General features: G+C 50.9%; 54 protein-coding genes (1 of these 54 running past the window's edge). 28 read left to right on the top strand and 26 right to left on the bottom strand.

Annotated features, from left to right (window positions below; genetic code table 11):
* Positions 1-735: the start of a glucose-6-phosphate isomerase gene (gene pgi, locus OSH01_RS13415; protein WP_266124628.1), read on the bottom strand. Its footprint begins 834 nt before the window's first position; only the first 735 of its 1,569 coding nucleotides appear in the window; its start codon is at positions 733-735; its stop codon lies beyond the left edge, outside the window.
* Positions 736-865: 130 nt separating this feature from the next.
* On the opposite strand from pgi, the gene OSH01_RS13410 reads away from it, so the two are divergent.
* Positions 866-1,705, top strand: coding sequence for a putative RNA methyltransferase (locus tag OSH01_RS13410; protein WP_266124627.1), 840 nt, complete (start codon positions 866-868; stop codon positions 1,703-1,705).
* A 29-nt stretch (positions 1,706-1,734) separates the two neighbouring features.
* On the opposite strand, the gene OSH01_RS13405 is transcribed toward OSH01_RS13410, so the two are convergent.
* The 3 genes from OSH01_RS13405 to OSH01_RS13395 form a co-directional block, all read right to left on the bottom strand.
* On the bottom strand, positions 1,735-2,904 hold the full coding sequence (locus tag OSH01_RS13405; protein WP_266124626.1) for a CMD domain-containing protein: 1,170 nt from the start codon (positions 2,902-2,904) through the stop codon (positions 1,735-1,737).
* Between the two features lie 17 nt (positions 2,905-2,921).
* Positions 2,922-4,403 carry a flavin-containing monooxygenase gene (locus OSH01_RS13400; protein WP_266124625.1) on the bottom strand — a complete coding sequence of 494 codons (1,482 nt, stop codon included), beginning with the start codon at positions 4,401-4,403 and terminating at the stop codon, positions 2,922-2,924.
* A 70-nt stretch (positions 4,404-4,473) separates the two neighbouring features.
* A complete protein-coding gene (locus OSH01_RS13395) occupies positions 4,474-5,469 on the bottom strand; it encodes a Bug family tripartite tricarboxylate transporter substrate binding protein (RefSeq protein WP_266124727.1) in 996 nt (331 codons plus the stop codon).
* Between the two features lie 127 nt (positions 5,470-5,596).
* Between OSH01_RS13395 and rmuC the strand changes: the two genes are divergently transcribed.
* Entirely contained in the window at positions 5,597-7,189 is a 1,593-nt protein-coding gene (gene rmuC / locus OSH01_RS13390) for a DNA recombination protein RmuC (protein ID WP_266124624.1), read from the top strand.
* Between the two features lie 65 nt (positions 7,190-7,254).
* On the opposite strand, the gene OSH01_RS13385 is transcribed toward rmuC, so the two are convergent.
* Positions 7,255-8,814: a sensor domain-containing diguanylate cyclase gene (locus tag OSH01_RS13385; RefSeq protein ID WP_266124623.1), complete on the bottom strand. Its 1,560-nt coding sequence runs from the start codon at positions 8,812-8,814 to the stop codon at positions 7,255-7,257.
* 238 nt (positions 8,815-9,052) lie between these two features.
* Between OSH01_RS13385 and acnA the strand changes: the two genes are divergently transcribed.
* From acnA to OSH01_RS13365, 4 genes are all read left to right on the top strand, one after another.
* The gene (gene acnA / locus OSH01_RS13380) at positions 9,053-11,812 is read left to right on the top strand and encodes an aconitate hydratase AcnA (RefSeq protein WP_266124622.1); all 2,760 of its coding nucleotides are present in this window, start codon (positions 9,053-9,055) and stop codon (positions 11,810-11,812) included.
* A 124-nt stretch (positions 11,813-11,936) separates the two neighbouring features.
* The gene (locus OSH01_RS13375) at positions 11,937-13,349 is read left to right on the top strand and encodes an MFS transporter (RefSeq protein WP_266124726.1); all 1,413 of its coding nucleotides are present in this window, start codon (positions 11,937-11,939) and stop codon (positions 13,347-13,349) included.
* Positions 13,350-13,576: 227 nt separating this feature from the next.
* Positions 13,577-14,398 (top strand): 3-methyl-2-oxobutanoate hydroxymethyltransferase, encoded by an 822-nt coding sequence (gene panB, locus OSH01_RS13370; protein ID WP_266124621.1) that lies wholly within the window; start codon positions 13,577-13,579, stop codon positions 14,396-14,398.
* A 61-nt stretch (positions 14,399-14,459) separates the two neighbouring features.
* The gene (locus OSH01_RS13365; protein WP_266124620.1) at positions 14,460-15,425 is read left to right on the top strand and encodes a LysR family transcriptional regulator; all 966 of its coding nucleotides are present in this window, start codon (positions 14,460-14,462) and stop codon (positions 15,423-15,425) included.
* Positions 15,426-15,475: 50 nt separating this feature from the next.
* Here the strand turns inward: OSH01_RS13365 and OSH01_RS13360 are convergent, their stop codons facing one another.
* Positions 15,476-17,413 (bottom strand): putative bifunctional diguanylate cyclase/phosphodiesterase, encoded by a 1,938-nt coding sequence (locus tag OSH01_RS13360; RefSeq protein WP_266124619.1) that lies wholly within the window; start codon positions 17,411-17,413, stop codon positions 15,476-15,478.
* A gap of 167 nt (positions 17,414-17,580) precedes the next feature.
* Between OSH01_RS13360 and OSH01_RS13355 the strand changes: the two genes are divergently transcribed.
* From OSH01_RS13355 to OSH01_RS13345, 3 genes are all read left to right on the top strand, one after another.
* Positions 17,581-17,862 (top strand): acylphosphatase, encoded by a 282-nt coding sequence (locus OSH01_RS13355; protein ID WP_266124618.1) that lies wholly within the window; start codon positions 17,581-17,583, stop codon positions 17,860-17,862.
* Positions 17,863-17,967: 105 nt separating this feature from the next.
* Positions 17,968-18,966 (top strand): TAXI family TRAP transporter solute-binding subunit, encoded by a 999-nt coding sequence (locus OSH01_RS13350; RefSeq protein WP_266124617.1) that lies wholly within the window; start codon positions 17,968-17,970, stop codon positions 18,964-18,966.
* 43 nt (positions 18,967-19,009) lie between these two features.
* Positions 19,010-19,945 (top strand): pseudouridine synthase, encoded by a 936-nt coding sequence (locus tag OSH01_RS13345; protein ID WP_266124616.1) that lies wholly within the window; start codon positions 19,010-19,012, stop codon positions 19,943-19,945.
* Here OSH01_RS13345 and OSH01_RS13340 read toward each other — a convergent pair.
* The 6 genes from OSH01_RS13340 to OSH01_RS13315 form a co-directional block, all read right to left on the bottom strand.
* Complete coding sequence (locus OSH01_RS13340) at positions 19,942-20,940, bottom strand: asparaginase (RefSeq protein ID WP_266124615.1); 999 nt, start codon at positions 20,938-20,940, stop codon at positions 19,942-19,944. The genes OSH01_RS13345 and OSH01_RS13340 overlap by 4 nt on opposite strands.
* An 18-nt stretch (positions 20,941-20,958) precedes the next feature.
* The gene (locus tag OSH01_RS13335) at positions 20,959-21,645 is read right to left on the bottom strand and encodes an ABC transporter permease (protein WP_266124614.1); all 687 of its coding nucleotides are present in this window, start codon (positions 21,643-21,645) and stop codon (positions 20,959-20,961) included.
* On the bottom strand, positions 21,642-22,355 hold the full coding sequence (locus tag OSH01_RS13330; RefSeq protein WP_266124613.1) for an ABC transporter permease: 714 nt from the start codon (positions 22,353-22,355) through the stop codon (positions 21,642-21,644). Before OSH01_RS13330 ends, OSH01_RS13335 begins: the two co-directional genes overlap by 4 nt.
* Before the next feature lie 21 nt (positions 22,356-22,376).
* Positions 22,377-23,183, bottom strand: a complete 807-nt coding sequence (locus OSH01_RS13325) for a transporter substrate-binding domain-containing protein (protein ID WP_266124612.1) — start codon at positions 23,181-23,183, stop codon at positions 22,377-22,379.
* Between the two features lie 91 nt (positions 23,184-23,274).
* Positions 23,275-24,054 (bottom strand): ABC transporter ATP-binding protein, encoded by a 780-nt coding sequence (locus OSH01_RS13320; RefSeq protein WP_290459053.1) that lies wholly within the window; start codon positions 24,052-24,054, stop codon positions 23,275-23,277.
* A gap of 132 nt (positions 24,055-24,186) precedes the next feature.
* The gene (locus tag OSH01_RS13315; protein WP_266124611.1) at positions 24,187-25,476 is read right to left on the bottom strand and encodes a Glu/Leu/Phe/Val family dehydrogenase; all 1,290 of its coding nucleotides are present in this window, start codon (positions 25,474-25,476) and stop codon (positions 24,187-24,189) included.
* Between the two features lie 234 nt (positions 25,477-25,710).
* Between OSH01_RS13315 and OSH01_RS13310 the strand changes: the two genes are divergently transcribed.
* Positions 25,711-26,406, top strand: coding sequence for a YggS family pyridoxal phosphate-dependent enzyme (locus tag OSH01_RS13310; RefSeq protein ID WP_266124610.1), 696 nt, complete (start codon positions 25,711-25,713; stop codon positions 26,404-26,406).
* Between the two features lie 2 nt (positions 26,407-26,408).
* Here the strand turns inward: OSH01_RS13310 and OSH01_RS13305 are convergent, their stop codons facing one another.
* Positions 26,409-27,095 carry a Crp/Fnr family transcriptional regulator gene (locus OSH01_RS13305; RefSeq protein WP_266124609.1) on the bottom strand — a complete coding sequence of 229 codons (687 nt, stop codon included), beginning with the start codon at positions 27,093-27,095 and terminating at the stop codon, positions 26,409-26,411.
* Between the two features lie 174 nt (positions 27,096-27,269).
* Between OSH01_RS13305 and OSH01_RS13300 the strand changes: the two genes are divergently transcribed.
* The 8 genes from OSH01_RS13300 (at position 27,270) to OSH01_RS13265 (ending at position 36,779) form a co-directional block, all read left to right on the top strand.
* On the top strand, positions 27,270-29,222 hold the full coding sequence (locus OSH01_RS13300; protein ID WP_266124608.1) for an AMP-dependent synthetase/ligase: 1,953 nt from the start codon (positions 27,270-27,272) through the stop codon (positions 29,220-29,222).
* Positions 29,219-30,025: an ABC transporter ATP-binding protein gene (locus OSH01_RS13295; protein WP_266124607.1), complete on the top strand. Its 807-nt coding sequence runs from the start codon at positions 29,219-29,221 to the stop codon at positions 30,023-30,025. The genes OSH01_RS13300 and OSH01_RS13295 overlap by 4 nt, the downstream gene beginning before the upstream one ends.
* Before the next feature lie 12 nt (positions 30,026-30,037).
* Complete coding sequence (locus OSH01_RS13290; protein WP_266124606.1) at positions 30,038-30,967, top strand: branched-chain amino acid ABC transporter permease; 930 nt, start codon at positions 30,038-30,040, stop codon at positions 30,965-30,967.
* Between the two features lie 50 nt (positions 30,968-31,017).
* Positions 31,018-32,082: a branched-chain amino acid ABC transporter permease gene (locus tag OSH01_RS13285; protein ID WP_266124605.1), complete on the top strand. Its 1,065-nt coding sequence runs from the start codon at positions 31,018-31,020 to the stop codon at positions 32,080-32,082.
* Between the two features lie 74 nt (positions 32,083-32,156).
* Positions 32,157-33,485 (top strand): ABC transporter substrate-binding protein, encoded by a 1,329-nt coding sequence (locus OSH01_RS13280; RefSeq protein ID WP_266124724.1) that lies wholly within the window; start codon positions 32,157-32,159, stop codon positions 33,483-33,485.
* Between the two features lie 47 nt (positions 33,486-33,532).
* Entirely contained in the window at positions 33,533-34,381 is an 849-nt protein-coding gene (locus OSH01_RS13275) for an ABC transporter ATP-binding protein (protein WP_266124604.1), read from the top strand.
* Positions 34,382-34,396: 15 nt separating this feature from the next.
* Positions 34,397-35,671, top strand: a complete 1,275-nt coding sequence (locus OSH01_RS13270; protein ID WP_266124603.1) for a phenylacetate--CoA ligase family protein — start codon at positions 34,397-34,399, stop codon at positions 35,669-35,671.
* Positions 35,672-35,762: 91 nt separating this feature from the next.
* A complete protein-coding gene (locus OSH01_RS13265) occupies positions 35,763-36,779 on the top strand; it encodes an amino acid ABC transporter substrate-binding protein (RefSeq protein ID WP_266124602.1) in 1,017 nt (338 codons plus the stop codon).
* A gap of 85 nt (positions 36,780-36,864) precedes the next feature.
* On the opposite strand, the gene OSH01_RS13260 is transcribed toward OSH01_RS13265, so the two are convergent.
* The 3 genes from OSH01_RS13260 to dprA all read right to left on the bottom strand — a co-directional run bounded on the left by OSH01_RS13260 (position 36,865) and on the right by dprA (position 39,445).
* On the bottom strand, positions 36,865-37,323 hold the full coding sequence (locus OSH01_RS13260; RefSeq protein ID WP_266124601.1) for a hypothetical protein: 459 nt from the start codon (positions 37,321-37,323) through the stop codon (positions 36,865-36,867).
* The gene (locus OSH01_RS13255; protein ID WP_266124600.1) at positions 37,323-38,231 is read right to left on the bottom strand and encodes a hydroxymethylglutaryl-CoA lyase; all 909 of its coding nucleotides are present in this window, start codon (positions 38,229-38,231) and stop codon (positions 37,323-37,325) included. Before OSH01_RS13255 ends, OSH01_RS13260 begins: the two co-directional genes overlap by 1 nt.
* A 92-nt stretch (positions 38,232-38,323) precedes the next feature.
* Complete coding sequence (dprA, locus tag OSH01_RS13250) at positions 38,324-39,445, bottom strand: DNA-processing protein DprA (RefSeq protein ID WP_266124599.1); 1,122 nt, start codon at positions 39,443-39,445, stop codon at positions 38,324-38,326.
* A gap of 158 nt (positions 39,446-39,603) precedes the next feature.
* Here dprA and def point away from each other — a divergent pair, with 158 nt between their 5' ends.
* Both def and fmt read left to right on the top strand, forming a co-directional pair.
* On the top strand, positions 39,604-40,122 hold the full coding sequence (gene def / locus OSH01_RS13245; protein WP_266124598.1) for a peptide deformylase: 519 nt from the start codon (positions 39,604-39,606) through the stop codon (positions 40,120-40,122).
* 5 nt (positions 40,123-40,127) lie between these two features.
* Complete coding sequence (gene fmt, locus OSH01_RS13240) at positions 40,128-41,078, top strand: methionyl-tRNA formyltransferase (protein WP_266124597.1); 951 nt, start codon at positions 40,128-40,130, stop codon at positions 41,076-41,078.
* Here the strand turns inward: fmt and OSH01_RS13235 are convergent.
* Together OSH01_RS13235 and OSH01_RS13230 are read right to left on the bottom strand one after the other, a co-directional pair.
* Positions 41,075-42,004: a DMT family transporter gene (locus OSH01_RS13235; protein ID WP_266124596.1), complete on the bottom strand. Its 930-nt coding sequence runs from the start codon at positions 42,002-42,004 to the stop codon at positions 41,075-41,077. The genes fmt and OSH01_RS13235 overlap by 4 nt on opposite strands.
* A gap of 71 nt (positions 42,005-42,075) precedes the next feature.
* A complete protein-coding gene (locus OSH01_RS13230; protein WP_266124595.1) occupies positions 42,076-43,422 on the bottom strand; it encodes an amidase in 1,347 nt (448 codons plus the stop codon).
* Positions 43,423-43,597: 175 nt separating this feature from the next.
* Between OSH01_RS13230 and waaC the strand changes: the two genes are divergently transcribed.
* Positions 43,598-44,599, top strand: coding sequence for a lipopolysaccharide heptosyltransferase I (gene waaC, locus OSH01_RS13225; RefSeq protein ID WP_266124594.1), 1,002 nt, complete (start codon positions 43,598-43,600; stop codon positions 44,597-44,599).
* A gap of 54 nt (positions 44,600-44,653) precedes the next feature.
* Entirely contained in the window at positions 44,654-45,982 is a 1,329-nt protein-coding gene (locus OSH01_RS13220; protein ID WP_266124593.1) for a 3-deoxy-D-manno-octulosonic acid transferase, read from the top strand.
* Positions 45,983-46,124: 142 nt separating this feature from the next.
* On the opposite strand, the gene OSH01_RS13215 is transcribed toward OSH01_RS13220, so the two are convergent.
* The 5 genes from OSH01_RS13215 to OSH01_RS13195 form a co-directional block, all read right to left on the bottom strand.
* On the bottom strand, positions 46,125-46,334 hold the full coding sequence (locus OSH01_RS13215) for a cold-shock protein (RefSeq protein WP_266124592.1): 210 nt from the start codon (positions 46,332-46,334) through the stop codon (positions 46,125-46,127).
* A 235-nt stretch (positions 46,335-46,569) separates the two neighbouring features.
* Complete coding sequence (galU, locus tag OSH01_RS13210; protein WP_266124591.1) at positions 46,570-47,400, bottom strand: UTP--glucose-1-phosphate uridylyltransferase GalU; 831 nt, start codon at positions 47,398-47,400, stop codon at positions 46,570-46,572.
* Positions 47,401-47,426: 26 nt separating this feature from the next.
* Positions 47,427-47,594: a hypothetical protein gene (locus OSH01_RS13205; RefSeq protein WP_266124590.1), complete on the bottom strand. Its 168-nt coding sequence runs from the start codon at positions 47,592-47,594 to the stop codon at positions 47,427-47,429.
* A 37-nt stretch (positions 47,595-47,631) separates the two neighbouring features.
* Positions 47,632-48,501 (bottom strand): type III pantothenate kinase, encoded by an 870-nt coding sequence (locus tag OSH01_RS13200; protein WP_266124589.1) that lies wholly within the window; start codon positions 48,499-48,501, stop codon positions 47,632-47,634.
* 35 nt (positions 48,502-48,536) lie between these two features.
* On the bottom strand, positions 48,537-49,406 hold the full coding sequence (locus OSH01_RS13195) for a biotin--[acetyl-CoA-carboxylase] ligase (protein ID WP_266124588.1): 870 nt from the start codon (positions 49,404-49,406) through the stop codon (positions 48,537-48,539).
* 90 nt (positions 49,407-49,496) lie between these two features.
* Here OSH01_RS13195 and OSH01_RS13190 point away from each other — a divergent pair, with 90 nt between their 5' ends.
* The 5 genes from OSH01_RS13190 (at position 49,497) to lipB (ending at position 53,339) form a co-directional block, all read left to right on the top strand.
* A complete protein-coding gene (locus tag OSH01_RS13190; protein WP_266124587.1) occupies positions 49,497-50,159 on the top strand; it encodes an alpha/beta hydrolase in 663 nt (220 codons plus the stop codon).
* Between the two features lie 112 nt (positions 50,160-50,271).
* The gene (locus OSH01_RS13185; protein ID WP_266124586.1) at positions 50,272-51,492 is read left to right on the top strand and encodes a D-alanyl-D-alanine carboxypeptidase family protein; all 1,221 of its coding nucleotides are present in this window, start codon (positions 50,272-50,274) and stop codon (positions 51,490-51,492) included.
* Between the two features lie 31 nt (positions 51,493-51,523).
* Entirely contained in the window at positions 51,524-52,396 is an 873-nt protein-coding gene (locus tag OSH01_RS13180; RefSeq protein ID WP_376918115.1) for a D-amino acid aminotransferase, read from the top strand.
* Entirely contained in the window at positions 52,393-52,665 is a 273-nt protein-coding gene (locus OSH01_RS13175) for a DUF493 family protein (RefSeq protein ID WP_266124584.1), read from the top strand. The genes OSH01_RS13180 and OSH01_RS13175 overlap by 4 nt, the downstream gene beginning before the upstream one ends.
* A gap of 2 nt (positions 52,666-52,667) precedes the next feature.
* Positions 52,668-53,339 (top strand): lipoyl(octanoyl) transferase LipB, encoded by a 672-nt coding sequence (gene lipB / locus OSH01_RS13170; protein WP_266124583.1) that lies wholly within the window; start codon positions 52,668-52,670, stop codon positions 53,337-53,339.
* Positions 53,340-53,353: 14 nt separating this feature from the next.
* Here the strand turns inward: lipB and OSH01_RS13165 are convergent, their stop codons facing one another.
* Positions 53,354-54,154: an enoyl-CoA hydratase gene (locus tag OSH01_RS13165; RefSeq protein ID WP_266124582.1), complete on the bottom strand. Its 801-nt coding sequence runs from the start codon at positions 54,152-54,154 to the stop codon at positions 53,354-53,356.
* A 200-nt stretch (positions 54,155-54,354) separates the two neighbouring features.
* Here OSH01_RS13165 and lipA point away from each other — a divergent pair, with 200 nt between their 5' ends.
* Complete coding sequence (gene lipA, locus OSH01_RS13160; protein ID WP_266124581.1) at positions 54,355-55,353, top strand: lipoyl synthase; 999 nt, start codon at positions 54,355-54,357, stop codon at positions 55,351-55,353.
* A 56-nt stretch (positions 55,354-55,409) separates the two neighbouring features.
* Here the strand turns inward: lipA and OSH01_RS13155 are convergent, their stop codons facing one another.
* Both OSH01_RS13155 and OSH01_RS13150 read right to left on the bottom strand, forming a co-directional pair.
* Complete coding sequence (locus OSH01_RS13155) at positions 55,410-55,736, bottom strand: hypothetical protein (protein ID WP_266124580.1); 327 nt, start codon at positions 55,734-55,736, stop codon at positions 55,410-55,412.
* Positions 55,737-55,738: 2 nt separating this feature from the next.
* Positions 55,739-56,533, bottom strand: coding sequence for a uracil-DNA glycosylase (locus OSH01_RS13150; RefSeq protein WP_266124579.1), 795 nt, complete (start codon positions 56,531-56,533; stop codon positions 55,739-55,741).
* Positions 56,534-57,131: the final 598 nt, after the last annotated feature.

Below are 57,131 nucleotides of genomic sequence, written 5' to 3'. Positions count from 1 at the left end.
AGACCAAATGGAAAAACGCCCGCCTACCCAGTCCCAAAATGGGAAGATATGGTGTCTGGGGACGCCCCAACGCTCGGCCACATCGGGTTTTGCCGTAATAGCCACGACATTATTTTTCGGGTGTGGCACGCCAGCACTACCCAACCACTCGCACGCGCGCGCTGCATTTTGCAAGGTTTCTGAGGTGGTGAATGACTTTGACGCAACGACGATTAGGGTGTCGTGAGGGTCTAGGCCAGAGAGCGCACTTTCCAGTGCGTGACCATCAATATTGGCTAGAAAGCGTACGGTTCGCCAACATTGTCTGTAGCCAAAAGCACTTAACGACAATCGTATGCCCCAGTCGCTACCGCCTATGCCGATATGCACAATATTGCGCCAACGGCGTTCTAGGTCCGCCTTGCGAATAAACTCGTTCATACGAGAACGTTCCGTAGCCACCTCTGTTATAGGAGCGGGGGCACGTAAGGCGGAATGCCAAGCGGCTCGTTCTTCAGTGTTGTTGACAGCTTCACCCGCAAACAGGCGTGCGCGTTGTGTTGGAAAGTCACGCGTGTGAAGCAGAGCAGTAGCTGTGTCGCGCAGCGTGAGGGAGTCTCGCTGACCGCTCAAGTCAATGGTGAGCCCTGCTGCTTGTATGCAGCGTAGCCCTTCATTATTCACAGCCTGTCGAGCGGCATCGGAAAACTCGTGCCATTCTAGGCAACGGTTAAGCGTGGGCGGTAAGGTAGGCATAGTTGTGCGATATGAAGGTGTCTGACAGAGAATTCGCTATTGTAGTGAAACTTATCGATATCGGGTGCTTGTCGTCAACTCCTTTCCAGCGTTTAATGACTTTCTTTCAATCACAAAATAGCACGACGATATGAATACTCCATTGCTGTATGCAAGTTTATGTTGTCCCCTAGATGGGCAGCCGTTGCAGCAACAGGCTAATTCGTGGCGTTGCACTCAGGGGCATAGCTTTGATACGGCTAGTCAAGGCTATGTTAACTTGCTCCCTGTACAGAAAAAGCGCACCTTAGATCCAGGCGATAGTAACGAAATGGTGGGGGCTCGGCGGCGCTTCTTAGCGTCGGGGGTGTATGCTCCTTTAGCACAGCAATTAGCGGCATGCATCCAAGAGGCAAATTTACCGCCGTCCGCGACATGTTTAGATGCGGGCTGTGGGGAAGGCTATTACTTGCGTTATTGCCAGGCTCACTTATCGTCACGCTCTTTGCGTTGGGTCGGGCTTGATATCTCTAAATGGGCTGTGTTAGCGGCAGCTAAAAAAAATGGCGACATGCGTTGGCTAGTGGGAAGCAATGCCAATCTGCCTTTATTGCCTTCGACAGTGGATTATGCGCTGTGCATGTTTGGTTTTCCTGTCTATGAGGAATTTGCCCGGGTGTTAAAGCCCGAAGGCACGTTACTGATGGTTGAAGCGGGACCGGAGCATTTGCGAGAATTACGAGAAATCATTTATCCCGAGCTGAAGGGGAAGTCCGATCAATGGCAGGTACCAGACGGCTTTGTGTTGCAACAGCGTCAGCGCTTGCAGTGTCAGGTCACATTAAACAGTCCAGAACTCATCGCTGACCTACTGCTTATGACACCTCACCTTTATCGAGCCAGTGCCGCAGGTTTAGCACGAGCGCAAGGCTTGACCCATTTAGTCGTAAGCGTAGATGTAGAGTTTCGCACCTTGCGGCGCCGGCCCTAAAAATAGAGGCCAGCCCGCACCGTGAAGGCTTACGTGGCGTAAACCTCTTGCCCTAAGTTCAACATTAAACGGTTAGCCCAACCGAATAAGGCGGCGGCATGGATGGCGTCGAGGATTTCTAGGTCAGACAGTCCGGCTTCACGTAATGCATGTAAATGGACTACACCAAATTGATTCGGAGCGCGGGTTAGGATAATGGACGCTTGAATAATGGCACGTTCGCGGGCATTGGTGCCTGCGGTATCGGGTTCATCAAATAGCTGTGCCATCACGTCGTTGCGTTTAGCCAGTTGCTCAAAGCGTTGGGCGTGTACGGCTAAGCAAAAGACACAGCGGTTGATTCTTGAAACGGCCGCTGCAGCGATTTCGCGCTCGGCGCGAGCCAGTCCGCCGGGTGCATACATAATGGCATTAAACGCTTGTGAGCGTTCGAGCAATACTTCTGGTTGGCGGCACAGTAGTAGATAAAAATCCATGGTGCGCGCTTTCGGGTGGCTAATATCTAGCACGCGTTGTTGTTCGTCGCTGGCGGTAGCGGGGTCCAGTACGGGTAACCAAGCATTCCAGCCTAACGTTTCGCTGGTAAAGCCGTGGCGACGTAAAGGCTCGCCTGGTGCTGGGAGATTGGCTGGGTGTACAAAGGGTGTCGAGTCTTGTTGCGTTGTCACGACCTCGGTTTGCCCGCCGATGGCCGTCAAGGCCAGCAGACCAACAAGCAGGCGCGCTTGATAGGCCACAAAGCCAATCTGTTGAGCCAACAAAACCGTATCGTCGACCGAAAGGCCGTGCTCGGTTACGGACAGCAAGTGGCTTTTGTCACTGGTGGCAGGATGCAGAGCAAGAGAGCGAACAAAGCTTAGTACGGCATCTAAGCGGGCATCCCCGCTGAGGCTACCAGGTTGGGCGATAACTTGAAACAGCGCAGCATGTGTGGCTTGAGTAGCGGTATCTGCTTGTAGCGCTTGTTCGCGGTAATAGTTGGCTAAGACAGCCACCCCTGTAATGCGCGCTTGCTCACTGGCCAGTAGATAACGTTCGGTGCGCGTTAAGCTGGCAGAGAGCGCCTCACTGAAAAGCAGTGTTTCGCATGCTTGCGTGGCTAACGCCGCTTTCTCACGCAAACGGCGGGTGCTATAAGCAGCGTCTTGTTCGGTTAGGCCAGCTAGGCGATCTAAGGTGTCTAAGGTAGCAGTAGTCATAATGAGAAGTCGCGGGGTTAGGCTTGTTCGCCCAGGCTACGTATACGAGCCGCGGTGTCAGCGGGAGTCCACTCTTTACCGTCTAGCTCGGGCTCGGCGTAGTTCTGTAATTGGGTAAAGTGGTAGTCGGCATCCTCGCGGTAGAACAAGGCCGCTAAACCTTGTGCTAATTTGCGTGCGCCATCACTAATGGCGGGTATGTCGCCCGAGACTGGGCCATGAGACAAGGCGGCAGGATAGCTGAAACAGTGTAAACGCTCCAAGCCTGGCAGTGCTGCTGGGGTGCGCGGCTGGAACTCAAAATAGGGCCCTAAGTCTGGGGAGGACGATAACTCTTCATCGCGTTGGTTGGCAGGGGGAGTATAACGGTCGCCCCATAGACGCACATGCGGGGCAATTTGCGAAAATTCGGGACGTAATGCCCAGTCAATAGCAAACCCAGTAGACACGATTAGGAAGTCTAGGGTAAACATGCCTTGGGTAGTATATACACGCAACTTTTCACCCATTTGCTCGACTTTTTCGATGGCACATCCTAGGTGGAAGTAGGCATTGGTGTGGCGTGATACCCGCAACGTGCTGTCGTGGGGGGGAGGCACTTGCTGGGCGTTAATGTAATGGCGGACACGCCATTTCCATTCGTCAGGCAGCAAATATTGGCCGTGGGTCAGGCCGGGGACACCAGAGCCTTTAGACTTGTTGATGCGTGGCAGGTCGGGACGCCGAATCAGCATATCTACACTTGCCGCACCATGTTCCAAGGCGGTGGCGGCACTGTCCATGGCTGAGGCACCTGCGCCTACCACACCCACATGAAGATTACGTAGCGAGGAGTAATCCATGGGGTGGGAAGAATGTGCCCAGTGTTTTCTGTCTAATCCCTGGATAAATGCAGGGATGTGGGCACCGCCTAGGCCGTCACGCCCGGTTGCTAAGACAACTCGTCGAGCAAACCAAGTTTTGGTTTTGCCGTTAGCATTTACGTCTAAAGCGACGAGTCCGTTGCCTTGCGGCCGTATGGTTTTTAGCTCATGCTCGTTACGTACGTCGGCGTGAGTGACTCGCTTATACCAGCGTAAGTAGTCCATCCACTGCAAGCGGGGGATTTTGTCGAGCTGTTGCCATGCCTGATGGCCCCATTGCGCTATGAACCAAGCGCGAAAAGATAAAGAGGGTAGACCTAGGGCAGGACCTAGTAGCTCTTTGGGAGAGCGTAGCGTCTCCATTCTGGCGGTAGTTGCCCAGGGGCCCTCGAAGTCGTGGGGCGACTTATCGAGTAACACCGCTTGTATACCTAGTTGCGCTAAAGCGGCGGCCAGCGCTAAACCGGCTTGACCCGCACCAATAATCAGCACATCGTGCACAGCCTGCCCTTGGAACGAGCAGGGAGGAATCCAGCTTTTCGCTGGCCAACCTAACGTGAGCAGGTCTTCACGCAAGCGCTCTTCTAAAGCCTGCAGTCCATTTTGGGCTGGGGCATGGGGTGGTCTCAGAGACATAAATGAATAAACCGTGCTGCCTGTTTAAGCGGGTACAGCAAGTAGGGGTAATAAAGGGGTAACCAGTGTATTACTCAATGCTGATTTTTGCATCTTTGATCACCTTAGCCCATTTAATACGATCATTTTTGACGGTTTGTTGAAACTGTTCTGGTGTTTCTATTCGTGTCGCATTGCCTTGAGAAACAAAGCGCGTGCGGATGGCGGGTTCATTAAGCACTTGCGCAACGGCCGTATTAATTTTCTCTACGATGGCTAAATCCGTTCCTTGGGGGGCAAACAGGCCAAACCAGATGGAGCTGTCAAAGTTTTCTGTACCAGGTATCTGGCTGGAGGCTATCGTTGGCACTTCGTTGACGGCGGCGACAGGAGTCGCTGTGGTGACGCCCAAGAGCCTGACTTTGTCTGCTTTGTAGTGGGGCAATACGGTTTGTACTTGATTCATGATGCAGCACGTTTCTCCGCGCAACACCGAGGTGATCGCTTCAGGGCCCCCTTTATAGGGCACGTGCTCCATGTCTAGCCCTAAGCGTGCGTTAAACTCGGCAAAGGCCATATGTGTGCCTGCGCCGTTACCGGTGGAGGCATAGTTATACTTTCCCGGATGAGCCTTTATTTCATCCACAAACTCCTGCAACGTCGTGACGTCAATAACCTCTGGATTGATGGTGAGTACATTGGCCACATCAATCAATGGGGCAACGGGAATGAAGTCAGTTTCTACATCGAAAGGCAGGTTTTTATACAATTCAGCATTACTGCCGTGTGTGGCTGCAGTGCCTAAATATAAGGTGTATCCATCGGGCTTAGCGCGGGCCACGTATTGGCTACCAATATTTCCTGCCGCGCCAGGTCGGTAATCAATGATGACGGTTTGACCTAGTTTTTCTGTTAAGGGCTCTTGTACGCCGCGGGCGATCACGTCCACGCCCGATCCGGCAGGAAAACCTAAGATAACGGTAATAGCTTGAGTAGGCCAAGTCACCGAGGACTCAGCTGCGTTAGCATTAATAGGGGTGAACAAGGCAAGCGCAGAGATAGTGGCGCTAGAGATAAGAAAACGCATGGTGGGCAGGTATGAGTGATGGCTGAAAGTCTTTATCATACAGAGACCTAAATGAGCCTTTCTTATATTCATATAAGTAATAAGTAGGTGGCTTGAAGGGAGTCGTAAATGCTCGCTGTGGAGCCCGTTGTTTAACGAAGAGGTAGTGGTAGATATGCAATCGATGATGGAGCTAAGTGTGTGGCTAGCAGGCGCGGGAGTAGTGGGCGTGGTGCTAGGCTGGCTGGTGGCCGTGGTAATCCACGCTCGTCGGTTGGCGCAGCATCAGGCGCAATGGCACCAAGAACAGCACGAACGTGAACTGCTCCAGAGTAAGAGCGAAGTGGCCCTGCAGCATGCGCAAGCTACCGAGCAGCGCTTGAGTGCCGAGCTACAAGCTGAGCGGCATGAGTTAGTGGTGGCTGCTGAGCGCTTAGAGTTGCTGCGTCAACAACAGTACGAGATTGAGAAAAACTATGCGGCAGAGCAGTCTTTGGTGCAGGCGCAACAACAACAGTTGCATGAGTTGCGCCAACGTCTGGCAGAGGCAGAGCAAAAAGTTGAGCAGTGGCAGGCTCAGCACCGCCAGTTAGAGCAGGCACACACTCAGTTAGTCGCAGAGTACCAAGAGCGTCAAGCAAGCCACGCACGAGAAGTAGCCAGCTTTGCTCAGCAAAAGGCCAGTTTATCGGAGCAGTTTAAAGTCCTAGCAACCGACATCCTAGAGCAAAAGTCCCGCTCTTTGCAGGAAAGTAGCAGCGCAACCTTAACGGCTTTGATGAATCCCTTTCAGCAGTCCATTGATAGCTTTAAACAGGAAGTACGCGATATTCATCACCGCGAGACCAGTCAGCAAGGTGAGTTGCGCAAAGAACTGGCGAATTTGAAAGAGCTCAATCAGCGTATCACTACCGAAGCGCATGAGTTATCGACGGCGCTACGAGGGCAGAAAAAATTGCAGGGTAATTGGGGCGAGCTGGTGTTGGAAAACATTTTGGATAGATCAGGCTTACAGGCGGGGCGTGACTACCAACGCGAAGTGAGTATTACCACTGAACAGGGGCGCCAGCGGCCCGATGCGATTGTGTACTTGCCACAAGATAAGCATTTGATTATTGATGCCAAGGTGTCTCTTAATGCGTATACACGCTACGTGAATGCAGAAGATGAGCTAACGCGCAGCCACGCATTGAAGCAGCATGTGCAAGCGGTTTCTGCCCGCATTAAAGAGCTTGCGGATCGTGATTATTACCGCCTGCCCGGGTTGAACTCGCCGGAAATTGTATTTATGTTTATTCCGATTGAGTCGGCTTTTGTTGAGGCCTTAAAAGCTGATGAAGGCTTGTTCCAACAGGCTATAGAAAGCAATGTATTAGTAGCAACCCCCACTACTTTACTCACTAGCTTAAATATCGTGCGCCAACTTTGGCGTTACGAAGATCAAAACAAACATACTGCTGCCTTGGCCCAGAAAGCGGAGTCTGTGTTCAATAAGCTAAACGGTTTTTTAGACAGTTTTGGGCGTATAAAGAAAAGTTTGGATGCAGCCAGCGAGGCTTATGGCAAGGCTGAAAACCAATTAGTGAGTGGGCGCGGAAACCTGGTGAAACAAGTGGGTGATTTTAAAAGCTTAGCGCCTGCTATTAAGGCGGAGCTGCCAGAGTATTTTGTGGAAAAATCGTCCTTGGAAATAGATTTAGTGAGGAATACCGATGGGCCAGACTCGCTCCAACAAGCGTGAGCCAACGGCTTTTTAGGTTGGCCCCGCTGCTGTTTGATTAGTGAGTAAAGCCAATTTCCGTTGACTCAGTGCTCCGTGCTGGCGTGCATGGTGCAATTGCGGCCATTGTGCTTTGCCTTGTATAGGGCCTGATCAGCGGCTTTTAGTACTACTGCTAAATTGTCGCTATACGAAGGCCAGTGGCTTAAGCCAATCGAAATGGTGATGTGTGACCCGCTCGGTGACTCTGATTGCTCAACGGCTTGGCGTAAACGCTCAGCAACCTGAAAGGCTTCTTGCTGGCTTTGCTCGGGCAGAAAAATGAAGAACTCTTCGCCGCCAACTCGACAGATCAGGTCTCCTGTGCGTGTGTGCTGACGCATCATATCGGCTAAGAACTGGAGGACTAAGTCGCCAACGTCATGGCCGTAGGTGTCGTTAACACGTTTGAAATGATCAATGTCGCACGTTAGCACGGCAAAGTTTTTACTGTCTTGCTGCCACTCTTGTAAGGCGCCATCCATGCCCCGCCGGTTGAGCAAGCCGGTCAGTGGATCAGTATTGCGTTCAAGGTCCATACGACCAATTTTTTTGCTGAGGCGTTGTAAGCCTATGAGCAAGGCTCGCTTGATTTGAGCGGCTTCGAAATACCAAGCAGAGACTTTAGTAATTTGCTGGGCGGAGTGGGGTGAGTCTAAGTTAGGAGCACTGCGTGCTAACTGACGTAGGGGTTGAGCGATTCGGCTACCAAGCCACCAAATAAGCAGGCTGGTTAACAGGTAAAAGGGAATGGTATTGCGGGCGACTTTTTTTAATAAGGCGTCTAGCTCATATAAAACGACCTCGGTGGGGCGCTGTACAACGATGCCCCAACCTACCTTGCGGGTGGCGGCATAGCCAGCCAACATGGATGTTTGTTTTGAATTGACGAGTTCTGTTTCACCACTATTGCCCTTGATCACCTCTTCGATGGCGGGATTGTTAGCAATAATTTCCCCTACACGCATGCTGTCTTGGTGGTAAATCAAACGTCTGGAATGGTCGACAACATAAATTTGGGAGCCATCGCGGTAAAAGTGATCCCCCAATAACATGTTTAGGCTGTTATCCTGATGTAGATATATAGATCCGCCTACATAGCCCAGATACTGATCCGAGGGGTCTATGATGGGATAGGACATAAAGATGATCAGTCGCCCGGTTAGGCCTACATACGGCGGGCTGATTAAGGGTTTGCGCAAGCTTAATGCCTGACTGGCGCCCACCGAATCCAGTATTTTTCCTGTTAAGCCTAGGTCGGGCGGAGAGGTCGTTAAGACGGCTCCATTGGAATTGACGATGATGACAGAGTTAAAACTATTATTTTGTTGTTGTAAGCGTTTAGCTTCGTTATCACGTAAGGTTTTATCATGTATATGTGTGCCTAATAGCTGTGCGCTGTAAGCCAGTTGTTGCTGTAAATTATCTAAAAACTGATCAGTACTAGTGGCTAATTTGGCAGCATAGGCGCGGTTACTTTCCAGCGTATTTTCAATCAGTAAATCGCGCTCAGCGTTGTATGTACCTACCAGGGTGTAGATTAATGTGGCTAGGCTGCTGCTGAAAGCAAGTAAGACAATGAGTCGGCGTAGGTCGACTTTGAACATAAAACCGATGCACCCTTAAAGAAAACAGAGCTGTAATGAACGTCTACAGCAATGAGGGATGAGAATGGCAGTGAATGAACGGCAAGGCCTTGAAACTTGAATTATTAGTGGGGCAGCTGTAACAAGTGAATGAATACCACCAAGTAAGATGATACCTTTAAGCTTACGCAATGAGTAACGATAGTAGAGTGTAACGCAGTGTAATTGCCGCGCAATGTTTCTGACAGGAGGTTTCCGAATGAGTAGCCTAAACAGTTTTAATGCATTGGATCATTTACAGGTCGGTGATAAACAGTATGAGTTTTATCGCTTGGATGCTGTACAAGGCGAGGGGCTAGATGTAGCTCGCTTGCCATACGGTCTAAAAATTTTGCTGGAAAACTTATTACGCACCGAGGATGGTAAGGATATTACCGCAGCGGATATTCGTGCCCTAGCAGGATGGGACCCTAATGCTGAGCCAGATCGGGAAATTTCCTTCACGCCAGCCCGAGTGGTTTTACAGGACTTTACAGGTGTGCCGGCCGTGGTGGATTTGACGGCGATGCGTGAAGCGATGCAAGCTTTAGGCGGTGATGCACAAAAAATTAATCCTTTAGCACCGGTGGAACTGGTGATTGACCACTCTGTGATTGTCGATGATTTTGGCAGCCCACAGTCGTTTGCACGCAACGTAGAGATCGAATATAGCCGTAACCTAGAGCGCTATAACTTTTTGCGCTGGGGGCAAACCGCTTTTGATAATTTTAAAGTGGTGCCTCCCGGGATGGGGATCGTGCACCAAGTGAACTTAGAGCATTTAGCTCGAGTCGTGTTCACGCGTGAAGGTGAAGATGGTCGGCTTCAAGCATATCCTGATACCTGTGTAGGAACCGACTCTCACACTCCTATGGTGAATGGCTTGGGAGTGGTCGCTTGGGGAGTAGGCGGCATTGAGGCTGAAGCAGCCATGCTGGGTCAACCTATCTCTATGCTCATACCCCGTGTCGTTGGATTTAAACTAACCGGAGCCCTACCCGAAGGGACCACTGCTACCGATTTGGTGTTAACTATCACGGAAATGTTGCGCAAGCACGGTGTGGTGGGTAAGTTTGTCGAGTTCTACGGGCCAGGTGTAAGTGCCGTGCCTTTGGCAAATCGTGCCACTATCGGCAATATGAGCCCTGAGTACGGCTCGACCATTTCTATGTTCCCCATAGATCAAGAAACGCTCAACTACATGGCGTTAACGGGTCGTAGTCCTGAGCTTATCGCTTTGACGCAAGCGTATGCTAAAGCTCAGGGTTTATGGCACGACCCTGATCATGAGCCGCGTTATTCTGAAACCTTAGAGCTAGACTTAAGCACAGTAGTGCCTTCGATCGCAGGACCCAAGCGCCCTCAAGACCGTATCGCTTTGTCAGTTTCACAAAATGCGTTCCGTGATGCCTTGGCCGACTTACAAGGTTTGGCACAAGGGAATAATAGCTATGACGATGCCTTAGCCGAAAGTTTCCCCGCCTCTGACACGCCTTCTTATCAAGCACCGCAAGCGGTGCAGCAGCAGGCCGAAGTGGTTCTAGGCGACGGTACCCAGTTCGAGATCGCAGATGGGGCGGTGGTGATTGCCGCGATTACTTCTTGCACGAACACCTCTAACCCCAGTGTGATGCTGGCAGCCGCATTGCTTGCTAAAAAAGCGGTGGAAAAAGGCTTGCAGCGTAAGCCATGGGTGAAAACCAGTTTGGCTCCAGGCTCTAGAGTCGTGACCAACTATTACGAGCGTGCTGGATTAACTCCCTATTTGAATCAGCTGGGTTTTGACCTGGTGGGTTATGGGTGCACAACATGTATTGGCAACTCCGGGCCGTTAATTTCTGAGGTCAGCGAGGCCATTAATCAACATGATTTAACCGTGGTATCTGTGCTGTCGGGTAACCGTAACTTTGAGGGTCGAATCCACCCTGAAGTGAAAATGAATTACCTGATGTCTCCACCTTTAGTCGTGGCGTACGCATTGGCCGGCACCATGGATATTGATCTTTACAATCAGCCCTTGGGGCAGGATCAGCAGGGCAACGATGTATATTTAAAAGACATTTGGCCCACTGCAGCCGAAGTGCAAGCGACCATACAGTTAGCCATTGCTGCAGATATGTATACGCGTGGCTATGCAGATGTTTTCGCCGGTGATGAGCGTTGGCAGTCTTTACCCACACCGCAGGGCGATTTATTTGCATGGGAGCAAGACTCCACCTATGTGCGCCGCCCACCTTACTTTGAGGGCCTACAGCGTGAGCCCGAGCCTGTGCAAGATATTCAGGGCGCGCGAGTGTTAGCCAAACTGGGCGATTCTGTTACGACCGATCACATTAGCCCCGCGGGATCTATTGCACGCAGTAGTCCAGCGGCAGCGTACCTAATGGAACACGGGGTACAGCCTAGCGACTTCAACTCCTATGGTTCACGCCGCGGTAACCACGAGGTCATGATACGGGGCACGTTTGCTAACGTACGCTTACGTAATCAGTTGGCCCCGGGCACTGAAGGAGGGTATACCCGTGACTTTACTCAGCAAGGTGCGCCTATCGCTACTATTTATGATGCGTCGCGTCATTACTTACAAGCAGGCATCCCGTTAGTGATTCTGGCAGGCAAAGAATACGGTTCGGGCTCTTCCCGAGATTGGGCGGCTAAAGGTACCGTATTGTTAGGTGTTCGGGCAGTCATTGCCGAATCCTACGAGCGTATCCATCGTTCCAATCTGTTGGGCATGGGGGTCTTGCCCTTGCAGTTTCTAGATGGCGAGTCAGCGGCAAGTTTAGGCCTGGAAGGTGATGAAGTGCTGGATATTCAGGGTATTACGGCGCTGAATCAGGGGCAGATACCGGAAACGGTGCAGGTGCGTGCGGGGGATAAACGTTTCGTCGCCCGAGTGCGTATCGACACCCCTAGTGAAGCGCATTACTATCGCCATGGTGGGATTATGCAATATGTGTTGCGAGGCTTGTTGAACTAAGACGGTTTAACTGCCAGAGCAGGGCGGGCCGATATATTCTGCATAGGTGGAATATATGAGGGCCCGTTTTTTACGCGTGAAACGCGTTCAGCAAGTTGTGTTGTTAACTATTAAGGAAGAGGCAATGAGCGGCAAACTAGAAGCGTCGTGGGCGGAGTTATTGTCTGGGCGCAATGGCTTACGCTCGTTAGCCTTGGCCGGTGGGGTAGCGGTGCACGCGGTCAACGTGTATATCGCCACCACCATCATGCCTTCGGTAATCCAAGATATAGGCGGGCAGCAGTATTACGCCTGGAATACCACGCTGTTTGTCGTGGCCTCTATTGTGGGTTCCGCACTCACCTCAAGGATTCTAGAGCGCTGGGGCTTACGGTTAGGTTTTTTACTGACCTTAGCCATCTTTACTTTAGGTACGGTGTTGTGTGCGAGCTCACCGCATATGTGGTGGCTGCTGTTGGCACGTGCCGTACAGGGTTTTGGCGGTGGTTTATTACTGGGTTTGAGCTACTCTTCGATACGTATCGTATTTGCGGAAAGGCTGTGGCCTAAGGCGATGGCGTTAGTATCGAGCATGTGGGGGGTGGCGACGCTTGCAGGGCCGGCGATTGGGGGTGTATTTGCACAAAGTGGTCACTGGCGCTGGGCTTTTTTGGCAATTTTACCCTTGATAGCGGGGCTGGTAGTACTGGTGTGGACGCAGTTAAATGCTTATCGTCAGTCATTGAGTCAATCCTCCGGTTCTACATTGCCACAAATTTTTTTATTAACCAGTTCGGTATTGCTGGTGTCTGGCGCTAGCTTATTTGAGTCGTGGGGCATCAACTTTATTGGCGCCTTCTTGGGTATGGCTGTATTGGCCTACTTGATTCGCTTTGACGGGCGCGCTAGTACGCGCTTGTTTCCTGTGGGAACCTACTCCCTACGGCAGCCCTTGGGCAGTCTGTATGCGTGCATAGGGCTCATGAGCATCAGTGTTACCGCTGAAATTTTCATCCCTTATTTCTTGCAGGTGATACATCTGATGTCGCCTTTAAAAGCGGGATATTTGACCGTGTTGATGTCTGCTGGCTGGACCTTAGGAACGATCGCCAGTTCCAGTAGGCCACATCGAGTAGGGGCGTATTTCTTGGTCATAGGGCCTGTACTGTCTTGCATATCCTTGCTTGCTTTGGCTGTACTGATACCTTGGCAGGCATTAAGCCTAGAGTGGCAGCTAAGCTGGCTGATGTATCCAGCCTTACTAGGGGTTGGCTTGGGCATAGGGATATGCTGGCCTCATTTGTTGACACGAGTTTTCAAGGCCGCGCCCAAAGGTCAAGAGAACATTGCCTCTGCAGCGATTACCACCTTACAGCTTTATGCCATGGCGTTAGGAGCCAGCGTAGCGGGCTTGATTGCCAACGCTGCGGGGTTTAGTCGCCCCGGAGGGCTTATTGGGGCGCAGCAATCGAGTATGGCGTTGTTTATTGCTTTTGCACTGTGCCCCGCCTTGGCAGCGTTCTTATCTAAGGCGGCTAGGCGTGTCGTCCTGCTGTAATATTTGTGCAGGAAAACATTGAACTGTGGCAAAAAGTGCCAGCTCAATGTAAAACGATGAGAATCCGCTAGGCAAGAAGCGCTTGTGTTGTGCTGAGTGGGCAGGGGAGTTTTTCGTTGCCCGCTTGCGATGATAGGCGTGTAGTCTTTTCTGTTATGTATTGTTTTGAAATTTATGTCATTCAGGTTTCCATATCATGTCTGGTTATCTGAGGAGGAGTTAAAGTTATGAGCGTTCCAGTTACCCAGACACGAATTAGTGTTCCCGCTTTGATGGCCTATAAGGGCAAGCAAAAAATTTGCGCCCTTACGGCGTATATCGCACCGATCGCCCGCATGCTCGATGAGGCCATGGATTTTATTTTGGTGGGTGACTCAACGGCCATGGTGGGCTATGCCATGCCTGATACCCTGAGCATTACCGTAGAGCAAATGGCTGCGCATGCGGGGGCGGTAGTACGGGCAACCCAGCATGCTTGTGTAGTCGTGGATATGCCTTTTGGCAGTTATCAGCAGTCACCGCAGCAGGCCTTTGAGAATGCCGCCTATATGCTCAGCGTCAGTGGGGCACAGGCCGTCAAAATAGAAGGTGGCCAAGTCATGGCAGAAACCACTCGCTTTCTGGTAGAGCGTGGTATTCCTGTCTTGGCGCACGTAGGGTTGATGCCTCAGTATGTGAACACCATGGGTGGTTATAAAGCACAAGGCATGACCGATGCAGCGGCACAGCGAGTGTTGGAAGATGCAGTGGCCCACGCTCAGGCTGGCGCATTTGGTGTGGTGCTAGAGGGAGTGGCTGAGGCAGTAGGGCAACGTATTACCGAAAGCATTTCTGTTCCTACCATAGGAATTGGGGCTTCACCGGCTTGCGATGGTCAGGTTTTGGTAACTGAAGATATTCTGGGTTTAACACCTGGCCGTATTCCCAAATTTGCTAAGCAGTATGCCGATGTGGGGGCGGTAATTAAGCAGGCAGCAGAAAGTTATGCGCAAGAGGTACGTAGTGGAACGTTTCCTGACCTAGAGCATTGCTTTGGCGTTAAGCGCTAGTGCAATATTGCTTTAAAGTTTAGAATGTTTTCCAGTTTGAAACTTTTTATTACGTGGCGCTATGGAAATTCGACAGCTTGAAGCCTTTGCGGCTGTAATGTCCGCAGGCAGTGTTACTGCAGCAGGAAAGTTACTGGACCGTTCGCAGCCGGTGGTCAGTCGCCAGGTTCAAGAGCTCGAGCAAGAACTGGGCTTTAAGCTGTTTACGCGTACTCGACCGCAAGTTACGTTGACCGAAAAAGGACGTGATTTCTACCAAGAAGTTCGCCCTTTATTGGTGAACTTGGAAATACTTGAGTCGCGCGCGCGTGAGATCGGACGCGGTGGTCTGCGTCCTTTACGTATTGGCGCTACGCGCTCATTAAGCGTAGGCTTGGTGCCACAGACATTGGCGCGACTCGAGGCCTCAACCCCGTTGTTTAAGCAAAAGCTGTCTTTCGAGACGGTCAGCACAGAGCATATTGTGGGCCTCATTCACGAGGGTAAGATTGACCTAGGGGTGACCAGCTTACCGCTTGATACCGATCCGTGTGTTGTGCACTGGTCTGGGCAGGCTCCTATGCAGTTGGCACTACCTTCGACTCACTCGTTGGCCGACCAGACCCAGGTCACTTTGGCAGATATACACAATACGGTTCTCATTTCCATACACAATAAGCAGGGTTTACGGCATCGGCAGGCCAGTGCCTTAATGCGCGCTTGTTCTACTCTCGAAGAGGTGCGTCACATTGAAGTGAGCTCAGCAGCTGACGCCATGATCTTAGTCGAGCAAGGCTTAGGGGTGGCCCTTGTAGACCCCTTCACGGCGACAGGATTACGCCTAGCGAATGTGGTGGTACGTCCCATCGATATGTATATTCCGTACATGATGGGAGTCATCTCTTTACGGGGCCGCATCGTACGCCCTGATGCCAAACAGATGATTGAGGCCATGCTGCAGTATGCACAGGCGTGTATTCCTCGTTTTGCACTTGGGGGGGATCACGGCCTACCCAGCATGCCTGACCCATTCACGGCACTGGATTAAACCGCTCGCTGTGAAGCGTTTAGCGGGTTTTTTGCTACCCCGCAAACCACTCAAGCTAGAGGCATGCGCTGGCGTATGTCGCCTAACCAGTGTTCTATACTCATGGGTTGGGTAAGCAAATAGCCCTGTAAGTAGATGTCGCCCAGTGGTAGTAAAAAGTCCAACTGTTCTTGTTTTTCTATTCCTTCTACCACTACGTGTAGCTGTAATTGTTTGGCCATCGCGATCACGGCTTGTACGATGGCGCATGAGTGTTTATCGTGGGGGGCGCCATGTATGAGACTGCGGTCTAGCTTGAGCTCGTAAAGCGGTAAACGCTGTAAGGCTGATAAATTAGAATAGCCGACACCGAAATCATCAATTGAGAATCGTACCCCTAGTTTGGTCAAATCCGTCATGAGCTGAATTGCTGCGGGGATGTCTTCCATCAACGTGCCCTCAGTCACCTCCATGATCAGACGGTGCGCTTGATCAGTATGTTTGAGTAGAATGTTGTGCACTCGCGTGGCAAAGTCCGCATGATTAAATTGTGCCGGGCTGATGTTGATCGAGAGTGGGAAAGGGTAGTGGCGGGTATCGTTGAGAAGTTGGCAAATATTGCTTAACAACCAGTCTCCCAAGGGCGAGATGAGGTCCATGTCCTCGGCGAGGGGAATGAACTTCGAGGGGCCGATATCGCCGCGTTCGGGGTGTTGCCAACGTAGTAGCGCTTCCGCGCCTGTGATATTACCTTTTGCGTCAAACTGAGACTGTACGAACAAGCGTAATTGGTGCTGTTCAATGGCATGCAGTAAGTCGTGTTTTAAGCTGAGTTTTTCCTCTAGAGCATGGTGCATCGTATCTTGGTAAGCCCGTACAAGATTGCGTCCATCTTGCTTTGCCTGGCTAAGGGCGGTGTCCGCCTCGCGCAGTGCCTCGTTGGCGCAAGTCAGTTCTGGCCTTAGTAAAGTCCAGCCTATGCTGGCACTAATCACATAAGAGTAGTTGGTAATCAGATAGGGCTGCTCTAGGTGCTGTCGTATAGATTCACCTAAGTGGCTAGCTTGCTCCTGTACGCTGAGCTCATGCTGCGCATTCAGTGGGTAGAGAATACAAAACTCATCACCACCTAGGCGCGCGAGTAAGTGATGCTTACTGAGCAATGTACGTAGTCGATTGGCCACTTTTAGCAACAGCATGTCGCCTAGAGCATGGCCACGGGCATCATTAATATGTTGAAAACGGTCTAGGTCTAAAATGTACAGCACGTAAGGTTGAGTGTGCACGGCTTGGCTTAGCAGTGCATCAAGCGCTTTACTTGCATGGTGCCGATTCGGCAGGTCAGTTAGTTGATCATAGTAAGTCAGCTTGTGGTTTTCTGACTGTATCGCTTTGATGCCGGTTAAATCAGTGCTAACGCCGCAAATCATTAGTTCTTTGGTTTGTGGATCTACAAAAGCAGCCTTGACGCTTAAAAAAACGTGAGAAATTGTCCCCTGACTATCACGTAGCGTTTCTTCAGTGGTCAGTTGCTTGCCATGTAGTAACACCTCGCGATCATTGTTGCGCAGCTCAGCCTGTGTGACAGGATGGTGATAAAGTTCATAGTCTGACTTCCCCTGCACTTGCTCTAAGCTTAACCCCAGGTCAGCGCACATCTTACGATTGGCATAGACGTACTGGTAATCTTTGTTTTTTACATAGACATAGGCATCGACTGAATCAAGGATAAAATTTAATCGTTGTTCAGTAGCGATCAGTTTGCGTTGCTGGCGTGCCATTCGAATTCGTAAGCCAGTGGTCGTGAGGACACCACCCATTAACATGCCGCATAAGGTGATGAGTATGACAAATGGCGAGAAGGTGTTTTCTTGGTTAGGGCCTGATGATGTCTGCGCAGGGCTGGTGGAGCTTGGTGGTGTGGGAAAAGTAATCTCTTGTGTAAAGGCAACTGCGGGTAAGCACAGGAGCGAATAACACAGAACTATTTTTCGCAGTAAGCAGCACATTAAAGGCCTTCTTTCGAAATGCATAGTCTTGAAATGAAAGTATTTTAGGTGTGAAAGAAAGCGTAGGTTTTTTATAGTATTACGTAAAGTAAAGGATAACTGAACTACCTATGTTTGGGCTAAAACTAACGTAGCTTGGGCAGGATAAACTCAGTAATAGGTCAGTCATGAAAAATGAAAAAGAAACCCTTAAGCTTAAGGTGCATGGCCATGTGCAAGGCGTAGGCTTTAGGAATGCCTGTAAACGTCATGCTCATTTACATGGGGTGCAAGGTTGGGTAAGCAATGCCCAAGACGGTACGGTGGATGTGGTGTTGCAGGGCAATCCGGATCAAGTCGATCGAATGTTGTCATGGTTAGGGCAGGGGCCAGCAGGTGCACAGGTGGCCGAAATTGAGCAAGAGATATTGTATACAGGTATTTTTTATGATCGTTTTGAAATTCGTTGATACAGAATAAGAAAACGACACACATCGGTGTATGAGGTGCAAAAAAGAGGGCACAGTGGCCGCCAAGAGCGGTTTTGTGCGAAGGTCAATGCAAAAGGAATCGTGATGCAACGTTTATCGGTAAAGCGTGGCCAAAGTAAGGCTGTTTTATGGGTGGCCCTAAGCGTGCTGGGCGTTTTGGCGGTGCACTCAAGCCGTGTTGATGCGCAGACGCCACCTGTAGACATAGGAACAGGCAGCGCCTCGGGGGTGTATTATTCGGCTGGGGGAGCGATTTGCCGCTTGGTCAATAAAGACAGCGCTCGTCACGGAGTGGCATGTACGGTAGAGCCCACTGGGGGCTCCGTCTTTAATGTGGCTGCGCTCCGGTCCAAAGAGTTTAACTTTGGCATTGTGCAGTCCGACGTAGCCTATAACGCGTATCACGGACAGGCACAATTTAAGGATATTGGTGCGTTTACTCAGTTGCGCTCGGTGTTTTCTTTATATCCCGAACCGTTGACGATAGTAGCGCGTAAAGAGGCGCATATACAGTCTTTTGCGGACTTTAAAGGCAAACGTTTTAGCGTAGGGAATCCAGGCTCGGTAACGCGAGAGTCTATGGATAAGTTGTTGGCAGCCAAAGGCTTAGAGCCGCAGTTTTTTTCTTTACGTGCTCAAATACGTGCAGAAGAGCAGGGCGCGGCTTTATGTAATAATCAGATCGATGGTTTCAGCTATAGCGTCGGACATCCTTCGGCCCTTATTCAGGATTCTATGGTCAGTTGTGGAGCACAATTAGTACCCCTAGAGGGCGCGGAAATCGATGCGCTTGTAGCGCGTTACCCCTATTATGCAAAAATCACGATTCCTGGGGGGCTGTATCTAGGCAATCAGCAAGATATAAATACATATGGCGTGTTAGCCAGCTTGATGACCTCCGCGGATGTGCCCGATGAGACGGTGTATAACGTGGTCAAAGCGGTTTTCGAAAATTTTGATGACTTTAAGCGTTTGCACATGGCTTTCAATCAGTTGCAAAAAGTAGACATGGTTCGCAATGGATTGGCGGCACCGTTGCATCCAGGTGCCGAACGTTATTTCAAGGAAGTAGGGCTGCTTTGACGTCGAGCACTCTTAATTGCCAAGCTGGGTTTTATCGTAAGCCATGACAAGTAAAAAGCCGGTAGCGCCATTGGCGTCGCGCAATGGGGTAGCCCCGAGTCGAGTATGGTGTCCGCCGGGGCCTTGGTCACTGTTAATCGAATTCTTGCTTGAACGTTTTCCCCATGTACCTCGGGCAGATCTGGAGCGTCGCCTGGGCTGTGGGGATATTGTGGCCGAGGACGGGCAAACCTTGCATCTGCATAGCGTGTATCAACCGCAGCGTTGGCTATGGTATTTTCGTGAGGTGGCCGCAGAAGTGGCTGTGCCGTTCGAGCTGACGATACTCCACGAAGATCACGCATTGATTGCGGTGGATAAGCCGCATTTTTTGGCAACGACGCCGGGCGGCCAGTATTTATATGAGACGGCGTTAACTCGGGTAAGACAGTTTTTTGATGATGTACAAATAGCCCCGCTGCACCGACTCGATAGAGAAACAGCGGGCGTGTTGCTGTTTAGTCGGTCCATACCGTACCGCGGGGTGTATCAACAACTGTTTCAGCAGGGTGCTATTTATAAGTGTTATGAAGCCATTGCACCGGTTACCTCGACCCTAGCATTACCTTTCACACAGACCAGTCGGATAGAGCCTGTACCCAATAAATTCGTGATGCAACAGGTGGCAGGATTGCCTAATAGTTGCACGCATATCCGTCTTAGGCAACAGTGGCAAGATGAGCAAGGGCAGTGTTGGGGACACTATGCGCTAGAGCCGGAAACAGGACGCAAGCATCAATTGCGAATACACCTAAGCAGTTTGGGTATCCCCATAGTGAATGATAAGTTTTATCCTGTTCTGCAAGCTCCTGTGGCAGCCGATGACTTCAGTGCCCCTTTGCAATTGTTGGCCCGTCGTATCGCGTTTACTGATCCCATCACAGGGCAACGACGGCAGTTTGACAGTCAACGTCGCCTAGCCTGTTTACCGCTGACTTAATAGCGATTGAATATCTGGCGTAGCGCTTGGGGTTCATTGGTGTGGGTCAAGGCGAGCTGGAGCAGGATGCGGGCTTTGATAGCAGGTAGCCATTGAGCCGCAATTAAGCCTAGAGCCTCATCATGACTGCTGGTTGACACGGAGCCCACACCAATTCGGCTGGCCCTGACACAACGTACTCCCATACGTGACACGATCTCTATGCCTTGTTGTGAGCCCGGCGTGATACTGCCATTTCCTGTTGCGGCAATGATGAAACCGCTTACCCCGTTTTGGGCAGCATTGCGCATGGCTTCTGGGCAGGCATCGGGATGATCAAACAAGATCAGTACCCGGGGGAGTTCGTGCTGCAGGCGGACATCAAACTCACTTTGAGTGGTGTGAGGAAGAACACTATGCACTAAAAAGCGTAGTTGACCATTCGCAATCTGCCCTAACGGGCCAGCATCGGGCGACGCAAAGGCATCCACGCGGCTAGTATGTTGTTTAGTTAGAAAGCGCGCGCTATGGATTTGATCGTTCAATACCACCAATACACCTTGCCCCACCGATTGTGGGTGGCAGGCAGTCAGCATGGCATGGTAAAGGTTCATCGAGCCATCTGCGCTATAGGCAGACGCAGGGCGCATAGCTGCCGTCAAAATGACGGGTTTGGAGCTTTTGATGGTCCAATGAAGAAAGCAGGCTGTTTCTTCTAGAGTGTCTGTGCCGTGAGTAATCACGACAGCGTCTACATCGTCGCGCGTTAGGACTTCGTTGATATGCTGAGCCAGCTTAAGCAGCATGGCGCTGCTCATAGCGCGGCTATCAATATTGAATACTTGTTGGCTTTGAATATGGGCTAATTTTCTCAAACCGGGCACTGCCTCAAGTAGGCTATGCACCCCTTCTGTCACGGTATAGTCCGTCAGTTGAGTCGTAGTGTGGGCCGTGGCAGCAATGGTGCCACCAGTACCCAGCAGGACGATGCGAGGCAAATGGTTGGCGGGCGTCATTGTGTAGTGCTCTCCTAGCTAGTTCGAGCGAATGTTAAGGCGGCGCTCAAGCATGTGAACTAAGCCTAACAGTGTGAAGTTGATGAGTAGGTATAACAGGCCTGCAAGTACAAAGGTCTCGATAATCGCATAGTTTTGATTCATCAAGCGCTTGGCGTGACCGGTAAGTTCCATGACGGCAATCGTGGACGCCAGACTAGTGCCTTTAATCGCCAAGACAATTTCATTGCTATAGGCGGGTAGCGCTTGACGTAAGGCTAGGGGAAACAGCACACGTTGAAAAACAAGCCGAGGGCTCATTCCTATGGCTCGGGCGGCTTCTAATTGCCCTTTGGGTACAGATTGGAACCCCCCCCGAAATGCTTCGCTCATGTAAGCACCGCTGTTTAGTCCTATGGCGAGTATGGCACAGTTAACCCCATCGCTTAGTAACCACCATAAAAAAGCAGAGTCGCGCACAAAGGGTAACGTGCCCACTCCGTAATACAGTAAAAACAGTTGTACAAGTAATGGGGTGCCTCGAAAGGCCGTACTGTAGCAAAAGGAGAAACCCTTAAGCAGACGATGCCCCGAAACGCGCATTAAGGCTAAGGGTAGGGCCAAAGAGAGCGCGAGCACATTACCTAGCAGGCCAATCTGCAAAGTGGTATATAAACCTTTAAGCAGGCCAGTGATGGTGGTTTCAAAAAGTGCCCAATCCATCATGATTTGGCTCGCATGCCGCGGCCATAGTAGCGCTCAGCGACGACGAATAAGCCTTGGCTTAGTACACCAATAAGAAAAAACAACGCTCCGGCTATTAGGTACATGGCCATAGGTTCACGTGTTTTGGCGGCGCCTAGTACCGCTGCGCGCATAATTTCCACTAGCCCTACTAAAGAAATTAACGCAGTGTCTTTGAGAGCGTTTTGCCAAACATTATTAGCACCAGGTAAGGCATACCAGAACATTTGCGGCAAGATAATACGGCGTAAACGTTGCCAGCCAGTCATGCCTATGGCGCGGGCGGCTTCAATTTGTCCAGCGGGTATTGCTAGCAGCGCACCACGAAACACTTCCACGCTATAAGAGCCTGAAATAAGGCCTATCGCTAAAATACCGACGCTTAATGGAAAGCCATGATCCATAAAATCAGGTTGATCAAACCAGTCTGATATATCGATGGCCAAGCGAGTCGTGCCAAAAAATAGTAGATAAATAATGAGCAGCTCAGGAATGCTGCGCACTATGGTTGTATAAGCAGTGACCAGCGCTTTGACGGGCGCTGGTGCCGAAATTTTTAGGCTGGCGCCACTGATGCCTATTACTACCCCCAGGAACATTCCCAATACTGAAATCAGCAGTGTCATGGAGGCACCACGCAAAAACATCCAGCCCCAGCCTTCGCGCAGTACGTTAATAATGGTGTCCAGCATCAGTGGTATCGACTTATAGGTTTATTTTTTACAGATTTCGTAATTAGCGATGTCAATATCAAACCATTTTTTGCTGGCTGTTTTGACGGTGCCGTCTTCAATCAGCTTACACAAGGCCGCATCTACTTTGGATTTAAGTTCTGCGTTGTCTTTATGTATGCCGACAGCAATGCCGTAGCCTAGTGTTTCTGGGTCGGCCGTGCCGGGGATAACATACTCGGTCAGTGAGAAGTCGGTATTTCCCATTTTGTTCAAAAACTGCGACTGCGAAGTCAGATCGGCAAACGTACCGTCTAGACGGCCTGCCTCTAGATCAATTTGCATTTGATCTAAGGTGTCGTAATTTTTGATTTTTACATCAGGAGCCATTTTGGCCAAGAACGCCCCGTGGGTAGTACCGGCTTGTACTCCAATGGTTTTTTTGTCCAAGCCAGCAAAGATGGTTTTGTCATCGGGGGCTTGAATCAGCGGGCTGTTTTTAGGCAGAATGAAAATGGCATCTTCGACGGCGTACGGAATACTGAAGTTAATGCGCTTTGCTCGCTCGGGCGTGTAAGACATGCCGGAGATAATGAGATCAAAACGGCGAGCGTCTAACGAGGGAATAAGGCTGTCGAAGGACTGCACTACGAAGCGACAGTCGGATTTCAGCTCTGCACACAGTGCTGCCCCTACGTCGGCGTCAAAACCTGTCACCTTACCGGCTGCGTCAACCATGCTCCATGGTGGGTAGCCACCCTCGGTGCCGATGCGTAGATTGTCAGCCAAAGCCTGACTACCTGAAATTGCCAAGATGGCACCCAATAATGTGTTACGTACAAAACTCATGAGTTTCGTCTCCTTGAGTAGACAGTGATATAGACCATGGCCTTGATAGGCTGGGGTTTTATTCTAAGACACACAGAATGTAACGAGAATCTTAGCGCATCGGCAGCAAGAACTGTCGCAGTCGCTCAGATTGCGTATTGTCGAAGACCGCATCAGGATGACCTTGTTCTTCAATCAAGCCATTATGCATAAAAATGACGTGATTGGAGACTTCTCGCGCAAAGTTCATCTCATGGGTAACCAGTATCATGGTGCGCCCTTCTTGGGCCAGCTGGCGAATAACACGCAAGACTTCACCGACCATTTCAGGATCTAGTGCCGAAGTAGGCTCGTCAAACAAAATGACTTCGGGATCCATGGCTAAGGCTCGCGCGATCGCCACGCGTTGTTGTTGACCGCCCGATAGCTCGGACGGGTAGGCGTGCGCTTTGTCAGCCAAGCCGACTTTATCGAGCAGTGCTAAGGCGTAAGCTCGGGCCTGTTCTCGGGCAATTTTTTTAACATAGATCGGGCCCTCACAGATATTTTCTATGACTGTCCGGTGAGTCCAGAGGTTAAAACTTTGAAACACCATGCCTAAGCGGGCACGTACTTGTTCTAGCAGACGAGTATTGTCACTGACGTAAATACCTTTGCTGTTTTTTTTGCTACGCAAAATGTCTGTGCCAATTTGTATTTCGCCCTGATCTGGTACGACCAAGTGATTGATACAGCGCAATAAGGTGCTTTTTCCTGAGCCAGAGGCCCCTATGATGGAAATGACCGCACCTTTTTGCGCCTCTAGGGATATGCCTCTAAGCACCTGGTTAGCACCAAATTGCTTGTGCAGATTGCGTATCTGCACAAGAGCACTTGAACTAGGCTGGGTCACAAGCTGTTCCTTGTGGATGACAGGAAAAAAAGCAGCATTTCATGGCATTTAAAATAGCTTAATCGGGCGATTTTACCGTGTTCCTGTCAGGACTACGCATTTTATGTAGTACTGACAAGGTTTACCCTAGTGTTAAGGATAGAGTCCACGCACTTGTCTGGCCTCAAGGATACGTGCACAAGCGACGATAAAGGCGGCGGTACGCAGGCTGACTTTATGCTCAGCCGCGACGCCAGCCATAGACTTATAAGCCGCTTTCATGATGACGCCTAGACGTTCGTTGATTTCGTCCTCACTCCAAAAAAAGCTGGAGAAATCTTGCACCCATTCGAAGTAGCTAACCGTCACGCCGCCCGCATTGGCGACCACGTCGGGTACCACAATGATGCCTTTCGAGTTCAAAATATCGTCGGCTTCGGGAGAGGTTGGGCCGTTAGCGCCTTCGACGACGATGCGAGCCCGGACTTGGTCGGCATTGTGGCGATTAATTTGGTTTTCTAGGGCGGCGGGCACCAGAATATCCGTATCAAGCTGCCAAAATTGCTCATTGGGTAGAATTTCAGTGCCGGGGGCACCAGCCACCCCTTTTTCTTGCTCTACATAGTCAAGTAAAGCAATGATATCAATACCGTTAGGGTTGTATATGGTTCCAGTGTGGTCTTGTATCGCTAACACTTTAGCGCCTGCGTCGCTGAATAAGCGAGCTGCTGTGCTACCCACGTTGCCAAAACCCTGGATACAGATGCGAGCGCCCTCGAGGGCGATGCCTGCGTCTCGCGCTGCTTCGCAAGCGATAGTGTAGACACCGCGTCCAGTGGCTTCAACTCGACCTAAGCTGCCGCCCAAGGAAATAGGTTTACCGGTGACTACGCCTGTGGTGGTGGCTCCTACATTCATGGAGTAGGTGTCCATCATCCAGGCCATGGTTTGGGCATTCGTATTCACATCCGGCGCCGGTATGTCTTTGTTGGGGCCGATGATACTACCAATTTCGCTGGTGTAGCGACGCGTTAAACGTTCTAGTTCGGGTTGCGAGTAAAGACGCGGATCGATACGTATACCGCCTTTAGCACCGCCAAAAGGCAGGTTGACGGCCGCCGATTTCACCGACATCCATGCTGACAAAGCCATAACTTCCGACAGTGTCACATCTTGGTGGTAGCGTACCCCCCCCTTGCCTGGTCCACGAGAGGTGTTATGTTGAACTCGATAGCCCTCGAAGTGCGCGATGGTGCCGTTGTCCAGTTGAATGGGCACATCGACGATAAGTGTACGCTTGGGGCGCTTAAGCGTTTCTACCCATTTGGATAGCTTACCCAGATAAGGGGTGACCCGTTCCACCTGCTCCAAGTAAATGCCCCAAGGGCCTAGGTCATCGGGATTGAGATAGGAGGGCAGGGAGTGTGTTGGGTTTTCTGTCATGCATTCCTCTGGATTTTAAAGCGGGGCCAAGTCCAGGCTGGCGACTCTATAAAAATACGAGCTCATGGAGCTCGTGCGGTGGGGCGTCGAATTGCCAATTATGACGTGCATACCCGCCTCCCGTCTATCTCCATGTCATTTTCTTATCTTAAGATGAACGGGTATGCTATGAGTTGGGACTAGTCGAGTACGGCTTGCACTAGGTGTGGTCTTTGTTCAAGAAGGAGTTTGAGGATGACTAGGAATGATCTGATGGCTGAGCGCTTAAAAGCGGTGCAGCAGCGTATTGCGCGTGCCTGCGAGCAGGCCGGGCGGTCACCGGATTCCGTGACGTTATTGCCAGTCAGTAAGACCTTTCCCGTTCCTTGCGTGCAGCAGGCCATGGAGTTAGGTTTGCATCGCTTTGCCGAGAATCGAATGCAGGATTTACGCGACAAATCGCAAGCGTTAGCAATACATAGGCTCGATTGGGTCATGATAGGGCATTTGCAGACCAACAAAGTTCGTGAGGCTGCCCACTATGCCAGTGAAGTGCAGTCCTTGGATCGTCTAGCGTTGGCGCAGGCTTTACAGCAGCGTTTATTGCTGGAAGAGCGGCAGCTTGATGTGTTGATTCAAGTAAAAACTTCTCGCGAGCCAACGAAGCACGGCGTGGCGGTTGATCAGCTTATGGAGTTTGCTGATCAGTTGTCGGACTTTTCGCAGTTACGCGTGCAAGGCTTAATGACCATTGCAGAGCATCATGCTGATGAGCAACGAGTGCGCGCTTGCTTTGCACAGCTACGCGATCTGAGAGATCGTTTGCAGGCGCGCGGGCATACCAATATCACGCGTTTGTCGATGGGCATGAGTGGCGATCTGGAGCTTGCCATTGCAGAAGGCGCTACCGAGGTGCGGGTAGGCTCTGCCATATTCGGCGAGCGCCTCTAGCCTTAGACTTTATTGCAGTGCGCATAATTTTTTAACCGTGCCAAATCAAGCACTTCGACGGCACCGTATTCCACTTTTAACAGTTGTTCGGACTCCAACTGGCGCAAGGCCTGGTTGGCTCGTTGTCGGGAAACGCGGGCTAGGTAGCCAATTTCTTCTTGCGTAATGTCTAGTCGCAGGCCTTTGCCCGGATAGAGCAAAGGGTTGAAAAGCTCGGCCAAACAAAGCGCTACACGAGCATCAGGGCTGGCTAAACGATCGTACTCTGCCTTACCAATAAATTGCGCTACTCGTTCATTTAATTGATGTAACAAATAGCGGTTGAAAGCAATACTATGGTCTAGTAGCCAGTTAAAGGTAGCGGCAGGAAGACGCGCAATGATAGAGGTGCGTAGGGAGACGACATCGTACTTGCGCTCTTCGCATTTAAGCAGGGAGCCCTCGCCAATCCAGCCGCCCACCGGCACGCCTGTTAAGGTGGCAATTTTGCCGTCTGGATTACCCACCGAAACCTTGACTAAACCAGACATAACGCCTATCCAGGCACTGGCCCGGTAGCCCTTGCTTTCAATGATGGCAGAGGCGGCATAAGTGCTAAGTATGGTGTCGCGCAAGACCCGTTCTTGCTGCTCAGCAGTCAGCAATTTAAACCACGCAGCTCGTGAGTGTAGAGCGTCAATCAGTTGCATGAGGATTTACCCTAAATAAAGGATGAATGTCATGTTGGTGACAGTTAGTCAGTATGGCAGCCGATAACTTAAATTAACAGTGCAATGCTTAAAAAATAAAAAACATACCTTTTTGAATTATTAACGATTAGAAGTATCTCGGCTAGAGATCAGCATGAGTCCGGAGGTGGAGCTGTGATTCAGGACGAAGTAAGAAAGCGGCAGGGCTTACCGGAAACTTTTCCGGAATGGATACAATATCATGCTCAGCATCGCGGGGCACGTCCTGCAATGCGTGAGAAGGATCTAGGTATCTGGCAAACGATGACCTGGGAACAACTCGCCCAAGAGGCTAGCTTGTTAGCGGCAGGTTTGGCAAGCTTGGGGCTCGAGGTGGGGCAGCACGTTGCCATTGTGGGAGAGAATCGTCCGCGATTGTATTTGGCGATGATGGCCAGTCAGATGCTCGGCGCAATTCCTGTGCCGTTGTACCAAGATGCCGTCGCACAAGAAATGCTGCATGTCTTAAATGATGCGCAAATCTGCATAGCGGTAGTGGAAGACCAAGAGCAGGTAGACAAGCTGCTTGAGGTCGAGCATGAAAGCGAGGCCTTGCGCTACATTATTTATGATGACCCCCGCGGGCTACGCAACTATACGCAGGCCCACGTGCTGCCTTACGAGCGTCTATTGGAGCGCGGAACGCAATACCAAGCGCAGCATGGCGCGGAGCTAAAGGCTCGCACGGCAGCGGTTCGTGCTGATGATGCCGCGGCTATGTTTTATACCTCGGGCACCACAGGCAAGCCGAAAGGGGTAGTACTGACCCACCACGCTTTGATAGATCGGGCACTGGCCATCCAAGAGTTAGAAAACTTGACGGATGCAGAAGAAGTGCTTGCCTATTTGCCGCCCGCTTGGATAGGGCAAAACATGTTTTCGTATACACAGTTTTTAGTAACGGGCTTTACGGTTAATCACCCTGAGTCTCCTGAAACGGTGTCTATCGACATGCATGACATCGGCCCTAGCTATTATTTTGCGCCACCACGGGTGTTAGAAGGGCTACTGACTCAAGTCACCATTCGCATGGAGGATGCGAGTGCTTTCAAGCGCTGGCTGTATAAGCACTGTATGGAGCTGGCCCATAAGGTTGGGGTCAAAATTTTGAATCGGGAAGCCGGTGTGAGTGCGTGGCAGAGGGCATTGTATTCCCTGGGTAACGTACTGATCTACGCACCTCTGCGCAATGCCTTAGGCATGAGCAGAGTGCGGGTGGCGTATACCGCCGGTGAGGCTATTGGTCCTGATTTGTTCGATTTTTATCGCTCTATAGGCATCAACCTCAAGCAACTATATGGTTCCACGGAAACCTCGGTATTTGTCTGTGTGCAAGAAGATGGTCATGTACGGGCGGATACCGTGGGACCGCCGGTTAAAGGGGTGGAGCTGCGTGTAGCGGAAAGCGGCGAAATTCAAATTCGTAGCCCAGGCTTATTCAAAGAGTATTACCGCAATCCCGAATCCACCCAAGAGTCGTTCACGGCCGATGGCTGGTATCACACCGGGGATGCGGGCTATTTGGATACCGATGGCCAGTTAAAAATCATTGACCGTGCTAAGGATGTAGGCAAGTTGGCTGACGGCAGTTTATTTGCGCCTAAGTACATCGAGAATAAGCTCAAGTTCTTCCCCTACATCAAAGAGGCGGTTGCGTTTGGAGCCGATCAACCCCAGGTATGCGCTTTCATCAATATTGATTTGGAAGCAGTAGGTAACTGGGCGGAGCGACGTAACTTACCCTACGCGGGTTATACCGACTTAGCGGCTAAGCCCGAGGTGTACGCCTTAATTCGAGATTGTGTGGCCCAAACAAATCTTGATCTAGCCACTGATCCGAAACTATCCGGCTCTCAAATAGCGAGCTTTTTGATCTTACACAAAGAGCTTGATCCAGACGATGACGAACTGACACGAACGCGCAAGGTCAGGCGCGGGTTTATTGCGCAAAAATACAGTGTACTGGTGGAAGCCTTGTTTGCGGGGCGTGAACGTCAGTTTGTTGAGACCGAAGTGAAGTTTGAGGACGGTCGTACGGGCGTAATTTCGGCTGATTTGCGAATTGAGAAAATGGGTGGGCGGGTATGAGTGGGATAGCAACTCAAGAGCGCCGTATTGGCGATGTCATTCTGGATTTACAGCAAATCTCTTTAGCGTTCGGGGGGGTAAAAGCGCTCAGTAATATTTCTTTTAATGTACGCGAGCATGAAATCCGATCGATTATTGGCCCTAACGGAGCTGGTAAAAGCTCTATGTTAAATGTCATTAATGGTGTCTATGCACCCCAAGAGGGGGAGATTAGCTTGCGCGGTACTAAGCACCCTCGTATGAGCCCGCGTTTGGCGGCCACTCAAGGTATCGCCCGTACTTTCCAGAACCTAGCGCTGTTCAAAGGTATGAGCGTGCTGGACAACATCATGACGGGCCGTAATCTGCATATGCATAGCGGCATTCTTGCGCAAGCGCTGCGCTGGGGTAAAGCCGAGCGTGAAGAGATCCGCAATCGTGAGATTGTCGAGGGCATTATTGATTTTCTCGAAATTCAGGCTTACCGGAAAACCCCTGTGGGACGTTTGCCTTACGGCTTGCAAAAGCGGGTCGATTTAGGGCGCGCGCTGGCGATGGAACCACGAATTTTATTGCTGGATGAGCCCATGGCAGGGATGAACATCGAGGAAAAACAGGACATGTGCCGTTTTATTCTGGATGTCAATGAAGAGTACGGCACCACCATCGTGCTGATTGAGCACGATATGGGGGTAGTCATGGACATTTCCGACCGAGTGGTGGTCCTTGATTACGGTAAAAAAATTGGAGATGGTGTACCCGATGAGGTACGCCAAGACCCCGAAGTGATCCGAGCCTATCTGGGCGCAGGTCAAGACTCCTGAGGCAGAATCATTATGGCTTTTTTATTGGAAACGTTATTTGGCGGCTTGATGACCGGCATGCTCTACGCTCTAGTAGCGTTAGGCTTCGTGTTGATTTTCAAAGCCTCAGGGGTATTTAACTTTGCCCAAGGTGCCATGGTATTGGTGGCGGCGTTAGCGATGGCACGCTTCTCCGAGTGGATACCAAAATGGTTAGGTATGGAGCCCGGTCTGTGGGGCAATGTGCTGGCTTTTATCTTGGCCGCGATACTGATGTGGCTGATCGCGGTGCTCATTGAGCGCTTGGTGCTGCGCTATTTGGTCAACCAAGAGGCAACCTCTTTATTAATGGCCACCATAGGTATTAGCTACTTTCTCGATGGGATGGGGCAAATACTCTTTGGTAGTTCGGTGTACTCGATTAATGTAGGCATGCCGAAAGATCCGGTGTTCATTCTTGGTGAGATGTTTGAGGGTGGCATCCTCATTAATTTAGAAGACTTAAGCTCGGCTGTAGTCGCTGCTTTATTGGTGGCGTTGCTAGCCATGTTTTTCCAATACACCTCTACGGGTCGTGCCTTGCGTGCCGTTGCGGACGACCATCAAGCGGCTCAGTCCATTGGTATCCCGCTCAATCGCATTTGGGTAGTAGTTTGGACGGTAGCCGGTTTGGTGGCGTTAGTAGCCGGCATTATATGGGGTTCAAAGTTTGGTGTGCAGTTCACGCTTTCAACGGCCGCCCTGCGAGCTTTGCCAGTGGTCATCCTAGGTGGTCTGACATCAGTGCCGGGTGCCATTGTAGGGGGGCTCATCATTGGGGTGGGCGAGAAGCTATCAGAAGTGTATTTGGGCCCTTACGTAGGGGGCGGAATCGAAATCTGGTTTGCCTATATCTTGGCTTTGGTCTTTTTGCTCTTCCGTCCTCAGGGATTGTTTGGCGAAAAAATTATTGATCGTGTGTGATGCAAAGCATACGCATGATGACCATGCTTTATTGAGGGTAGGTGCACATTATGTTTTATCGTGAAAATGGTCAGTTTAAAAGTAGCTATCGCGCTGATCAGCAAATTTTCCCTATACGTCAGGATAGATATGCCGTACTAGGTATGCTTGTTGTAGCTATTGTGGGGGTACCGGCTTTAGCGTCGAACTATTTTCTGCAAGCTATTCTGATACCGTTTCTTATTCTGTCTTTAGCCGCTATTGGCCTGAATATTTTGGTCGGCTATTGTGGGCAGATATCCCTAGGCTCAGGGGCATTTATGGCCGTAGGCGCTTATGCTGCATGGAACTTTGGGGTGCGCATTCCTGAGTTGCCTTTATTGCTGCAAATTCTGCTCGGAGGCTGTTTTGCCACCTTGGTGGGAGTGGCCTTTGGTATCCCTAGCTTACGCATCCGAGGCTTGTATTTAGCGGTAGCCACGTTAGCGGCGCAGTTTTTTGTCGATTGGGCTTTTTTACGCATTGCTTACCTGACCAATTACTCCTCCTCTGGCAACGTGTCGGTTCCCGCCTTAAGTTTTTTTGGCCTGCCGGTACAAACGCCATTGCAAAAGTACATGTTCGTTTTAGGGTTTGTTGTGGTGTTTGCACTCTTGGCGAAAAACTTGGTAAGGGGCGCCTTGGGGCGCCAGTGGATGGCCATTCGCGACATGGACGTGGCTGCTGAGGTGATTGGTATACGGCCTGTTTACGCCAAGTTAAGCGCATTTGCAGTGAGCTCTTTCATTATTGGCGTGGCCGGAGCGCTATGGGCATATATCCATCTGGGTTCATGGGAGCCTTTGGCCTTTGACTTAAACCGCTCCTTGCAACTGTTATTTATTGTGATTATTGGCGGTTTGGGTTCTATCGTGGGAAGCTTTTTTGGGGCGGCCTTTATGGTACTGCTGCCTGTATTGCTCACCAATGTCCCCGAATTGTTTGGGCTAAGCATTGGGGTAGATACCGCATCGCATATCGAACATATGGTGTTTGGTGCGTTAATTGTGCTGTTCTTGATTGTCGAGCCACATGGTTTGGCACGCTTATGGAGTATTGCAAAAGAGAAGTTACGTTTGTGGCCGTTTCCACATTGATGCAGTGAAATCAACAAGTAAGGCTGGGCAGTGCAACACTGACCTAGCTAGGCAATAGGGACTTAAAGGAGGACCTGGAGATGAGAACGAAGTTAAAAGTTTTAGCGGCTGGTTTAGCATTTACCGCCACGACCTTAGCGCTTGCCCCTGCGTTTGCCGCAGAGGAAACTCAGTACATACCGTTGCTGGCGTATCGTACGGGTTCGTTTGCCCCATTGGGTATACCTTGGGCGGATGGCAAGCAAGACTATTTGCACTTGGTTAACGAGCGTGATGGTGGCGTTAATGGAGTCAAACTGGTCTTTGAAGAGTGTGAGACAGCTTATGCTACCGATCGAGGTGTCGAGTGCTATGAGCGTATGAAAGGACGTCATGGCGGTGCCTCAGGGTTTGATACGCAGTCAACAGGGATTACCTTTGCATTGACAGATAAGGCCATTGTAGATGGGGTGCCCATTGAAACCATGGGATATGGTCTTTCTCAGTCCGCTAATGGCTCCGTCTTTAAGTGGAACTTTCCGTTATTGGGCACGTATTGGACTGCCGCGGATGTCATGATTCAAGATATCGCCAAGCGAGTGGGTGAGGATAAGCTGAAAGATCAGCGCATTGCTTTGGTCTATCACGACTCCCCTTACGGCAAAGAGCCTATCCAACTGCTGCAGGCACGCGCTAAAGAGCAGGGCTTTACCCTAGACTTATATCCTGTGACCGCTCCAGGGGTAGAGCAAAAATCAACCTGGCTACAGATTCGCCAGCGACGCCCTGATTTCATTCTGTTGTGGAGTGCCGGCATCATGACCCCGACGGCGCTTAGGGAAGCCCAGGCGGTGGGATACCCGCGAGACAAAATGTACGGTATTTGGTGGGCTGCTTCAGAAAGTGATGTGGCGGATTTGGGAGCCTCAGCCAAGGGCTACAAAGGTATCACGATTCATAACAGTGCCGACCATGGTGAAGTACACAAACAGGTCAAAGAACTGCTGCATGATCAAGGGAAAGGGGCCGAGAACCGGGGCCGTTATTTAGGTACCTTGGCTCATACCCGCGGCATGATGATTTCAATGCTACAGGTTGAAGCCATACGCCGTGCACAGGAAGAGTTTGGCAAAGGGAAGCGCATGACTCCAGAGCAAGTGCGCTGGGGGTTTGAGAACCTTGACCTCACCGATGAGAAGCTAAAAGAATTGGGCTTTGAAGGCATTATGCGCCCGGTAAAAACATCGTGTAGTAATCACATGGGCGATGACTGGGCCCGTATTGCAGAGTGGGACGGCAATAAGTTTGTGGTGGTGTCTGACTGGTATCAGTCTGATAAGCACTTTGTCGATCCCTTGGTGAAGGAAATGGCAGATCGTTATGCCACGGAAAAGCGTATTACCCCGCGCGAGTGCGCTGAGTAAATCTGGGTTGGGGCGCACCGGGCGTGCGCCCCAGGAGGATAAGTGAAATGGCAGAAATCGGTACAAGCACGCTACCTTTGCAAGCAAAGACGGCACCTGCTTTATTAGATGTGAATGGTATTGAAGTCATTTACAACCACGTCATCTTAGTGCTTAAAGGAGTTTCGCTGCGCGTCCCTGAAGGCAAAATTGTGGCTTTATTAGGAGCCAATGGTGCGGGTAAAACAACCACTTTACGGGCGGTTTCGAACTTACTGCGTGCCGAACGAGGGGATGTGACCAAAGGCAGTATCGCACTGCGGGGGGAGCGTATTGATCAGTTGACGCCAGAAGACTTGGTTAAGCGCGGAGTGGTGCAGGTCATGGAGGGTAGACATTGTTTTGCGCACTTAAGTATTGAAGAAAACTTATTAACGGGTGCCTATACGCGCAAGTTAAATCGTGGCGATTTAAACGCAGAGATGGAACGTGTGTACGAGTATTTTCCCCGCCTAAAGCAACGGCGTACCAGTCAGGCGGGTTATACCTCGGGTGGTGAACAGCAAATGTGTGCGATAGGTCGAGCCCTGATGGCCAACCCCAACATGATTTTGTTGGATGAGCCGTCTATGGGCTTGGCACCGCAGGTCGTAGAAGAAATTTTTGACATTGTCAGCGATTTAAATCAACGCGAGAAAGTGAGCTTTTTGCTGGCAGAACAAAATACCAATATTGCGTTGAAATATGCCGACTATGGCTACATCCTAGAAAACGGACGCGTCATGATGGATGGGGAGGCGCAAGAGCTGGCCAGCAATGAGGATGTGAAAGAGTTTTACCTAGGCGTATCGCAGGGAGAACGCAAGAGCTTCCGAGACAACAAATTCTACCGCCGACGCAAGCGCTGGTTGGCATAAGAGCAGGAGAAAGGCATGCAGAAGCATTACGACCAACGTGAAACGGCGGATCCACAGGAGCGCGAACGGTCCCTGATGGAGCGGTTACCTAAAGCGTTAAGGCAAGCAACCCTTAGGGCGCCGGCGATTGCGACGCAGCTACAGGGTGTGGAGCCAGATGCTTTACGTAGCCGCGCCGATTTAGCACGTATTCCGGTCATCCGAAAAAGCGAGTTGTTACAAGCCCAACTTGAAGCGCGTGAAAAGGCTAAGCATGCTGGGAAAATACGTGCGGAGGATGTATTTGCCGGCTTCTCTACGATAGGTTGGGGGCAAGCTAAACGCGTGTTTGCCTCGCCGGGCCCTATGTATGAGCCAGAAAGTGCACGCCCCGACTACTGGGGCTTTGCGCGTGCGTTATATGCGGCGGGCATACGCGATAACGAACTCGTTTATAACTGCTTCTCGTACCACTTCACTCCAGCCGGCTCAATGATGGAAACGGCGGCGCACGCCTTAGGATGTACTGTTTTCCCGGGGGGCGTGGGCCAAACCGAGCAACAGGTTGTGGCCATGCAGGACTTAGCACCCACTGCGTACACCGGCACGCCTAGTTTCTTGAAAATCATTCTAGAAAAGGCTCAGGCTATGGGGACTCGGATTCCTAGCTTGAGTAAAGCCTTGTTTTCTGGCGAAGCCTTCACCCCTTCCATGCAGGCGTGGTTTGTCGAACACGGTGTCAATGGGTTCCAAGCGTATGGTAGTGCCGACTTGGGCATGATTGCCTATGAAACCGAAGCGCGTGAAGGTTTGGTGCTCAATGAAGATATGATTGTAGAAATTGTGCGCCCGGGTACGGGGATTGTGGTGCCAGATGGCGAGGTTGGTGAGGTAGTGATCACCACATTGAACCCTGACTATCCTTTGGTGCGGTTTGGTACAGGGGATCTATCGGCAGTTATGCCAGGAGCATCGGCGTGTGGTCGCACAAATACGCGTATACGCGGATGGCTGGGACGGGCAGACCAAACTACCAAAATTCGAGGCATGTTTGTTCATCCGGCACAAGTGGCACAGATTCTAGCGCGGCATCCTGAGTTTAGTCGCGCACGATTGGTGGTGCGAGGCAAGTTAGGAGAAGATAAAATGGTCCTGCAGTTAGAAGGGGCGGAGCAGTTCTCGAGCCTAGAGGAATCGGTGCTCAGTAGCGTGCGAGAAATCACTAAATTACGTGCGGAACTTGAATTTGTGACTGTGGGCACCTTACCGAATGATGGGAAGGTAATTGAAGATCAACGCAGCTATGAATAAGTCGTTATGTGCATATATACACAGATGTATAACGCGCTAAGGTAATATGCTGGAAAATAGTTTACTTATCTATCCAGCAAAGGAGAATACCATGCGCTATGTGAAGCAATCCCTAGGAGCCTTGGCCCTGTTGGGCGTAACCCAGTTTGCACAGGCCGATACCTTGGCCAACGTCAAGCAACGTGGCTATGTGCAATGTGGCGTTACTACGGGCTTTGCTGGTTTTTCGGCGCCAGATGCACAAGGCGTCTGGCGCGGATTGGATATTGACGTATGCCGTGCGGTGGCGGCTGCTACTCTAGGAGACAGCTCTAAATTTAAAGCCGTCCCTTTGAACTCACAGCAACGCTTTACGGCGTTACAGTCTGGCGAAATTGATGTGCTAGCACGTAATACAACGGTGACTCAGCAGCGCGACACGGCGGTAGGAGCTATCCATGCAGGGATAAACTTTTACGATGGTCAGGGGTTTCTGGTGCCTAAAGCGTTAGGCGTCAACAGCGCCAAAGAGCTCAATGGGGCAACCGTGTGCATGCAAACAGGCACATCGAACGAGAACACCATGGCCGACTGGGCACGGGCGCACAAGGTAGAGTACACCCCTGTTGTTATTGAGCAGTTTAACGAGGTAGTTAATGCGTTCGTGGCGGGGCGTTGTGACGTGTTTACTACCGATGCTTCTGGGCTAGCGTCGATTCGTATCTCCAAAATGGAGAACCCTGACGACTATCTGGTGTTACCAGAGATTATCTCTAAAGAGCCTTTAGGGCCTTATGTGCGCCAGGGCGATGATGCGTGGCTGAATATTGTAAAGTGGGCCCTACAGGCGAGCTTTAACGCCGAAGAGTTAGGCCTGACTTCAGCAAACGTTGACCAGCATCTTACCAGCACCGACCCCAATGTACAGCGGCTTTTAGGTGTCACACCCGGCGCGGGACAAAACTTGGGGCTCGATGAAAAATGGGCCTATAACATCATTAAGCAAGTGGGTAACTACGGCGAGAGCTTCGAGCGTAACGTCGGCCAAGGTAGCCCATTAAAAATTCAGCGTGGGTTGAACGCGCTTTGGACAGAGGGTGGCCTCGTGTACGGCTTACCGGTACGCTAAGATTATCCTGATACTTTCCTGTTGTAGTTGACACCCGTCGTTCCAGCCTAGGCTGGACGGCGGGTTTTTTCGACAACGTAAGGAATTAGTGACGCTTTTGGTAAATAAGCGAAATCTGGGCGAAGGCACGCTGTAATTCTAGGCTTGCCCCTTGAAAGACGATGGGGCGGCCTCGACGAGGGAAGCAGACCAAGCGTTTCGAGCCTAACAAAGGAATAAACTTGGCTGTATTGATGTCATCCCAATTAATTTCACGTCGCATGACCCAGCTTTGGCGTATGCCTCGATCATCGATAGTGGTGTGGCCAGCCCACATGTAATAAGCGATGACCAGTAGGGCCACAAACAGCAAGACCATGCAGGCTGCTACGTAGGGATTAACGGCGGGGCCGTTGAACCCGCTGGCCACTTGAATAAAGCGTACACCAATTAAAGTAATCACAACCCACGCCATCCCCGCTACCCCTTTAGGCCATGAGCGGCCGCGAATGGGTAAGGTGCTGAGCTGTTCTAGCACTTCGTGGCGGCGTGTGGAGGCTTGCATTACCCTGCCTTACGAGCGGCTAAGGCATTGCCTGCACGGCTAAAAGAGGGGCGACCTAACTGAGCTGAAATCCATTGACCTATATCCACGACGGCATCAAGGTCTACGCCGGTTTGAATTCCCATATTGTGCAGTAGGTACAACACGTCTTCGGTTGCGACGTTACCGGTAGCCCCTTTGGCATAAGGGCAACCGCCTAAGCCAGCGGTAGAGCTATGAATAATACTGATGCCAGCGTTCAGTGCAGCCACGATATTAGCAATAGCCTGGCCATAGGTGTCGTGGAAGTGGCCAGAAATTTTGGCGGGATCTATGTGCTCGGTGACGGTGCGCATGACTTCATACACCTTGTTTGGTGTACCCACACCAATGGTGTCCGCGACATCCAGTTCGTGACAGCCTAAGGCCTCTAGGCGCTTGGCGACATCGACCACAGCATCGATAGCAATTTCGCCCTCGTAGGGGCAGCCTAGTGCACAACTGATGGAACCACGTATCAGCAGACCTGCTTGTTTGGCTTGTTCAGCAACCGGTTCAAAACGGGCAATTGACTCGGCAATACTGCAATTGATATTACGCTGCGAGAACGACTCGCTTGCCGCAGCGAAGATAACAATTTCATTGGCCTGCGAGGCTAAAGCGCCTTCTAGCCCTTTTAGATTGGGAGTGAGTACAGAATATAGCGTATTGGGATTACGCTGTATGGACGCCATGACTTGGGTGGCATCGGCCATTTGTGGGACCCACTTAGGGGATACAAATGAGGTGGTCTCGATATTTGCAAAACCAGCGGCGGTTAAACGATTGATGAGTTCGACTTTGACGTCCGTAGCAATAAATTGTTTTTCGTTTTGCAGGCCGTCGCGGGCAGCGACTTCTACTATTTTGACGCGATCTGGTAAAGACATAAGAGATCCTGAAGGCAAGAGCGGCTTTGCACGCCGCGACACAATAGCGTCATGATAACGGGATTGTGCGCGCCCGACTATGAGGGAGCCTACTAGTTTTTTAAGCGCTGGTAGTTTCCTGTTTCAAGACGTGCTACTAATGAGGCCATTTCTAGCTCAAGTAAGCTTTGGGCTAAGGTTGCAGGTGAGCCAGTCCAGAGCCGTTGTAACTCATCGACGCTTTGAGGGCTGTAATCCAGTAATGTCAGCACTTGTCGCGCTGCAGCACTTAATGTGGGATCAGGGGCCAGCGTAGACAGTGGGGGGTTGAGAGAATTGGGAGCAAGCTCTTCGAGTATGTCTTGGGCTTGCTCAACTAACTTGGCTCCTTGGCGGAGTAAAGCGTGGCACCCTCGTGATAAGGGGGAATGTATCGATCCAGGGATAGCAAAAACCTCGCGTCCTAATTCGGTAGCAAGCTTGGCAGTGATAAGCGAACCACTTTGGCGTGCGGCCTCTACCACTAGCACCCCCTTGCTAAAGGCCGCCACCAAACGATTACGTTTAGGGAAATGGTAAGGTAGGGCTTTAGTGCCTAACGGGAATTCGCTCAGTAAAATGCCGTGCTGTACAATATCATGGGCTAGCTGGCGATGCGCAGCGGGATAAACCAAATCGATACCAGTGCCTAAAATGGCCACGGTGCCAGCGCCTTGGGGGCCCGCCGCTAGGGCGCCGCGATGGGCGGCTTGGTCAATACCGCTTGCCAGACCGCTACAAATGAGCCAGCCTTGTGCGGCCAGATAGTGCGCGAAGTCTTGGGCAATGGCTGTGCCGCCAGGGGTGGCGTTACGCGCGCCTACGATAGCCAGGGCGGGCTGTTGCAGATGGCTAAGCTGGCCGTTGATGTATAGAATGAGTGGTGGGTCGTGTAAATCGAGTAGTGCGGGCGGATAAGCTGGGTCAGCTAGGGTCAGTACATGATGATGCTCATGATCTAGCCACTGTAGGGTACGGTCGATTTGTTGTTGCAGTGTATCGTTAGGGGGTTGGCGTAACTGCGCAACAAGTGGTGCTGGCAGATAGCGCAGCAAAGCACTGCTAGAGGCCGCATAGATACTTGGCGGCAGCCCTAGAGCACCTAGTAATAGGCGTGCCTGGTCGCTACGTAAACCTGGTTCTAAGGATAAGCGCAGCCAAGCGGAAAGTTCATCGGTAGTAAAATGTAGTGGCATAGTCTAGTTTTACACCAAATTATGTTTGCTTAGCGCCTTGGTTGGGATAGATTTATCCTAACGCGCTTTAAAAATGTCTGGCTCGCCGTATCTTCTTGCGATCAGGCCTACAATTTCACTTTGTTTATACAGATTACGCTATTGAGCGGAAACCTATCATGGCTTTGTTACCTATATTGAAATATCCGGATCCACGATTGCATACGGTGGCCAAACCCGTAGAGCAGGTGGATGAGCGCATACGTACGCTAGTCAAAAACATGGCAGAAACCATGTACGCTGCTCCTGGAGTAGGCTTGGCGGCGACTCAGGTCGACGTACATGAACGAGTCGTCGTGATCGACGTCTCAGAAAAAGGCGATGAGCTGCAGGTTTTGATTAATCCGGTCATTACCTGGAAAAGCGATGAGCTACAGGTTTATGAAGAAGGTTGCTTATCGGTGCCCACTATTTTCGACAAAGTCGAACGAGCAGAGCGCATACGCTTTAAAGCCTTGGATGCCCACGGTAACGAGTATGAGCAGGAAGCTGATGGCTTGTTAGCAGTATGTGTGCAGCATGAGCTTGATCACTTGGACGGCAAAGTGTTTGTAGAATATTTGTCGGTATTGAAACGCGAACGTATTCGTTCACGTTTGCGCAAGCAGCAACGCGAAGAGCTTAAGGCAGGGGTGTAAGTCGCATGCGTATAGTGTTTGCAGGTACACCAGACTTCGCACGTCTGGCGCTGGAGGCCTTATTGCAAGCGGGTCATTCGATACCCTTAGTCTTAACCCAGCCTGATCGGCCTGCAGGGCGAGGCCTGAAGTTAACGCCTAGCCCCGTGAAGCAAGCGGCACTAGCCGCGAATATACCCGTGGCGCAGCCATTAAGCTTGCGCTTGAATGGTGCTTATGCCCCCGAGGCAGCACAGGCTCAGGCATTATTAGAGTCCGTACAGCCTGATCTAATGGTAGTTGCGGCGTACGGTTTAATTTTGCCCGCTTGGACACTCGCGCTACCGCGTTACGGCTGTTTGAATATACATGCTAGCTTGTTGCCACGCTGGCGTGGTGCAGCCCCTATTCAACGCGCCATTGAAGCGGGTGATAAGCAGACAGGCATCACCATTATGCAAATGGATGAAGGCTTAGATACGGGCGATATGTTGTTGCGTACCGAACTGGCCATCACGCCTGAACACAATGCTAGTCGGCTTCACGACGAGCTTGCCCAGCAAGGGGCCAGTGCGATTGTGCAGGCTATTGAACTGTTAGAGCAGGGCAAGCTTAAGGCGCAGCAGCAGCCTGAAGCGGGAGTGACTTATGCCGCAAAGCTGAACAAGGCCGAGGCACCGCTTGATTTTGCCCTCGCGGCTTCTGTTTTGGAGCGCCGCATCCGTGCGTTCGACCCGGTGCCGGGAGCGACGATGCGTTTACCAGGCCTTAAAGATCCAGTAAAAGTATGGCGTGCCACGGTTCTGTCTGAGAAGGTGCAGGCCGAGCCGGGGAAAATAATTCAGGTGAGCGAGCAAGGGATTGATGTCGCGACTGCGCAAGGTGTGTTGCGTTTACTGGAAGTACAAAAAGCGGGCGGCAAACGCCAAGCGGTTGCCGCTTTTGTACAGGGTTGGCAATTACCAGCACAAAACTAATGGTCAGTGTTAGCCACACGGCGCCATTCAATGGCGCCGATGACGATACCGCTAACGCAAATAATCAGAATGCCAAACCAACTGGTACGGTCAGGAAAGTGCCCCCAAATTAGCCACCCCAAACCACCGGCGGCGATAATCTGCAAATAGACAAACGGGGCTAGCAATGATGCTGGCGCTAGCCTGTAAGCTTGAATTTGCCACAGATGACCTAAGGCGCCCCAGAAACCAGTTGAGGCAAGCACCAGCCACTGTAGCGGTGTTAGGGTCTTTAGTATGGGCAAGGCAGCCGGTAAAATAAATGGCAAGGCGATAGTTAAACATAAACTACCTATGGCCCCACTCCATAGCAAGGTGGTCATGGCATTGTCGATAGCCACACGTCGCGTGACAATGAACTGCATGGCAAACATGCATGCCGTGATTAAACCAAAAAAGATCCCTACCGGCGGCAGATCACTGCCAGGCCGAATGATAATCAGCACACCAATTAGCCCTACGCCCGCCGCAATCCAGCGCGAGACATAACTTTTTTCTTTCAGCAGCCACGGGGCGGCCGCCAGCACGATTAAGGGTGCTAAAAAGTTAATGGCGGTGGCTTCAGCCTGAGGCAAATAACGTAGGGCGGTAAATAAGGAAAAGGTGGCGAGCATCATGATAATGCCGCGTAGAAGCTGAGCGCGCGGGCGTTGACTACGAAACACACCCCAGCCTTTCGAGGGAAAGACCAAGGCCAGCACCAAGAAAAAATGGATAACGTAGCGAAACCAGCACATCAATAGCAGCGGGACGCCTAGACCCATGACCCACTTACCACTGGCATCTAAGCCGGAAAGGGCCCACGTGGAGGCGATAAGTACAAGTATGCCGCCAATAGGGAGTGTACTGGCATGCGGCTTGGCAGAAAGGGGGGGCAGGGACGGCATCCTAAATCCTAAAACATGTGCTGCGCATCAGTCTGCGCAGCACACTTATCTTACGCCATATCAGCGGTGTTTCAAGCATATAAGGCTTGTTCTATCGCTGCTCCGATGGCAAGTAGGTGTTGATCATGATAGGCCGGTGCAGCCACCATCAAACCCACCGGAGCTTGGCCATCGGCATGGCATGGTATAGACAAAGCGCAGCCATTTAAGAAGTTGATAATGCTAGGGTTACGCAAAATAAGGGCGTTTGCCTCAAAGTAAGCTGCATCACTAGCTTGAAGGTCGGCAATACGGGGTGCGATGATGGGGACAGTGGGCAGCAATAGTGCATCGTAACCATTGAGGCGTGCTTCTACAGCAGCGATCCATGCTTCGCGTGTATCGAGCAAATCAATATAGTCTGCGCAGTCCATCTCTTTGCCGCGCAGAATGCGGGAGGCAACGCGAGGGTCGTAATCGGACTCATTGCTACCGATGAGCTCACGGTGTAAGGCCCATGCCTCGGCACACACCAAGCCGCCTTGGCGGTTGATGTAAGGCAATTGTGCGAACTCTGGAATAGCGATGGTGTCGATTTGTGCACCGTGCTCCAATAGCAGGGCCAAGCTGCGTTCAAAGGCTTCCTTTACGGTATCGTCCATCTGCTCTAAGACATAAGCGTCGGGTAGGGCAAAACGTAGCGTCTCTAAAGGCGAAGGAAGAAGGGGAATGTAAGCTTGATCGCTGAGCACGGCATCAACAATGGCACAACATTCTACAGAAGCCGCTAAAGGGCCGCTGGAGTCCAAGCTGCGCGACAAGGGCATAGTTCCATCGCTGGGAATGCGTTCAGCGGTAGGTTTAAAACCGACCACGCCATTAAACGCAGCAGGAATACGAATAGAGCCACCTGTGTCGGTACCAATAGAAAATACCGACATGTCATCGGCCACAGCGACGCCCGCGCCCGAGGATGATCCGCCAGGTATACGGGCCTGATCGCGTTGCCAAACCGAGCTTGGCGTACCGTAGTGGGGGTTAATACCTAAACCCGAAAAAGCAAATTCGGTCATGTTGGTGGAGCCTAGCAAAATGGCACCTGCTTTAAGCAAACGGTCCACCACTACGCTGTGGTACATCGCGGGATCGGCATCCTCAAGGACGATTGAGCCGCCTAAGGTAGGATAGCCTGCTACATCAAATAAATTCTTGACGGACATGGGTAGGCCCTCAAGTAGCGAGCGGCTGAGGCCTGCGGCGCGCAAAATATCAGAGGCGCGGGCCGCTTCTAGTGCTTGCTCGGCAAACACTTCAATAAAGCAGGCCGGGCCTTCACCTTGCTCATTTTGTATGCGTTCTAAGGCACGTTGCGTTAGTTCTACAGCGGTAGTGGAGCCTGACTCTAGGGCTGCTTGTAACTCAAGGATGGTAATCGGCATAAACACTCTTCAAGGCAGATGATCAGAAATTTAGCGTAGTCAAACAGACCCTGCTGTAGTGATCATACGTAGCGGTACGAAATTGAACAAATGGTGGTTACGGAAAAAGGTAAAATTTTTTGTCTTTCTCCTATCACGTACGACTATTTTTTTCTGCCGCCACTATAATTTCGCCATGACTTGCAAGATACTTATTGTTCGTACCTCATCTTTGGGTGATCTGGTACATATGCTGCCAGCCATCACTGAGATCGCCGAGCACGTGCCCAATGCGCAGATTGACTGGCTAGTGGAAGAAAGCTTTGCTGATATTCCCCGCTGGCACCCAGCGATTCATGATGTTATTCGTGTGGCGCATAGGCGATGGCGCAAAAACTGGTGGTCTGCACAGACCCAGCAAGAGCGCGCTGCGCTCAAGGCCAATTTAGGGGCACGTCAGTACGATGTAGTCCTAGATATGCAGGGCTTACTAAAGTCTGCTTGGTTAGTACGGCAAACCCATGGGGTACGTCATGGCCTAGACTGGAAGTCGGCACGAGAACCCCTGGCGTCTTTATTTTATCAAGTCAAACATCGAGTACCTTTTTGGCAACCGGCTGTTTTTCGTCAGCGAACCCTAGCAGCAGCATGTTTTAACTATGTTAGCCAAGGAGCGCCGAATTTTGGTTTGCAAGCTTTAGCGGCACAGGCTGACCCTAACCAAGAGCCGTATGCCATTATTATGCCCTCCGCCAGTCGGGATAATAAATTGTGGGCTCCCGAAAATTGGCAGGCAGTCTTTGATCGCTTGCAAACTGAGGGCTTAGCCTTGCGTCTGTTGGCAGGCAGTGCTTCTGAAACCGAGCGGGCAGAGCAACTTATACAACACCGGGCCAATGCCCACGTATTACCCCGCATGGGTTTAACGCAGGTAGCGTTGCAATTGGCAGGCGCCCGTATTATGGTAGGCTTAGATAGCGGCTTGACACACTTATCCAGTGGTTTGGGACGCCCCACCATTGGTATTTATAAGGCCTCCACTCCCGTGCGTACGCCCCTAGAGGGTGATGCTTACACCGCTAGCTTAGGTGAGCGTGGACAAGAGCCTTCCGTACACACAGTGTTGTGTGCTATTGATCAAGCGCTACAATCAGATCCTGTGCTCAAGTCCTCCGATCAGGCAAGCTTTCCTGCATAAGCAGGAACCTATCTCTGGGCTGAGTTATTTATTAAATCTCCAGAGTGCCTGGATGTGAACCGATTTTTCTACACCGCTGCCTTTCGAACGTTCTCCCCTTTGCTCCTTATGTATATGGGGTTGCGCGCACGGCGTGCCGGGGGGGCTTGGCAGGTGTGCTCTAAAGCACGTTTTGCTTTGTTTGGTGCCGCCCCTAGCCCTTTCGTAGACGCCGTCTGGGTACATGCGGTGAGCCTCGGAGAAACTCGGGCGGCCGAACCGCTGATTCGCGCCTTGCTGAATCAAGGCGAACGGGTCTTGTTAACACATATGACGGTAACAGGGCGCGAAGAAGGTGCGCGTGCGTTTGCTGAGGCGATCGCAACAGGTCAGCTCGTGCAGCAGTGGCTGCCGTATGATTTCCCAGGGGCTACACGGCGATTTTTTGAGCATTATCGATTGTCTGCCGGCATTATTATCGAGCGTGAGGTGTGGCCTAATTTAATGGCCGCTGGGGTGCGTGCCAAGGTGCCGTTAATGCTGGCCAGTGCCCGCCTGTCTGATCAGGCTCTGCGTTCGAGTATTCGCTTGGGGGCAGTCATGCGCCAGGCGTATCGCAGCTTTAGCGTGATATATGCACAAACCTTACAAGATGCCCACCGTCTAGAGCATGCGGGCGCACGCGGGGTACGCGTATCTGGAAATTTAAAGTTTGATGTGCTTTTGCCTGAAGCAAAAATTGCTCGCGGGCGTCAGTTTGCGCAAAGCCTAGCGCGTCGGATTATCGTCATTGCCAGTACGCGCGAGGGGGAAGACGAATGGTTTGCCGATGCTATCGAGCGCTATATGCGTAAAGTGCGTGATGCGGCGTCGGGCTTACAAGAGCCCGTGTTATTTGTCATAGTGCCGCGCCATCCACAGCGATTCGAGCCCTTAGAGCAAATTTTGCAGCAAAAACAGTTAAGTTATGTGAAACGCAGCACCTTGATAAGCTTGGGTGATGGCAGTACCTCGGCACTGGAAGCCTGCCAACAGGTGGACGTGCTGCTAGGGGATACCTTAGGCGAAATGCATTGGTATTATGCGCTAGCAAAAATAGCGATTGTGGCGGGTAGTTTTGCGCCCTTTGGAGGACAAAACTTTATTGAAGCCAGTGCAATAGGTATACCGGTAATAGTGGGTCCCCATACGCGCCATTTTGAGCAAGCAGTGCATGATGCTGTTGAAGCAAATGCAGTGCTTAGAATTAATAATGCAGATAATGCAGTGCAATTGGCGCTGGAACTATTAGATCAACCTGCACGCTTACATTCTTTATCAGATTCAGCCTTGCATTGGGTGCAAATGCATACAGGATCTGTATCAAGAGTTATTGCAGGCTTAAAAGAAATAAGGATGAAATAATTTAAAAAAATGAGCTAATAAGGAAATAAATTATTAATTTTTTATTACTGTCGTTTTTATACATTGCTATTAGGTGGTTTTGTTTTTTAAGGCATAAAAAAAGCCCGCGTGTAGCGGGCTTTTGCACATCAAAAACTGTTAATTACAGTTTTTGAATGTTTTTAGCTTGAGGGCCTTTTTGGCCTTCAGCAGCAACGTAAGAGACGCGCTGATTTTCTTCCAGAGACTTGAAGCCTGTGCCCAAGATGTCGGAGTGGTGAGCGAATAGGTCTTTACCGCCATTCTCAGGAGAGATAAAGCCGTAACCTTTTTCATTGTTAAACCATTTCACGATGCCGGTTTCTGTTTGCATGTTCTGCATTCCCTAAATAAATACGAGCAAATGCTCAAAAAAGATTGTCAAGATGTAAAGATCAGGGCAACGAGTACTAGCAACAATACCGTATTGAACAAACTTCGACCAACTTGATAACCTCCGGCGTCAATCGTATGAGCGATTCCCGCGTGAGTCAAGCTAAATTGCAATATCCAAAACTACTACGCTTTGAACTGTTTGTTTTTAAAAACAGGCCCTCTGCGCCCCTATGTTAAAGCCCGTGGTATTTACGACCAATTTCAAGCGTAGCATGAAAGAATCCGGCTTTGCTACCGCAGTCGTAACGAGTACCTTCATATTGATATCCATATACATTCTGATTCTGTAGCAAACTACTAATTCCATCAGTCAATTGAATCTCTCCGCCTACTCCTGCTTGAGTGCGACGCAGGTGTTCGAAGATCTCGGGCTCTAGTACATAACGACCGACGACAGCTTGGGTGCTGGGGGCATCGGCGGGGGCAGGTTTTTCAACAATTTGCGTTACGTGGGTGGTGGAGGCATTAACCATCTTACCGGCAATAATGCCGTACTTATTGGTTTCTTCAGGGGCTACTTGTTGAATCGCGATGATACTGCCATTGTGCTGGTGTGCTGCTTCAACAAGTTGACGTGCCACGGGTGTGCTGGCGTCGATAAGATCATCGGCTAGCAGGACTAAAAAAGGCTCATTACCCACAATAGGTGCGGCACATAGAACCGCATGTCCTAGCCCTAGGGCAGCAGGCTGACGGGTATAGATGCAACTGACGTGGCGAGGAATGACATCTTGCACGCAACGCAATAGCTCATGTTTGTTCTTAGCGGTGAGTTCGTATTCGAGTTCAGGGGCGCGGTCAAAGTGATCCTCAATGGCACGTTTATTACGGCCAGTGATGAAAATTAACTCCGTTACCCCGGCTGCAATGGCTTCTTCAACGGCATATTGAATAAGTGGTTTATCGACAATCGGCAGCATTTCTTTTGGCATCGCTTTTGTTGCTGGTAAAAAACGAGTTCCTAGGCCAGCGACAGGGAAAACAGCTTTACGTATTGGTTTCATATGCTTGGTAAAGTGAGTAAACGGGGTTAATCAAGAGTGCTTTGAGGCACCCCTAGTTTAATTTTTTCTGGATTACGTTCTTGAAATTGGCGATATTCTCGACCTAGTTCACTGGGGGCGACACCAAAAAAACCTTGGCCGTACGCAAATAAAGCAAGGTTTAACAATACGATCAGAAAGACAATTAAGCGCATAGGGGGCAAACTATTGCGACAAAGGGCTATTGTAACTTTAAGTTCTTGGGGCAAGACTCAATTTGTGCAAAGAAAGTATATAAGCCATTCCTTGCAGCACGGGTACAGGTAATAAAGTGGCGCTTGTAGAGCGTAACCCGAGTTGTTGGTAGGCTTGCTGCAATGCCTGTTGCAATTCGGGATAAATTAAGTCTAAGCCTCCACCACTTAAGTATACAGAAGGAGCCCGACCATAATGTAGTAGACCTTGATGCCATTGACGCAGCACAGCGCCCACTTGGCTGGCGGCAACGCCAGAGCTAATAGCGCTCAGTGTATCTTGCGGGTAAGCAAGGCTAGGGCCACCCGCTAAAGGTAACTGGGCAGTGCTTTGGTGTAAGGATTGCAACATCAGGCTGGGGCCGGGCAAAATCAATCCACCGGGGAACTCACGCTCTTTTTGCTGGTTTTGTGGTGATAAAGTGTCTACGGTGGTGGCCGTACCAAAGCTGGCCAATATCAGCGGCTGACTGCTTAAAGTGTTATCGCTTAAGGTGTGGGCGTGCAAGCCAAGCAACGCGACCCATCGATCGGTACCGAGTTGGCTGGCGACCGCATAGCGATTGCGTAGCCCATAGCGTGACTCTTGGCTGCTGAGCCATTCAATATGCGTAAAGCCCAGCGCGGCAATGGCCTGTTCCAGACGACGTTGTATTGCCCCACCGGCGACGTTAACCCCGATAGCGTGTATTTTTGCTGGCTGACTTTTCCAATAGCTCAGTGGTGCACCGGCTTGTGTAAGCAAGGCGGGTAACTCATTCAACTGGTCAGGCAGCACGGCCAGGTTGGGGATTGTGCTAGTAGGATTGGCAGCGCAACACCAGCCAAACTTAATGCGGGTATTGCCGGCGTCGACTAATAAATTCATGAACGCAAAAGAATAAAATAGGTTTGGAGTGGAATTTAGCGTTGCGGTCTCACCGAGACCTCGCCTACGGATACAGCAAGCTCTTCGCCCGAAGGGTGGCGTAGCAATAGGAAACCTGCCTCGTTAATGCCTTGGGCAATGCCCGTGTGTAGCACCTGATCGTTGTGAATAATATGGATATGCTGCCCCAACAGATGATCCACTTTGCGATAGCGCTCTGGCAGGTCGGCAAAACCTTTGGCGGTGACATGGTTAAGGCTAAGGTAATAGCTTTGAGCCAAATGAGTGACGATATCGGCACACGTCGCGTGAGCAGCGCGTTCTGATTCCATAGCCAGCATACCCCAGTCAGCGATAGGGCGATTAAGGTGCTGGGACAACGTAGCACCGTCTTGCAGATTTAAACCGATGCCTATGATCACTACATGGTGATCCGGGCTAGCGGGAGAAGTGCTGGCTTTTGTAGTCTCTACCAGAATGCCTGCTAGTTTTTTTCCCTCCCACAGCACGTCATTGGGCCATTTCATGGTGAGCTTGTGCTGTTGCTTAGGGTCAAGCAAGCTGCGTAGTGCCTCGCAACTAGCCATGCCAATAAGGGGTGACAAGGTGGCGAGCTGGCGAGTGGGTAGAAATATGTCAAAAGCACAGGACAGCATAAGGTGTGAGCCCGACTGGTTTTGCCATTGGCGGCCCGCACGTCCACGCCCTTCAGATTGTAAGTGAGCCCCTAATAACCACGGGCGTAAGCTGGGGCCGCTATCTTGTCGAGCCATTCTGAGTAGCTGGGCATTGGTGGAGTCGGTTTCACTCACCCAACGGATGTGAGGGAAATGCGGTAAGCGCGTGCGCAGCGAACTTTGCAAACGCGTGGCATCAGGTAAAAAATAAGCAGGATCAGGCGTCATGGTGCTGGTTTATAAAGGCATAGGGTTCCGGCAAGCATTTCCGGTACACTGAAAGAGTAAGAATAACCCTATTTTAAGATTGCTCAGAAAATGCGTGAACGGATAAAGACCATACAGTTCCAGGGCGAAGCTGGAACGATAGATTGTGCACTAGACTGGCCCGACGAGGGGCAAGCATTGCAGGGATGGGCTTTGATACTGCACCCTCATCCCTTGCATGGGGGCGCGCGCGATAATAAAGTGGTGACAACCATGTCCAGAGCTGCCGTGCAGCAGGGCTTGTTGGCAGTGCGCCCTAACTTTCGCGGGGTAGGTTTGTCGGCAGGGCAGTTTGATAAGGCTGTCGGAGAGACCGCCGATATGCTTGCCTTGGTAGAACAGTTCACACAGCAATACACTGATCTTGCTCAGGCTAAATGGGCGTTAGCGGGGTTTTCCTTTGGCACCGCAGTGGCGGCGCAGCTTTACTCAGCATTGCGAGAGCAGCAGCGGACCTTGCCGCAAGCATTGATTTTGGCAGGGCCTGCCGTCGAGCGTTTCCGTTTTCGTGAGCTCAGCCTGCCCGAAGATACCTTGCTTATTCATGGCGAAGCGGACGAAGTAGTGCCGCTGTCCGAAGCAATGGATTTTGCACGTGCACAAGGCTTACCTATTACCTTATTGCCTGATAGCAGCCATTTCTTTCACGGTCGCTTGCTGACGCTACGCCAAGTGGTTGCGCAACGCTTAGCGACATTGGGTTTGACCCTTTAACAGGCTTTGTTTTTTTTGCTTACAGTACACCTAGTTGGAACTTAGCCAGCCCTTTCATGGTCTGCCTATAATTATCTATTCCGTAATCGCGATTTACTCCCAAAGCGTAAACATGACCCTATCTACAGCTAAGTATCCAGTTATTTTACCCATTTCTCGCGTGGCCGCCGCCGTGTTTTTGGCGCTGCCCTTATGGTTACAAGCTCAGACTCTGCCAGCTACCGCACAAGACGGCACCAGTGGCACTACACTGATTGGTGATCTTTCAGCAATACCAGCTCCTAATCTGGCCGTGAAGGCTTGGCTCACCCTTGATGCTAATAGCGGTCAGGTGATTGCATCGGAAGGCATAGATGAGCGCGTAGAACCTGCGTCATTAACGAAAATCATGACAGCGTATTTGGTTTTTGAGGCGCTGGAAGCAGGGCGATTAAAGCTAGACCAAGAAGTGCCGGTCTCTGAGCAAGCCTGGCGCACCGGCGGCTCACGCATGTTTATTAAGCCTGATACCCAAGTGACGGTTGATGAACTGCTGCAAGGCGTGATTGTGCAGTCGGGTAACGATGCGTCGGTGGCCTTGGCCGAAGCGGTGGCGGGCAGCGAAGAATCCTTTGCGGCATTAATGAATGAAAAAGCGGCGCAGCTAGGCTTGCGTGCTACACATTATGTCAACTCAACTGGCTTACCTGACCCCGAACACCTTACTTCTGTGCGCGACTTATCCACTTTAGCGGCCCGTTTGGTGGTGGAGTTTCCACAGTACCTGCATTACTACAGTCAGAAAGACTATACCTATAACAATATTAAGCAGCCTAATCGTAATCGTTTGCTGTGGTTAGATAACTCCGTAGATGGTCTGAAAACTGGGCACACCAACTCGGCCGGATACTGTCTGGTATCCACTGCCAATCGAGACGGGCGACGCATTATTGCCGTGGTAGTGGGGGCGGCGAATGACGCGGCACGGGTCGAAAGCAGCTTAAAACTACTGAATTGGAGCTTCCAAAACTTTGAAACAGTGAAGCTTTACGACGCGCAGCAACCCGCCGTTGAGGCGCGCGTGTGGGAAGGCGAAGTGGAAACGGTAGGTTTAGGCTCCCCTGAGCCCGTATGGGTGACCGTACCCCGCGGCAAATCGGCACAAGTACAGCCTGTGGCCAGCTACACTCAGCCATTGATGGCGCCGCTAACCAAAGGCACGACCGTAGGGACATTATCCTTGAGCCTAGAGGGTAATACGCTGCTTGAAACTCCCCTAGTAGTAAGTAATGATGTGCCCCAGGCAGGCTTTTTTGGTCGCATGGTTGATAAAGTACGTTTAATGTTCAACTAATTACATTACTCAAACGAGCGAGGTAGGCATGCTGATTGCTGATGTAGACATGGATAGCATTGTGTATCTGAATGGCGATTTTGTGCGGCTTGCAGATGCTAAGGTCTCTGTGCTCGATCGCGGATTCATTTTCGGCGATGGTATCTATGAGGTAGTGCCTGCATACCGTGGTCGGCCTTTCCGTATGGCAGGCCACTTAGCTCGTCTAGAGCGCAGCTTAGCGGCTATCGGCCTAGACAATCCACACAACACACATGGCTGGGAGCAACTGGTGCTGGACATGCTGGCGCGCTCTGGCCGAGGTGCTGATTGCATGGTGTATATACAGGTAACGCGTGGCGCCGCAAAGCGCGATCACGCCTTCCCTCAGCAGGTGCCAGTAACGGTTTTCATGATGGTTACGCCGTTTAAGCGTCCCGACCAAAAGCGCGTGCAAGGGTTGCGGGCTATCAGCCTTGAGGATATACGCTGGTTGCGCTGTGATATTAAATCGGTTTCATTGTTGGGCAATGTTTTGGCTCAACAGGCTGCTGTCGAGGCAGGGGTAGACGAGGTCATACAGTTTCGCGCAGAGCAACTGAGCGAGGCGGCTTCAAGCAATGTATGGATAGTTAAAAACAAGGTGCTCTTGGCGCCAATGCGAAATCATTTAATTCTAGAGGGCGTGCGTTACGGTTTAATCCAAGAACTGGCGGCCCAAGCCGGGATTGAGTTTCAAGCGCGTAACATCAAGCGCGCCGAGGTGTTGCAAGCCGATGAAATTATGCTGAGCTCAGCCAGTAAGGAAATTTTGCCCGTGGTGCAGCTAGATGGCGTGTCAGTGGGTAGTGGCGTGCCCGGCCCTATATTCAAACAGTTGAGGCAAGGGTATGATCAGGCTATTTTGTCATTGGAGCAGGTATGAGCATTCCACCTGAAGAGTCCCTTATTGAATACCCTTGTCATTTTCCCATTAAGGTTATGGGCGTGGCGCATGAAAATCTTGTGTCCGAGCTCACAGAAATTGTGCTGGGGTTTGATTCCACTTTTGATGACAGCACAATTGAACACAGGCCGAGCAAGCAAGGTAATTATCTAGGCTTAACGTATCGTGTGTGGGTGACCTCACGCGAGCAGCTCGACGACTTATATCGCACCTTACATGCGCATCATTTAGTACGTGTTGTATTGTAATAATGCGTAGCGAAGTGTCGGGGCCCGTCTATTGTCGTTGGTTGAAGCAAGGTTCAGAGTACCAGCCAGTCTGGGAGGCAATGCGCGAGTTTACCAACGCGCGTGATGCACAGACGCCCGATGAAATCTGGCTTACCGAGCACCTGCCTGTCTATACTCAGGGCGTGGCAGGCAAGCCCGAGCATATCTTGCAGACCACCGCCATTCCCGTAGTACACACTGATCGAGGCGGGCAAGTCACCTATCATGGTCCGGGCCAACTCATGGTTTACTGCTTGCTAGATCTGCGTAGGCGCGGCATGTACGTCAAAGAGTATGTACGCCTACTGGAAGACTGCGTGTTGGCGGTGTTGCATGGGCTAGGAGTACTGCAGGCCTGTAAGAAGCCGGGGGCTCCCGGGGTATATGTACCGCTCAACACAGGGGCGGAGCTTGCCAAGATTTCTGCTTTAGGTGTCAAAATCCGTAATGGTTGTAGCTACCATGGTCTGGCACTGAACGTCGATATGGACCTGCAACCCTTTAGCGCTATTAATCCTTGTGGCTATCACGGTATGCCCACTACAGATTTGCGCCGCTTAGGTGTAGAGCTGCCGCTAGAGCAAGTAGGGCAGCTTCTGTACGCCGAGATTAACCATGCCTTGGCTCAGGCAACGCCTGGCGTGGCTGCTTGATCGGGTGCATTCCCCTAGGCCGTCTTGCCCCACACAGCGGGTCTTTTTTCTATAAAGGCATCAATACCTTCGGTGGCGTCAGCATGCATCATATTGCAAGCCATAACGTGTCCAGCATAATCATAAGCTTGTTCTAACGGTAGCGCGGCTTGCTTATAGAACATGGCTTTGCCCGTGCGCACAGCGGCTGGACTTTTGCTGCAGATGGCTTGCACTAGTTCTTGAGTGGCAGTGGCTAAGTCTGGCCCAGGCACAGAGTGATTGATCAAGCCTTGAGCTTGCGCTTGCGCCGCCGAGATAAAGCGGCCTGTCATGAGCATTTCTAAGGCTGCTTTGGAACCTATATTGCGGCTGAGCGCTACAGCTGGGGTAGAGCAAAACAGCCCTACATTAATACCAGAGACGGCAAAGCTGGCATCGTCGCTAGCAAGGGCTAAGTCGCAACTGGCCACCAGTTGGCAACCGGCTGCCGTCGCCATACCGTGTACTTGGGCAATCACCGGGACAGGGAAGTGGACAATGCTTTGCATCATTTTACTGCATTGTTGGAACAGCCTTTCATAGTAGGCTTGCTCTGGTTGGGCGCGCATTTCTTTCAGATTGTGCCCGGCGCAAAATGCTTTACCTGCTGCTTTGATTACAATGCAATGTAGGCGGGCGTCTTGAGCCAGCGTATTAAGCGCCTCTTGTAAGGCGGCCATCATCTCTTCGGATAAGGCGTTATAACTGGCAGGGCGATTCAAGGTCAGGCTAGCATAGGTGTCGAAATGTTCGACAATGACGGCGGGGGTATCGGGGCTGGAACTGGTTGACATGGGTAAGTCTCCATACGTTGAGTCTTGTTAGTGTGTAGTGCATGACGTTGTAAGTTTGTAGTGATACCTCTATATTTACAAGGCATACCCTAAAAGCTTGTATGCTTTACTAGGACTCAACAAGGCTAGCAGTTTACAATCTGTCTAGCTGCATTCCATATTTAGGGCATTAGCCGCCTAGTTTTTGAAGTAATTAACTCATGACCAGTCCTGTAGATACCGCCGCTCGAAAACCTGCTGTACGACCACGTGACGTGGACTATGATCCTACTGTAAAGCAGAAGGCAGACGCCAAGACTTCGCGCATCCCTATTAAAGTAGTGCAGGCCGAGCGCCTTAAAAAGCCGGAATGGATACGTGTTAAGGCAGCCCCGCCCAATTCGCGTTTCTACGAGATCAAGCAGACCCTACGTGAGCATAAATTGTTCTCCGTCTGCGAGGAGGCTTCCTGTCCCAATATAGGAGAGTGCTTCGGTAAGGGCACCGCTACCTTTATGATCATGGGCGATAAATGTACACGGCGCTGCCCCTTCTGTGACGTGGGCCACGGACGCCCTGACCCCCTAGACCCTGATGAGCCAGCAAACCTAGCCAAGGCGATTGGTGCCATGCGCTTGTCTTATGTAGTGATCACTTCCGTCGATCGGGATGACCTGCGCGACGGCGGGGCCGCTCATTTTGTAGATTGCATACGCCAGGTGCGTGAACACTCCCCGAATACAACCATTGAAATTCTGGTGCCAGATTTCCGTGCGCGCTTACAGCGTGCGCTCGACATCCTGAACGCGTGTCCTCCTGACGTCATGAACCATAATCTGGAAACCATCCCGCGTTTATATCGTCAGGCGCGCCCAGGTTCTGACTATCACCATTCTCTAAAATTGCTGGAAGAATTCAAAAAATTGCATCCTAATGTACCCACTAAGTCAGGCTTGATGGTGGGTTTAGGTGAAACCAACGAAGAAATTTTAGAAGTAATGCGTGATCTACGTGCGCACAATGTAGAGATGCTAACCATCGGACAGTATTTGCAGCCGTCCGAGCATCATTTGCCCGTCATGCGCTATGTGACCCCCGACGAGTTCTTGATGTTTGAGCGCGAAGCTTACGCCATGGGCTTTACGCATGCGGCAGTGGGGGCGATGGTGCGCTCTTCATATCATGCCGATCAGCAAGCTGAGGCGGCTGGGGTCGCCTAAGCTTTGTCTCGCTCAATCTTAAGCAGTACTTTTTAACCGGCTCTAGAGCCGGTTTTTTATGCCTGCTCTAGTCCGGCCTGATGGCAGGCTTGGCGTAGCTCATCAATAATAGGGTCGATTGCTAACTCTTGTTCTTCTTGACTGAGGTAATACACCACCAACTGCTGTTTATGCACTTTGATGTCAATCCAACTAAACAGCATACGATCTACGTCATCTTTGATCAGTTCATCCACATACTGGAAAAGAGGTCGCAGAATGGTTAGCCAGTGCTCAGGAATGCTAATTCTAGGGTTGCCACCAAACTGCCACGCATACTGTTGAGTAATTTCCAGAAATAGTGGGCTTGTGCTAAGGGGGCAAGCATCGTTGTTCACGTTCATGATTAAGGTCCTGTGGCGAACCAGTCTATGCTGGGTAAGTCATGTGATTGCAGCCACTGATTAGTTTGAATAAAGTGTCCGCAGCCTATGAAAGGTACGGGCGGGCGGCGAGCAGCAAGAGGCGAGGGGTGATTGGCGCTTAATATAAGCGGTGCCACACGCGAGTGATGAGTAATCAGTTCGGTTTTGGCTTGCGCATGGGCACCCCATAATAGATACACCAAGGGCGTGTCGGCCTGGGCCGCCAAGTGGCTAATTAAGGCATCGGTAATTTGCTCCCAGCCTTTACGTGCGTGAGACCCTGGTAGGCCGTCGGCCACCGTCAACGAAGTGTTCAATAATAAAACACCTTGCCGGGCCCAGTTACTGAGGTCATGGCTAGGAGGGGCCGGTTGATCTGGGTATTCTAAAGCCAGCTCGGTAAAGATATTACGTAGGCTGGGCGGAGCAGGGCAGATGTCTGGCACGGAAAAAGCTAAGCCTTGAGCTTGATTAGGGCCGTGATAGGGATCCTGCCCCAAAATGACAACCCGGATGGGCGTAGTGCTATTTAACTCTAAAGCACGAAAAGGGCGTTTGGGGTAGATAGCCACTTGTTGCTCCTGCTCTTGTGCAAGCCAGTGGTCCAGTTGCTTGATCGTCTGTAAGCACTCAGCTTGATTCAGAGCCGCCTGCCAAAAGGTAGGAAGCTGTTCAAGGTGTGAGATCAGCGAGCCTTCAAATAGATTATTAGCCAATATCTCACTACCCAGTAAACTGAGCTGCTCATCGGGCGGGGTGCGTGATCGGCGTGCCATAGTAAAAATGCCTATCTATATAGAGTAAGGAAAGAGTCATTGTAAAAGATGCGCTGCGGTGTATGCAGTCTTGCCCTATATATAGAGCAGTAAGAGGGTTGAATCTGGGGGCCATTCAGAGCCAAATACGAAATAAGCCTCTTTTTTCACAAAACGCTTGCAATGTTAATTTAGGCTTGCTATAGTTTCGTTCTTGGTTGCTTATCAGCGCTTTACCAACCCACCAACACAACGTTACGGGCCAAGTTTTAGCCAGGCAGTAATAAGCAAACAAGCTGTATCACAGCGTGCGGTTTAGTCTAATGGCAGCCCACTCAGTTTTACAGAGTAAGAAAATAACTTGCACAAATCAAAATCACCGTGTTATAGTTATCGACCTTGCTAAGTGATCTTAAAAACAAGTTTGTGCGGTAGTAAAAACAAGTTTGTTTTATAGGTTACGAAGAAGTCATCCCTTAGTACAGATTGCTGCAGTAAGTAATTTGCACTAAGTGATGAGTGAAGTAAAGTTTGTAGGAGCTGCCAATAGGCAGCAGCAAGCAGAAAACGGTTTAAAAGATTTTTAAATTATTTTCACAAAACGCTTGACGCAACAAAC

This window comes from Alcaligenes endophyticus, assembly GCF_026344035.1.
Lineage (GTDB): Bacteria > Pseudomonadota > Gammaproteobacteria > Burkholderiales > Burkholderiaceae_B > Alcaligenes > Alcaligenes endophyticus.
Note: the sequence above shows the minus strand (reverse complement) of the source record. Positions and strands in the feature narration are given on the sequence as shown.

Coding starts and splice junctions, on each gene's coding strand:
- OSH01_RS13410 (WP_266124627.1), top strand. CDS start 866: ATGAATACTCCATTGCTGTATGCAAGTTTATGTTGTCCCCTAGATGGG.
- OSH01_RS13405 (WP_266124626.1), bottom strand. CDS start 2,904: ATGACTACTGCTACCTTAGACACCTTAGATCGCCTAGCTGGCCTAACC.
- OSH01_RS13400 (WP_266124625.1), bottom strand. CDS start 4,403: ATGTCTCTGAGACCACCCCATGCCCCAGCCCAAAATGGACTGCAGGCT.
- OSH01_RS13395 (WP_266124727.1), bottom strand. CDS start 5,469: ATGCGTTTTCTTATCTCTAGCGCCACTATCTCTGCGCTTGCCTTGTTC.
- OSH01_RS13385 (WP_266124623.1), bottom strand. CDS start 8,814: ATGTTCAAAGTCGACCTACGCCGACTCATTGTCTTACTTGCTTTCAGC.
- acnA (WP_266124622.1), top strand. CDS start 9,053: ATGAGTAGCCTAAACAGTTTTAATGCATTGGATCATTTACAGGTCGGT.
- OSH01_RS13375 (WP_266124726.1), top strand. CDS start 11,937: ATGAGCGGCAAACTAGAAGCGTCGTGGGCGGAGTTATTGTCTGGGCGC.
- panB (WP_266124621.1), top strand. CDS start 13,577: ATGAGCGTTCCAGTTACCCAGACACGAATTAGTGTTCCCGCTTTGATG.
- OSH01_RS13365 (WP_266124620.1), top strand. CDS start 14,460: ATGGAAATTCGACAGCTTGAAGCCTTTGCGGCTGTAATGTCCGCAGGC.
- OSH01_RS13360 (WP_266124619.1), bottom strand. CDS start 17,413: ATGTGCTGCTTACTGCGAAAAATAGTTCTGTGTTATTCGCTCCTGTGC.
- OSH01_RS13355 (WP_266124618.1), top strand. CDS start 17,581: ATGAAAAATGAAAAAGAAACCCTTAAGCTTAAGGTGCATGGCCATGTG.
- OSH01_RS13350 (WP_266124617.1), top strand. CDS start 17,968: ATGCAACGTTTATCGGTAAAGCGTGGCCAAAGTAAGGCTGTTTTATGG.
- OSH01_RS13345 (WP_266124616.1), top strand. CDS start 19,010: ATGACAAGTAAAAAGCCGGTAGCGCCATTGGCGTCGCGCAATGGGGTA.
- OSH01_RS13340 (WP_266124615.1), bottom strand. CDS start 20,940: ATGACGCCCGCCAACCATTTGCCTCGCATCGTCCTGCTGGGTACTGGT.
- OSH01_RS13335 (WP_266124614.1), bottom strand. CDS start 21,645: ATGATGGATTGGGCACTTTTTGAAACCACCATCACTGGCCTGCTTAAA.
- OSH01_RS13330 (WP_266124613.1), bottom strand. CDS start 22,355: ATGCTGGACACCATTATTAACGTACTGCGCGAAGGCTGGGGCTGGATG.
- OSH01_RS13325 (WP_266124612.1), bottom strand. CDS start 23,183: ATGAGTTTTGTACGTAACACATTATTGGGTGCCATCTTGGCAATTTCA.
- OSH01_RS13315 (WP_266124611.1), bottom strand. CDS start 25,476: ATGACAGAAAACCCAACACACTCCCTGCCCTCCTATCTCAATCCCGAT.
- OSH01_RS13310 (WP_266124610.1), top strand. CDS start 25,711: ATGACTAGGAATGATCTGATGGCTGAGCGCTTAAAAGCGGTGCAGCAG.
- OSH01_RS13305 (WP_266124609.1), bottom strand. CDS start 27,095: ATGCAACTGATTGACGCTCTACACTCACGAGCTGCGTGGTTTAAATTG.
- OSH01_RS13295 (WP_266124607.1), top strand. CDS start 29,219: ATGAGTGGGATAGCAACTCAAGAGCGCCGTATTGGCGATGTCATTCTG.
- OSH01_RS13290 (WP_266124606.1), top strand. CDS start 30,038: ATGGCTTTTTTATTGGAAACGTTATTTGGCGGCTTGATGACCGGCATG.
- OSH01_RS13285 (WP_266124605.1), top strand. CDS start 31,018: ATGTTTTATCGTGAAAATGGTCAGTTTAAAAGTAGCTATCGCGCTGAT.
- OSH01_RS13275 (WP_266124604.1), top strand. CDS start 33,533: ATGGCAGAAATCGGTACAAGCACGCTACCTTTGCAAGCAAAGACGGCA.
- OSH01_RS13270 (WP_266124603.1), top strand. CDS start 34,397: ATGCAGAAGCATTACGACCAACGTGAAACGGCGGATCCACAGGAGCGC.
- OSH01_RS13265 (WP_266124602.1), top strand. CDS start 35,763: ATGCGCTATGTGAAGCAATCCCTAGGAGCCTTGGCCCTGTTGGGCGTA.
- OSH01_RS13260 (WP_266124601.1), bottom strand. CDS start 37,323: ATGCAAGCCTCCACACGCCGCCACGAAGTGCTAGAACAGCTCAGCACC.
- OSH01_RS13255 (WP_266124600.1), bottom strand. CDS start 38,231: ATGTCTTTACCAGATCGCGTCAAAATAGTAGAAGTCGCTGCCCGCGAC.
- dprA (WP_266124599.1), bottom strand. CDS start 39,445: ATGCCACTACATTTTACTACCGATGAACTTTCCGCTTGGCTGCGCTTA.
- def (WP_266124598.1), top strand. CDS start 39,604: ATGGCTTTGTTACCTATATTGAAATATCCGGATCCACGATTGCATACG.
- fmt (WP_266124597.1), top strand. CDS start 40,128: ATGCGTATAGTGTTTGCAGGTACACCAGACTTCGCACGTCTGGCGCTG.
- OSH01_RS13235 (WP_266124596.1), bottom strand. CDS start 42,004: ATGCCGTCCCTGCCCCCCCTTTCTGCCAAGCCGCATGCCAGTACACTC.
- OSH01_RS13230 (WP_266124595.1), bottom strand. CDS start 43,422: ATGCCGATTACCATCCTTGAGTTACAAGCAGCCCTAGAGTCAGGCTCC.
- waaC (WP_266124594.1), top strand. CDS start 43,598: ATGACTTGCAAGATACTTATTGTTCGTACCTCATCTTTGGGTGATCTG.
- OSH01_RS13215 (WP_266124592.1), bottom strand. CDS start 46,334: ATGCAAACAGAAACCGGCATCGTGAAATGGTTTAACAATGAAAAAGGT.
- galU (WP_266124591.1), bottom strand. CDS start 47,400: ATGAAACCAATACGTAAAGCTGTTTTCCCTGTCGCTGGCCTAGGAACT.
- OSH01_RS13205 (WP_266124590.1), bottom strand. CDS start 47,594: ATGCGCTTAATTGTCTTTCTGATCGTATTGTTAAACCTTGCTTTATTT.
- OSH01_RS13200 (WP_266124589.1), bottom strand. CDS start 48,501: ATGAATTTATTAGTCGACGCCGGCAATACCCGCATTAAGTTTGGCTGG.
- OSH01_RS13195 (WP_266124588.1), bottom strand. CDS start 49,406: ATGACGCCTGATCCTGCTTATTTTTTACCTGATGCCACGCGTTTGCAA.
- OSH01_RS13190 (WP_266124587.1), top strand. CDS start 49,497: ATGCGTGAACGGATAAAGACCATACAGTTCCAGGGCGAAGCTGGAACG.
- OSH01_RS13185 (WP_266124586.1), top strand. CDS start 50,272: ATGACCCTATCTACAGCTAAGTATCCAGTTATTTTACCCATTTCTCGC.
- OSH01_RS13175 (WP_266124584.1), top strand. CDS start 52,393: ATGAGCATTCCACCTGAAGAGTCCCTTATTGAATACCCTTGTCATTTT.
- lipB (WP_266124583.1), top strand. CDS start 52,668: ATGCGTAGCGAAGTGTCGGGGCCCGTCTATTGTCGTTGGTTGAAGCAA.
- OSH01_RS13165 (WP_266124582.1), bottom strand. CDS start 54,154: ATGTCAACCAGTTCCAGCCCCGATACCCCCGCCGTCATTGTCGAACAT.
- lipA (WP_266124581.1), top strand. CDS start 54,355: ATGACCAGTCCTGTAGATACCGCCGCTCGAAAACCTGCTGTACGACCA.
- OSH01_RS13155 (WP_266124580.1), bottom strand. CDS start 55,736: ATGAACGTGAACAACGATGCTTGCCCCCTTAGCACAAGCCCACTATTT.
- OSH01_RS13150 (WP_266124579.1), bottom strand. CDS start 56,533: ATGGCACGCCGATCACGCACCCCGCCCGATGAGCAGCTCAGTTTACTG.